Source organism: Terrabacter sp. FW104-15G4B, assembly GCF_058790095.1.
The window spans coordinates 169,232-223,266 of record NZ_JBYTCI010000003.1 but is presented as its reverse complement, the minus strand read 5'-3'; the positions used below and the strand labels follow the sequence as shown (position 1 = coordinate 223,266).

58 protein-coding genes and 3 tRNA genes (2 of these 61 running past the window's edge) are annotated in these 54,035 nt (G+C 71.4%); 35 read left to right on the top strand and 26 right to left on the bottom strand.

What is annotated here, in order from left to right; genetic code table 11:
• Together AC3WRT_RS04540 and AC3WRT_RS04535 are read left to right on the top strand one after the other, a co-directional pair.
• Positions 1–1,208, top strand: partial view of a winged helix-turn-helix domain-containing protein gene (locus AC3WRT_RS04540; RefSeq protein ID WP_492719603.1) — the 3' end only. 1,717 nt of this gene lie to the left of the window's left edge; 1,208 of the gene's 2,925 nt are visible here — the last part of the coding sequence; its start codon lies off the left edge, out of view; it ends in the stop codon at positions 1,206–1,208.
• A 29-nt stretch (positions 1,209–1,237) separates the two neighbouring features.
• Positions 1,238–1,516 carry a DUF8691 family protein gene (locus AC3WRT_RS04535; protein ID WP_492719599.1) on the top strand — a complete coding sequence of 93 codons (279 nt, stop codon included), beginning with the start codon at positions 1,238–1,240 and terminating at the stop codon, positions 1,514–1,516.
• Positions 1,517–1,553: 37 nt separating this feature from the next.
• On the opposite strand, the gene AC3WRT_RS04530 is transcribed toward AC3WRT_RS04535, so the two are convergent.
• The 5 genes from AC3WRT_RS04530 to AC3WRT_RS04510 form a co-directional block, all read right to left on the bottom strand.
• Positions 1,554–1,892: an ANTAR domain-containing protein gene (locus tag AC3WRT_RS04530; protein ID WP_492719595.1), complete on the bottom strand. Its 339-nt coding sequence runs from the start codon at positions 1,890–1,892 to the stop codon at positions 1,554–1,556.
• 239 nt (positions 1,893–2,131) lie between these two features.
• A complete protein-coding gene (locus tag AC3WRT_RS04525; protein ID WP_492719593.1) occupies positions 2,132–2,851 on the bottom strand; it encodes a response regulator in 720 nt (239 codons plus the stop codon).
• Positions 2,827–4,602, bottom strand: a complete 1,776-nt coding sequence (locus AC3WRT_RS04520; RefSeq protein ID WP_492719591.1) for a sensor histidine kinase — start codon at positions 4,600–4,602, stop codon at positions 2,827–2,829. Before AC3WRT_RS04520 ends, AC3WRT_RS04525 begins: the two co-directional genes overlap by 25 nt.
• 72 nt (positions 4,603–4,674) lie before the next feature.
• On the bottom strand, positions 4,675–5,178 hold the full coding sequence (locus tag AC3WRT_RS04515) for a pyridoxamine 5'-phosphate oxidase family protein (RefSeq protein ID WP_492719589.1): 504 nt from the start codon (positions 5,176–5,178) through the stop codon (positions 4,675–4,677).
• Positions 5,175–5,765, bottom strand: coding sequence for a hypothetical protein (locus AC3WRT_RS04510; protein ID WP_492719587.1), 591 nt, complete (start codon positions 5,763–5,765; stop codon positions 5,175–5,177). Before AC3WRT_RS04510 ends, AC3WRT_RS04515 begins: the two co-directional genes overlap by 4 nt.
• Positions 5,766–5,944: 179 nt before the next feature.
• On the opposite strand from AC3WRT_RS04510, the gene AC3WRT_RS04505 reads away from it, so the two are divergent.
• Positions 5,945–6,445, top strand: a complete 501-nt coding sequence (locus AC3WRT_RS04505) for a universal stress protein (RefSeq protein ID WP_492719585.1) — start codon at positions 5,945–5,947, stop codon at positions 6,443–6,445.
• Between the two features lie 22 nt (positions 6,446–6,467).
• On the opposite strand, the gene AC3WRT_RS04500 is transcribed toward AC3WRT_RS04505, so the two are convergent.
• Complete coding sequence (locus tag AC3WRT_RS04500) at positions 6,468–7,859, bottom strand: cation:proton antiporter domain-containing protein (protein WP_492719582.1); 1,392 nt, start codon at positions 7,857–7,859, stop codon at positions 6,468–6,470.
• Between the two features lie 484 nt (positions 7,860–8,343).
• A complete protein-coding gene (locus AC3WRT_RS04495; RefSeq protein WP_492719580.1) occupies positions 8,344–9,162 on the bottom strand; it encodes a sigma-70 family RNA polymerase sigma factor in 819 nt (272 codons plus the stop codon).
• Positions 9,163–9,417: 255 nt separating this feature from the next.
• On the opposite strand from AC3WRT_RS04495, the gene AC3WRT_RS04490 reads away from it, so the two are divergent.
• The 4 genes from AC3WRT_RS04490 to AC3WRT_RS04475 all read left to right on the top strand — a co-directional run bounded on the left by AC3WRT_RS04490 (position 9,418) and on the right by AC3WRT_RS04475 (position 11,512).
• Entirely contained in the window at positions 9,418–9,753 is a 336-nt protein-coding gene (locus AC3WRT_RS04490; RefSeq protein ID WP_492719578.1) for a hypothetical protein, read from the top strand.
• An 82-nt stretch (positions 9,754–9,835) separates the two neighbouring features.
• Positions 9,836–10,534, top strand: a complete 699-nt coding sequence (locus tag AC3WRT_RS04485; protein ID WP_492719576.1) for a DUF6766 family protein — start codon at positions 9,836–9,838, stop codon at positions 10,532–10,534.
• A 54-nt stretch (positions 10,535–10,588) separates the two neighbouring features.
• On the top strand, positions 10,589–10,837 hold the full coding sequence (locus tag AC3WRT_RS04480; RefSeq protein WP_492719574.1) for a hypothetical protein: 249 nt from the start codon (positions 10,589–10,591) through the stop codon (positions 10,835–10,837).
• A 63-nt stretch (positions 10,838–10,900) separates the two neighbouring features.
• The gene (locus AC3WRT_RS04475; protein ID WP_492719572.1) at positions 10,901–11,512 is read left to right on the top strand and encodes a UdgX family uracil-DNA binding protein; all 612 of its coding nucleotides are present in this window, start codon (positions 10,901–10,903) and stop codon (positions 11,510–11,512) included.
• A gap of 21 nt (positions 11,513–11,533) precedes the next feature.
• Here AC3WRT_RS04475 and AC3WRT_RS04470 read toward each other — a convergent pair whose 3' ends face one another.
• Entirely contained in the window at positions 11,534–12,715 is a 1,182-nt protein-coding gene (locus AC3WRT_RS04470; protein ID WP_492719570.1) for a zinc-dependent alcohol dehydrogenase, read from the bottom strand.
• A 50-nt stretch (positions 12,716–12,765) separates the two neighbouring features.
• Between AC3WRT_RS04470 and AC3WRT_RS04465 the strand changes: the two genes are divergently transcribed.
• Together AC3WRT_RS04465 and AC3WRT_RS04460 are read left to right on the top strand one after the other, a co-directional pair.
• On the top strand, positions 12,766–13,785 hold the full coding sequence (locus tag AC3WRT_RS04465; RefSeq protein ID WP_492719568.1) for an SDR family NAD(P)-dependent oxidoreductase: 1,020 nt from the start codon (positions 12,766–12,768) through the stop codon (positions 13,783–13,785).
• A gap of 31 nt (positions 13,786–13,816) precedes the next feature.
• A complete protein-coding gene (locus AC3WRT_RS04460; RefSeq protein ID WP_492719566.1) occupies positions 13,817–14,221 on the top strand; it encodes a VOC family protein in 405 nt (134 codons plus the stop codon).
• A 101-nt stretch (positions 14,222–14,322) separates the two neighbouring features.
• On the opposite strand, the gene AC3WRT_RS04455 is transcribed toward AC3WRT_RS04460, so the two are convergent.
• The 4 genes from AC3WRT_RS04455 to AC3WRT_RS04440 all read right to left on the bottom strand — a co-directional run bounded on the left by AC3WRT_RS04455 (position 14,323) and on the right by AC3WRT_RS04440 (position 19,388).
• Entirely contained in the window at positions 14,323–15,327 is a 1,005-nt protein-coding gene (locus tag AC3WRT_RS04455) for an SGNH/GDSL hydrolase family protein (protein WP_492719564.1), read from the bottom strand.
• Complete coding sequence (locus tag AC3WRT_RS04450) at positions 15,320–15,475, bottom strand: hypothetical protein (RefSeq protein WP_492719562.1); 156 nt, start codon at positions 15,473–15,475, stop codon at positions 15,320–15,322. Before AC3WRT_RS04450 ends, AC3WRT_RS04455 begins: the two co-directional genes overlap by 8 nt.
• Positions 15,466–18,804: a bifunctional lysylphosphatidylglycerol synthetase/lysine--tRNA ligase LysX gene (lysX, locus tag AC3WRT_RS04445; RefSeq protein WP_492719560.1), complete on the bottom strand. Its 3,339-nt coding sequence runs from the start codon at positions 18,802–18,804 to the stop codon at positions 15,466–15,468. The genes AC3WRT_RS04450 and lysX overlap by 10 nt, the downstream gene beginning before the upstream one ends.
• Before the next feature lie 92 nt (positions 18,805–18,896).
• Positions 18,897–19,388 (bottom strand): MarR family winged helix-turn-helix transcriptional regulator, encoded by a 492-nt coding sequence (locus AC3WRT_RS04440; protein ID WP_492719558.1) that lies wholly within the window; start codon positions 19,386–19,388, stop codon positions 18,897–18,899.
• Positions 19,389–19,460: 72 nt separating this feature from the next.
• Between AC3WRT_RS04440 and AC3WRT_RS04435 the strand changes: the two genes are divergently transcribed.
• From AC3WRT_RS04435 to AC3WRT_RS04425, 3 genes are all read left to right on the top strand, one after another.
• Positions 19,461–19,646, top strand: coding sequence for a hypothetical protein (locus AC3WRT_RS04435; RefSeq protein WP_492719556.1), 186 nt, complete (start codon positions 19,461–19,463; stop codon positions 19,644–19,646).
• A gap of 61 nt (positions 19,647–19,707) precedes the next feature.
• On the top strand, positions 19,708–20,031 hold the full coding sequence (locus tag AC3WRT_RS04430) for a hypothetical protein (protein WP_492719554.1): 324 nt from the start codon (positions 19,708–19,710) through the stop codon (positions 20,029–20,031).
• Between the two features lie 73 nt (positions 20,032–20,104).
• Positions 20,105–20,431, top strand: coding sequence for a hypothetical protein (locus tag AC3WRT_RS04425; RefSeq protein WP_492719552.1), 327 nt, complete (start codon positions 20,105–20,107; stop codon positions 20,429–20,431).
• Positions 20,432–20,458: 27 nt separating this feature from the next.
• On the opposite strand, the gene AC3WRT_RS04420 is transcribed toward AC3WRT_RS04425, so the two are convergent.
• Positions 20,459–21,457, bottom strand: a complete 999-nt coding sequence (locus AC3WRT_RS04420; protein ID WP_492719550.1) for an aldose epimerase family protein — start codon at positions 21,455–21,457, stop codon at positions 20,459–20,461.
• A 140-nt stretch (positions 21,458–21,597) separates the two neighbouring features.
• On the opposite strand from AC3WRT_RS04420, the gene AC3WRT_RS04415 reads away from it, so the two are divergent.
• Positions 21,598–22,842 (top strand): D-arabinono-1,4-lactone oxidase, encoded by a 1,245-nt coding sequence (locus tag AC3WRT_RS04415; RefSeq protein WP_492719548.1) that lies wholly within the window; start codon positions 21,598–21,600, stop codon positions 22,840–22,842.
• A gap of 22 nt (positions 22,843–22,864) precedes the next feature.
• Here the strand turns inward: AC3WRT_RS04415 and AC3WRT_RS04410 are convergent, their stop codons facing one another.
• Positions 22,865–23,344, bottom strand: coding sequence for a MarR family winged helix-turn-helix transcriptional regulator (locus AC3WRT_RS04410; protein WP_492719546.1), 480 nt, complete (start codon positions 23,342–23,344; stop codon positions 22,865–22,867).
• Positions 23,345–23,559: 215 nt separating this feature from the next.
• On the opposite strand from AC3WRT_RS04410, the gene AC3WRT_RS04405 reads away from it, so the two are divergent.
• Positions 23,560–23,745 carry a BldC family transcriptional regulator gene (locus AC3WRT_RS04405; protein ID WP_492719544.1) on the top strand — a complete coding sequence of 62 codons (186 nt, stop codon included), beginning with the start codon at positions 23,560–23,562 and terminating at the stop codon, positions 23,743–23,745.
• Positions 23,746–23,751: 6 nt separating this feature from the next.
• Here the strand turns inward: AC3WRT_RS04405 and AC3WRT_RS04400 are convergent, their stop codons facing one another.
• On the bottom strand, positions 23,752–24,984 hold the full coding sequence (locus tag AC3WRT_RS04400; RefSeq protein WP_492719542.1) for an AGE family epimerase/isomerase: 1,233 nt from the start codon (positions 24,982–24,984) through the stop codon (positions 23,752–23,754).
• 58 nt (positions 24,985–25,042) lie between these two features.
• Positions 25,043–25,567, bottom strand: a complete 525-nt coding sequence (locus AC3WRT_RS04395; protein WP_492719540.1) for a MarR family winged helix-turn-helix transcriptional regulator — start codon at positions 25,565–25,567, stop codon at positions 25,043–25,045.
• 61 nt (positions 25,568–25,628) lie between these two features.
• On the opposite strand from AC3WRT_RS04395, the gene icmF reads away from it, so the two are divergent.
• Positions 25,629–28,871 (top strand): fused isobutyryl-CoA mutase/GTPase IcmF, encoded by a 3,243-nt coding sequence (gene icmF / locus AC3WRT_RS04390; protein ID WP_492719538.1) that lies wholly within the window; start codon positions 25,629–25,631, stop codon positions 28,869–28,871.
• Positions 28,872–28,964: 93 nt separating this feature from the next.
• Positions 28,965–29,729 carry a helical backbone metal receptor gene (locus AC3WRT_RS04385; RefSeq protein ID WP_492719536.1) on the top strand — a complete coding sequence of 255 codons (765 nt, stop codon included), beginning with the start codon at positions 28,965–28,967 and terminating at the stop codon, positions 29,727–29,729.
• Positions 29,730–29,914: 185 nt separating this feature from the next.
• Here the strand turns inward: AC3WRT_RS04385 and AC3WRT_RS04380 are convergent, their stop codons facing one another.
• Together AC3WRT_RS04380 and AC3WRT_RS04375 are read right to left on the bottom strand one after the other, a co-directional pair.
• Positions 29,915–31,159, bottom strand: coding sequence for a cupin domain-containing protein (locus AC3WRT_RS04380; RefSeq protein WP_492719534.1), 1,245 nt, complete (start codon positions 31,157–31,159; stop codon positions 29,915–29,917).
• Complete coding sequence (locus AC3WRT_RS04375; protein ID WP_492719531.1) at positions 31,159–31,386, bottom strand: BatC protein; 228 nt, start codon at positions 31,384–31,386, stop codon at positions 31,159–31,161. The genes AC3WRT_RS04380 and AC3WRT_RS04375 overlap by 1 nt, the downstream gene beginning before the upstream one ends.
• A gap of 107 nt (positions 31,387–31,493) precedes the next feature.
• Here AC3WRT_RS04375 and AC3WRT_RS04370 point away from each other — a divergent pair, with 107 nt between their 5' ends.
• Positions 31,494–31,697, top strand: coding sequence for a hypervirulence associated TUDOR domain-containing protein (locus AC3WRT_RS04370; RefSeq protein WP_492719528.1), 204 nt, complete (start codon positions 31,494–31,496; stop codon positions 31,695–31,697).
• Positions 31,698–31,729: 32 nt separating this feature from the next.
• On the opposite strand, the gene AC3WRT_RS04365 is transcribed toward AC3WRT_RS04370, so the two are convergent.
• Complete coding sequence (locus AC3WRT_RS04365) at positions 31,730–32,551, bottom strand: MBL fold metallo-hydrolase (RefSeq protein WP_492719526.1); 822 nt, start codon at positions 32,549–32,551, stop codon at positions 31,730–31,732.
• Positions 32,552–32,609: 58 nt separating this feature from the next.
• On the opposite strand from AC3WRT_RS04365, the gene AC3WRT_RS04360 reads away from it, so the two are divergent.
• The 7 genes from AC3WRT_RS04360 to AC3WRT_RS04330 all read left to right on the top strand — a co-directional run bounded on the left by AC3WRT_RS04360 (position 32,610) and on the right by AC3WRT_RS04330 (position 36,282).
• On the top strand, positions 32,610–33,491 hold the full coding sequence (locus tag AC3WRT_RS04360; RefSeq protein WP_492719523.1) for a hypothetical protein: 882 nt from the start codon (positions 32,610–32,612) through the stop codon (positions 33,489–33,491).
• Positions 33,492–33,618: 127 nt separating this feature from the next.
• A tRNA-Thr gene (locus tag AC3WRT_RS04355) sits at positions 33,619–33,691 on the top strand.
• Between the two features lie 61 nt (positions 33,692–33,752).
• Positions 33,753–33,829, top strand: a tRNA-Met gene (locus tag AC3WRT_RS04350).
• A gap of 165 nt (positions 33,830–33,994) precedes the next feature.
• Positions 33,995–34,165 (top strand): 50S ribosomal protein L33, encoded by a 171-nt coding sequence (gene rpmG / locus AC3WRT_RS04345; protein ID WP_492719521.1) that lies wholly within the window; start codon positions 33,995–33,997, stop codon positions 34,163–34,165.
• 80 nt (positions 34,166–34,245) lie between these two features.
• Entirely contained in the window at positions 34,246–34,692 is a 447-nt protein-coding gene (locus tag AC3WRT_RS04340) for an FAS1-like dehydratase domain-containing protein (protein WP_492719519.1), read from the top strand.
• Positions 34,692–35,192 (top strand): MaoC/PaaZ C-terminal domain-containing protein, encoded by a 501-nt coding sequence (locus AC3WRT_RS04335; RefSeq protein ID WP_492719517.1) that lies wholly within the window; start codon positions 34,692–34,694, stop codon positions 35,190–35,192. Before AC3WRT_RS04340 ends, AC3WRT_RS04335 begins: the two co-directional genes overlap by 1 nt.
• 16 nt (positions 35,193–35,208) lie before the next feature.
• Positions 35,209–36,282 carry a UDP-N-acetylmuramate dehydrogenase gene (locus AC3WRT_RS04330; RefSeq protein ID WP_492719515.1) on the top strand — a complete coding sequence of 358 codons (1,074 nt, stop codon included), beginning with the start codon at positions 35,209–35,211 and terminating at the stop codon, positions 36,280–36,282.
• Between the two features lie 50 nt (positions 36,283–36,332).
• Here the strand turns inward: AC3WRT_RS04330 and AC3WRT_RS04325 are convergent, their stop codons facing one another.
• The 4 genes from AC3WRT_RS04325 to AC3WRT_RS04310 all read right to left on the bottom strand — a co-directional run bounded on the left by AC3WRT_RS04325 (position 36,333) and on the right by AC3WRT_RS04310 (position 40,125).
• Entirely contained in the window at positions 36,333–37,031 is a 699-nt protein-coding gene (locus tag AC3WRT_RS04325; protein ID WP_492719513.1) for a hypothetical protein, read from the bottom strand.
• 125 nt (positions 37,032–37,156) lie between these two features.
• A complete protein-coding gene (locus AC3WRT_RS04320) occupies positions 37,157–38,185 on the bottom strand; it encodes an adenosine deaminase (RefSeq protein ID WP_492719510.1) in 1,029 nt (342 codons plus the stop codon).
• A 48-nt stretch (positions 38,186–38,233) separates the two neighbouring features.
• Positions 38,234–38,755, bottom strand: a complete 522-nt coding sequence (locus tag AC3WRT_RS04315) for a DUF5709 domain-containing protein (protein ID WP_492719508.1) — start codon at positions 38,753–38,755, stop codon at positions 38,234–38,236.
• Positions 38,752–40,125 carry an aspartate aminotransferase type Ic gene (locus tag AC3WRT_RS04310; protein ID WP_492719505.1) on the bottom strand — a complete coding sequence of 458 codons (1,374 nt, stop codon included), beginning with the start codon at positions 40,123–40,125 and terminating at the stop codon, positions 38,752–38,754. Before AC3WRT_RS04310 ends, AC3WRT_RS04315 begins: the two co-directional genes overlap by 4 nt.
• Positions 40,126–40,320: 195 nt before the next feature.
• On the opposite strand from AC3WRT_RS04310, the gene AC3WRT_RS04305 reads away from it, so the two are divergent.
• From AC3WRT_RS04305 to AC3WRT_RS04275, 7 genes are all read left to right on the top strand, one after another.
• Positions 40,321–40,393: transfer RNA gene (locus AC3WRT_RS04305), tRNA-Trp, on the top strand.
• 113 nt (positions 40,394–40,506) lie between these two features.
• Positions 40,507–40,776, top strand: coding sequence for a preprotein translocase subunit SecE (gene secE, locus AC3WRT_RS04300; RefSeq protein ID WP_492719502.1), 270 nt, complete (start codon positions 40,507–40,509; stop codon positions 40,774–40,776).
• A gap of 79 nt (positions 40,777–40,855) precedes the next feature.
• On the top strand, positions 40,856–41,719 hold the full coding sequence (gene nusG, locus AC3WRT_RS04295; protein ID WP_492719500.1) for a transcription termination/antitermination protein NusG: 864 nt from the start codon (positions 40,856–40,858) through the stop codon (positions 41,717–41,719).
• Between the two features lie 96 nt (positions 41,720–41,815).
• Positions 41,816–42,247 (top strand): 50S ribosomal protein L11, encoded by a 432-nt coding sequence (rplK, locus tag AC3WRT_RS04290; RefSeq protein WP_492719497.1) that lies wholly within the window; start codon positions 41,816–41,818, stop codon positions 42,245–42,247.
• A 106-nt stretch (positions 42,248–42,353) separates the two neighbouring features.
• On the top strand, positions 42,354–43,067 hold the full coding sequence (rplA, locus tag AC3WRT_RS04285; RefSeq protein WP_492719492.1) for a 50S ribosomal protein L1: 714 nt from the start codon (positions 42,354–42,356) through the stop codon (positions 43,065–43,067).
• A gap of 108 nt (positions 43,068–43,175) precedes the next feature.
• Complete coding sequence (gene ggt / locus AC3WRT_RS04280; RefSeq protein WP_492719489.1) at positions 43,176–45,041, top strand: gamma-glutamyltransferase; 1,866 nt, start codon at positions 43,176–43,178, stop codon at positions 45,039–45,041.
• 222 nt (positions 45,042–45,263) lie between these two features.
• The gene (locus AC3WRT_RS04275; protein WP_492719486.1) at positions 45,264–46,520 is read left to right on the top strand and encodes a choice-of-anchor P family protein; all 1,257 of its coding nucleotides are present in this window, start codon (positions 45,264–45,266) and stop codon (positions 46,518–46,520) included.
• A gap of 64 nt (positions 46,521–46,584) precedes the next feature.
• Here the strand turns inward: AC3WRT_RS04275 and AC3WRT_RS04270 are convergent, their stop codons facing one another.
• The gene (locus AC3WRT_RS04270; RefSeq protein WP_492719484.1) at positions 46,585–47,484 is read right to left on the bottom strand and encodes a DUF3152 domain-containing protein; all 900 of its coding nucleotides are present in this window, start codon (positions 47,482–47,484) and stop codon (positions 46,585–46,587) included.
• A gap of 316 nt (positions 47,485–47,800) precedes the next feature.
• Here AC3WRT_RS04270 and rplJ point away from each other — a divergent pair, with 316 nt between their 5' ends.
• Positions 47,801–48,385: a 50S ribosomal protein L10 gene (rplJ, locus tag AC3WRT_RS04265; RefSeq protein ID WP_492719482.1), complete on the top strand. Its 585-nt coding sequence runs from the start codon at positions 47,801–47,803 to the stop codon at positions 48,383–48,385.
• 66 nt (positions 48,386–48,451) lie between these two features.
• Positions 48,452–48,838: a 50S ribosomal protein L7/L12 gene (rplL, locus tag AC3WRT_RS04260; RefSeq protein WP_492719479.1), complete on the top strand. Its 387-nt coding sequence runs from the start codon at positions 48,452–48,454 to the stop codon at positions 48,836–48,838.
• 295 nt (positions 48,839–49,133) lie between these two features.
• Here rplL and AC3WRT_RS04255 read toward each other — a convergent pair whose 3' ends face one another.
• Both AC3WRT_RS04255 and AC3WRT_RS04250 read right to left on the bottom strand, forming a co-directional pair.
• Positions 49,134–50,258: a pyridoxal-phosphate-dependent aminotransferase family protein gene (locus AC3WRT_RS04255; RefSeq protein ID WP_492719477.1), complete on the bottom strand. Its 1,125-nt coding sequence runs from the start codon at positions 50,256–50,258 to the stop codon at positions 49,134–49,136.
• Complete coding sequence (locus AC3WRT_RS04250) at positions 50,258–51,649, bottom strand: FAD-binding oxidoreductase (RefSeq protein WP_492719473.1); 1,392 nt, start codon at positions 51,647–51,649, stop codon at positions 50,258–50,260. The genes AC3WRT_RS04255 and AC3WRT_RS04250 overlap by 1 nt, the downstream gene beginning before the upstream one ends.
• Before the next feature lie 114 nt (positions 51,650–51,763).
• Here AC3WRT_RS04250 and AC3WRT_RS04245 point away from each other — a divergent pair, with 114 nt between their 5' ends.
• Together AC3WRT_RS04245 and AC3WRT_RS04240 are read left to right on the top strand one after the other, a co-directional pair.
• Positions 51,764–52,801 (top strand): hypothetical protein, encoded by a 1,038-nt coding sequence (locus AC3WRT_RS04245; protein WP_492719471.1) that lies wholly within the window; start codon positions 51,764–51,766, stop codon positions 52,799–52,801.
• 261 nt (positions 52,802–53,062) lie between these two features.
• A protein-coding gene (locus tag AC3WRT_RS04240; RefSeq protein WP_492719469.1) for an ABC transporter ATP-binding protein crosses the window boundary here: on the top strand, positions 53,063–54,035 show its 5' portion. The gene runs 62 nt beyond the window's last position; 973 of the gene's 1,035 nt are visible here — the first part of the coding sequence; it begins with the start codon at positions 53,063–53,065; the stop codon falls past the right edge of the window.

Here is a 54,035-nt window from a genome sequence, read left to right as displayed (position 1 = left end):
CTCGGACGGCCTTCGGCGCCGCGCTGAGCGCGGCACGCACCTCAGGTCACCTCCTTCCGGCGTTGCAGGCCATGGTCGGGCTTGCCTCCGTGGCTTCGACGCGTGAGGATCTCGTCGAGATGACCGCCTGGTCCGAACGCGTCCTGGCGGAGTCGCAGGGCACGCCCTGGGTGCTCTCGCCCCGGCTGCTCCCCGCCCACGTCTTCGCCGGCTGGGGTGCCTTCTACGAGCTCGACGACAAGCTCGCGCGCGAGCGGAACCGGGTGGCGCTCGTCGTGGTCGCCGCGGCGGCGGGTGCGGGGCCGGTCGACTCCTCGCAGGCGACCGGCGGCGCGTCCGGCGACCACACGGACGCCGTCGCCGACACGTCGACCGCCGGGCGCGGGCTCGAACAGCTGGCGCGGCTCGCCCGGCTGCTCGAGGCCCAGCTCGACCTCGAGCAGGCCGGAGACCAGCCCGGAGTCCGGCGCGAGATCACCACACGGGTCATGGCCGGGACCCGGGAAACCCTCGGCTACTCGATGACCCCTGAGATGGCACTGGGCGAGCTGTCCCAGGCGCACCGCATCGTCCTGCTGGCGGGGCTGCCACGACTGGCGGCGGAGATCGAGGACCTGTGCGCCGGGCTGCCGCGGAGCGAGGCCGAGACGAGCGCCATGGCGGGCGTGCGGCACCTGCGCTCCGGCGATGACGTCGCTGCTCGGGCGGCTGCAGCGCCGCTCGTGGCCGGCGACCCGGGAGCGATGTCCCTGCGCGCAGCCGTCACCGCACACCTCGTCGTGGCGGTGGTCGCCCACCGCAACGGCCAGCCCACCGTGGCCCACGAGGAGTTGGTCAGAGCTCTCGGCCTGGCAGCCTCCCAGGGAGCTGCACGGATGGTCCTGGAGGTGGCCCCCGACGTCATGGACCTGCTCTCTGCCGGTGTGGGCCGGTTCGGCGCCCTTGAACCTTTCGTGGCCAGGTTGCTCGCACGACCGCGAGACGTGGCACAGAGCACCACCGGGGACCTGCTGGACGTGGCCCTCAGCCACCGCGAGCTGAGCCTGCTGCGTGAGCTGCCCTCGCTCCTGACGGTCGCCGAGATCGCCGTCGCTCGCGCCGTCAGCCGCAACACGGTGAAGACCCAGATGCGGTCGGTCTTCCAGAAGCTGGGAGTGGGCTCCAGACGCGAGGCTGTGGCCGCCGGGCGTCGCCTCGGGCTGCTCTAGGTGGGGTCGCGACCGCTCACCCGAGGGGGGTGACGACGACTGCAAGGCCGAGCGGGACGATCGGTGCAGGAGCAACCGGCATCGACCCGAAAGGGGCCGTCGTGCGCTACGAGTTCATCCTGGCGGAGCAGATTCCCGAGGTCGCCCACGCGGCCTTTCCCGACCTCACGGTGTGCACCCTCGAGATCGGTGCGACCGGCTCTGTCATGTACGGCGTCGTTCAGGACCCACCACACCTGCACGGAATTCTGGACCGCTTCCAGGACCTCGGCTTCACCCTGCTCGAGCTGCGGCGCCTGCCCGACTGAGTTCGACGGCCTGAGCTCCGGGTCGGAGGTAGGAGCTTCAGCGCCGGTCGAGCGAGCCGGTCTCGACGACCTCGGCGGCCAGCTCGTAGAGCTTGACGTTGCGCGACATGCTGGCACGGCGCAGCTGCTCGAACGCCTGCTCACGCGTCACCCGGTGAAGCGCCATGAGGATGCCGACGGCCGCCCCGATGTCGCGGCTGTGGGACAGAGCGGCCTCGAGCTGGATCGCTCGCGACTCCGCGGCGTCGAGCCGCGTCAGCGCATCGAGCAGGTAGGACTCGACGGGCGTGAGCTGCTCCTGACCGAGCACGCCCGACGCGAAGGCGGAGTTGACCCCGTCTCGGGACGAGCTGCCCACCACGACGTGTGGCTCCATGGGAACTCCTACTGGTACCGGGTCACCAGCCTCGGCTCGACCACGACCGGTGCCTGACCAGCCTAGACGACCGCGTGCGCGGACGGGGCCTTTGCCCTGGCGCACAGCGAAACGGCACCCGCTCGGGGGATCGGGTGCCGCTTCACTGACACCATCGCGAACCGCGGCGATCCGTTACAACGGCCGAAACACAGACGGCCGAAACACAGCGTCGCTGCCGGGTGTGGGGTCGTATGCCGTCACCGCCCTTCACCGGGCAGCGACGGATCCGCTCGGTGCTGGGAGCCGTAGACGGCGGCCTGGGTGCGGCGCTCGAAGCCCAGCTTGGCCAAGAGCCCCGACACGTAGTTCTTGACGGTCTTCTCGGCGAGGTGGAGGTGGTCACCGATCTGCCGGTTCGTCAGACCCTCCGCGATGAGGGTGAGGATCTCCTGCTCGCGCTCTGTCAGGCCGTCGGCACGCAGTCCCTGGCTCGTGCCTGTCGAGTCCGACTCGGGTCGGCGGAGGCGCTCGAGCAGCCGTTCCACGAGGGCGGGGTCGACCAGTGAGTGCCCCGCGGCCACGTGCTCGAGGGCCTCCGTCAGCGAGGGCCCTCGGATCTGCTTGAGCAGGTAGCCGGAGGCCCCGGCCATGACAGCCGCGAAGAGCGCGTCGTCGTCGTCGTAGGAGGTGAGGATCAGGCACCGGGTCAATGGGCTGCTCTCGTGGACGCTGCGACAGACGTCGATCCCGCTCCCATCGGGCAGGCGCGCGTCGAGCAGTGCCACCTGGGGTGCCAGGGTGGGGATGCGGCGCAGCGCCTCGGCCACCGTGCCGGCCTCACCGACGACGCGGAAGCCACCGTGCGACTCGAGCAGGTCGATCAGCCCGCGCCGCACGATCTCGTGGTCGTCGAGCAGGAAGACCGTGATCTGCGGCGGCCGACCGCCGGCGTTCACTCGGTCGCGAGGGCGGTCCATCTCAGCACCGTCTCCCTGTCGTCCGTCCTGAGCACACAGTCGCCGTGCCGCGCGCGGGCGCGTGCCGCGAGGTTGTCCAGCCCGCGGTGCCGACGCATCAGCAGTGGCTCGGGACTTGCGACGAGCCGCTGCCGCGCGAGGGGGCCGTTGTCCGTGACCTCCACCGTCACCGAGCGCGCGCTGACGGCGACGCGTACGTCCACCGCAGAGCAGCCGGCATGCTTGACGACGTTGGTCAACGCCTCGCGCAGGACGGCCGTCACGTCGTGGAGCAGGGTCGGACCGAGGACGGAGGCGACCGGTCCCTCGAGCCGCAGGGTCGGCTCGAAGCCCAGCCCTCCTGTCGACGCCGTCACGACGTCGACCAGCGCGCTGCGGGCGTCGGGGGACGACGGGGGCTGCAGCTCGAAGATCGAGGCCCGGATGCTGCGGATCGTCTCGTCGAGGTCCTCGACGGTGCGGCCGAGCGCCTCACGCAGCGCTGCATCCCCGGCACGCCGGCTGACCGCCTCGAGCGTGAGACCGGCCGCGAAGATCCGCTGGATGACGTGGTCGTGCAGGTCACGGGCGATCCGGTGCCGGTCCTCGAGAACCGCGAGGCGCTCCTCGTCCACCCGTCCGTCTGCGAGCTCCAGGGCGAGCGCGGCGTGGGTGGCGAGCTGTTCGGCCATCTCTAGGTCGGACGCGGTGAAGGCGCGCCCGCCGGGGTGTCGCACCGCGACGATCGCCCCGCGCACGCCGGCGTCGGCGACGAGGGGGCACGCCATTGCGGGACCGTAGGGCCCCACCCCGGCGACCCGGCTCAACGGCTCCTCCGCCTGGTCGGGCTCGTTCGCGAGCACGGCGTGTCGCTCGCGCATCGCGAGGCCGGCGAGCGAGGTGTCGGCGTCGTAGGTGGCCCCCACGAGCCCCCGGGCCCCCGGCCCGCGAGCCACCTCGACGACGAGACGCTGGCCGGGCCGTGGCGGCGACCCGGCCGGCCCGCCACTGTCGGCTCGGGACTTCTCGCTCGGGAAGTCGATGGTCACCAGGTCGGCGTCCGCAAGGCGCAGCACGGCGTCGGCGATGCGCACCAGAACGTCGTCCCCGAGACCCGGCCGCAACAGGTCGCGGCTGATCTCGGCCGACGCGTGCAGCCATTCCTGCCTCAGGCGCGACTCCTCGTAGAGGCGGGCGTTCTCGATCGCGACACCGGCGTTCGCAGCCAGGGCGACGACGAGGTCCTCGTCGTCCGCGGTGAAGTCGGATCCGTCGACCCGGTCGGCGAGGTAGAGGTTGCCGAAGACCTCGCCTCTCGAGCGCACGGGCACCCCGAGGAAACCTCTCATCGGGGGGTGTCCGGCAGGGAAGCCGATCGAACGGGGGTCGTCGCTGATCGTGTGGAGCCGGATCGGCTCCGGATGGTCGACGAGCGTCCCCAGGACTCCGGCGCCCGTCGGGGGCTTCCCGATCCGCGCCACGGTCGCCGGGTCCAATCCAGAGTGGACGAACTCCTCCAGGCGGCCGTCCGCGCCGATGACCCCCAGGGCCGCGTACCGGGCGCCCGCCACGGCGCGCGCCGCATCGACGATACGTCGTAGAACAGCCGAAAGCGCCAGCTCCGAGACGACCGACCGGTTGGCCGCGAGCAGTCTCCGGAGGCGGTCTTCCGCGGAACCGACAGAACCCGCTGGGAACGTGGCGCGCTCGGCCATCAGCGGTCCGTCGTCTTCGGCGGAGCTGGGGTGAGGGGAGCCGTGGCGCTCGTCCACGTCATGGCTCCAAGGCTAGGCCGGCACGGTGCCGCCCGGGGGCCGTTGACCAGGAGAGGGCCGACCGGCGGCTCAGCGTGGACTCCGGCGCGCGGCCTGCGGCACCTGCTGCGACCCGAAGGAGCGCCCGGTGATCCGCTCGACACCGATGGCGATGAAGACGTTGCGCACCCCGCCGGCCCAGGGCTCGGCGCCCTCCACCGTCCAGAGGTGCGTCAGCAGGGCAGGTGACGCGACCGCCTGGGCGCGCCCGTGGACGATGACGCTCCAGCCCGTGCGGCGCCCCGAGTCGAGGTCGTCGACCTCGAAGACGACCTGGGCCGGGCGCACCAGCTCCGAGAGCACCCCGAACGGTGACGTGCGGAAGACGATGAGCTCGGCCACCACCGCGTAGCTGACCGGGAAGATCTGTGGGCCGTGGCCGGCGTTCCACCCGATGCGCCCGATGTCGCGGGACTCGAGCAGTGCCTGGCACTCCGCCGCCGTGAGGTCGGTGTAGTTGATCCGTCGGTTGCTCCGCTGGCCGGGTGGGCGTTCGTTCGCGCGAGGCTGGACGGAGTGGTCGGAGTTGGTCATGTCACGCCTCCGCGGGTGGACCCCGAGTGAGTGGGGCGCCGGTGCACGCCCCGGCCCGAGGTGGTCTCGACCTGGCGGCCCAGCTCGACGGCCGAGAGCTGGCGGGGTTCGGGCGCGGCCGCCCGGAGCATCGCGCGGCATCGCTCCAGCTCGGCGCGCACGCGGAGCAGCTCCAGGCGTACGTCGAGGAAGTAGGCCAGGTGGTTGCCGACGCTGCGCGCCCACGCGTCGACGGCTCGCCAGTCGGCCGCCCACGTCATCGGGATGGTCGACTGGCCCTGGCGGGCCTGCGACTGACCGCCGGAGCGCCGGTCGGCGTGCGCCGCCGTGTGCCGCGGTGCGCGCGGCACCGGTGAGGACTTCGCGTCGAACCGGTGGTTCACCTGAAGACGGTTGACCTCCACGACGAGGTCGAAGTCCTCGGTGCCCGGTGTGGCGACCGACGGACGGCAGGTGACGCGGTGGCCGGCGTTGGTCAGCTCGTCGGGGATCGCGGCAGCGATCGCCTCGTCGACACCGGCCGTGACCCCTGCGACCGGCTCGTCCGGCCCGGGCGGGGTCGAGTAGGTGATGAGAACGGTGCACATGTGCTCTCCCTGGTCCCACGCCGTCGGGTGCGGCGCTCCGTCGATCGTGCGCGCCGGCGTCCCCGCCCTGACACGGTCGAAGGTCGCCGGTCGTGGGACCAAGGTCCCGGAACGGACAGGACCGCTGCATCTGCCGCTCGGCGAGGCGCCACGTCAGACTGGAAACAGAGGTGAGCACCATGGACGAGACCACCCGACCCGTATCAACGCCAACGTCATCGCAAGCGGCATCGGGCCCAGCCGGCGCAGAGGCGCCTGGGCGGATCGTCGTGGGCGTGGACGGCTCCAAGGAGAGCCGCCTCGCGTTGCGGTGGGCCTGTACAGAGGCGCGGGCCCGAGGGGCCACGGTCGTGGCCCTCTCGGTGTGGCACCTCTATCCTGTGGCTCCACCGGAGCAGGTCGGTGCCTCACCCTGGTGGTTCACCGCCGACCCGGGAGAGGCCACGCGCTCCTTCCTGCGGGACGTCGTGCAGGAGGTCTCCGCGGACTTCCCGGACGTCACGATCGAGCAGCAGGTGCGCTCGGGTCACGCTGCGGAGCAGCTCGTCGAGCTGTCGGCCTCCGCCGATGCCGTCGTCATGGGCGCCACCGGGAGCGGCGGCTTCGTCGGTATGCGGCTGGGATCGACGAGCCGTGCCGTCCTCGAGCACGCGCTGTGCACCGTGGTCGTCGCCCGCTGACGACGTCCCGGCGGTTCGAGCTTCAGACTCGTGCAGCGCCGTGGTGGGCCCGCGCCCGACGACGCTCGAGGTAGCGCATGACCGGCGTGGCCAGGGTGCCGTGGACCATCACCGACAGCAGGATCGTGAAGGCGACCGTCGACCAGAGCCACCGCTCGTCGGCGAAGGCGTGCTCGCCGGCAGCGAAGGCGAGGTAGTAGAGCGATCCGACGCCGCGCACACCGAGGAACGCGGTGGCCAGCGTCTCGCGGGGTCCGAGCCCTCCGGGCAGGTGTGCCGGACGCGCCCCCAGCCTGAGGCTCGCCCATCCGGCGGCCGGGCGGACGACGAAGACGAGGGCGACGGCGATGGCGACACTGCGCCAGTCGAGCTCGCCGAGGACGCCCTTGGTCATGGCCATGCCGAGCATGAGCAGGATGATGAGCGTGAGCAACCGCTCCAGCCGCTGGACGACCTCATGCATCGACCGGTGGTAGTGGTGGTTGCGCTCCGCGGCGCGCAGCGCCATCCCGCAGGTGAAGACCGAGAGGAACCCGTAGCCGCCGACGAGCTGGCTCAGCCCGTAGGTCATCACGAGCGCAGCCAGTGCCAGGAGCGGCTCTCCCTGCTCGGCGAGCCGCAGGGACCGACGCGGGGAGCGGAAGGCGACGAAGGCCAGGCCCCACCCGACGGCCACCCCGACACCGACACCGATGGCAACCCTGCCGACGAGGTCCCACGCCAGCCACTGCAGCCCCCACGACGCGACTCCTCCCGCGGACGCGAGCAGGACGGCAGCCGTGACGAAGGGGAAGGCGAGCCCGTCGTTGAGGCCGGCCTCGGAGGTCAGGGCGAAGCGCACGTCGTCCCTCTCGTCGACAGGCTCGCCCAGGGCCTCCTCGTCGTCCGGGAGGGACTTCGCGTGCCCACCGCCGGTGGGGTCTGCGGTGTCGTCCCTGCCCGAGTCGCCGCTGGCGGTCCCGGGGCCGGCGACCTGGACGTCGCTCGCCAGCACCGGGTCGGTGGGGGCGAGGACTGCACCGAGCAGCAGGGCCGCCGCAGGCGCCACCCCCAGTCCCCACCCGAGCACGGCCACCACACCGATCGTGAGCGGCATGGCGACGGCCAGCAGCCGCCACGTCGGCGACCACGAGGCCCACGCCGAACGGCTGCGCCAGTCGAACGACCGGTCGATCGCGAGGCCCACGCCCATGAGCGCCACGAGGATGGCGAACTCGGTGACTCGTTCGACCTGTGGGCGGATGGCCACGGGGTCGAGGCGCATCCCCTCCGGGAGCGGCAGCAGCCCGATCCCCATGCCGAGGACGAGCAGCACCATGGCGGCGGACACGGCATACCGGTCGAGGACGCTCGGTAGGACGGCAGCGAGGAACATGGCCCCGCCGGCAATGAGGTAGATCAGGTTGATCGACATGGGGGGATCGGGTGCTCCTCGGTGTGGGCCTCCCTGTCACCTACCCGGGTCGGTGCCGCGGGCACCGGATCACCCGGGCCGGGCACGGCTGCGGCGCAGACGGGAGGCATACCGCGCGCAGCGGCCACTGCCCGTGCGGTCTGCCGGCTCCTTGTTTGGCCGGCAGACCTAACGCGCCAGACACCCCGGGACGCTTGGCACGCTGCTCCCATTGCACGCCCGACGCAGACGTCGGCGCAACCGAGGAACCTTGGCCCGCCAAGCGGGGTGCCAGGGGCATGGTGTTCCTGGAGAAGGAAGCGGCGGTGACCGCGTGAGTGACGACGAGGGGCGAGCGCCCGACGACACCTGCGCGCGGTGGCACAGTCCTTCGCTTGCGGTGCGCGAGCGTCACGACGTACGAGCACGGCCGGCGCCGGTGAGCTGCCACCCGCTCACGGGCGGCAGCCCACGGCGCCGGGACGTCGTGGACTGACCGCGCCGCTCAGGAGGCGGTGCTCATCTCCTCCGAGGTGTCCGCGTGGTCGACGAGGTGGTCGTGCAGGCGCAGCGTGATGCGCCTCAACGTGCGCGACACCTGCATCTGGCTGACGCCTCGAGCCTCGCCGATCTCGCGCTGGGTCATGCCCTCGACATAGCGCATCAGCAGCAGCTCCCGCTCGTCGTCGTCGAGCTCGGTGAGCGCTTCGGCCAGGCAGACGCGGTCGTCGGCGCCCTGCATCTCCTCATCGTCCGCGGCGAGGAAGGCCGCGAGCCCGGGTCGCTCGTCGTCGGAGGGGCTGCAGTCCAGCGACAGCGGCCGGAAGCCGGTCGCCGCCGATGCGACCTCCCGCACCTCCTCGACCGTCGCACCGACGGCCTCCGCCAGGTCGGCGTCAGTGGGTGTCGCGCCGAGCTCCTGCTCGAGCTGGGCCCGAACGGCCTGGAGGTTGACCCGGAGCTCCTGCAGGCGCCGCGGCGGGCGCACGACCCAGCCGCGGTCACGGAACCACCGCTTGAGCTCCCCCGAGATCGTCGGGACGGCGTAGGCGGCGAAGGACGGTGCGTGCCCGGGTTCGTAGCGGCGAACCGCCTTGACTAGGGCGAGCCGGGCCACCTGCACGAGGTCGTCGTGCTCGATGCCCCGCCCTTCGTAGCGTCCGGCCATGGTGGAGCAGAGGTCGAGGTAGAGGTGCACGATCTTCTCGACGACATGCTCGGACTCCGCGGGCGAACTGGCGGACGCCAGCTGCTCGAAGAGCTCGGACGTCTCGGCATCGCGCTCGGCAAAGGACAGTCGCGGCTGGGAAGAGTAAGGCGCCATGACTCATCTCCGATCGATTCGGATGACGGAGTCGGCGCTGTGATTGGACCGCTCAGACCTTTCGAATGTGCCACGGTTCGGACGATTGTGCAACGTCGGATCTGCAGGCGGCTGTTGCCGATCGGGCGGTCTGAGCGCATTCGTCCCCGCTTGGGTTTGGTTGCGTGCGACAGGGGGTAGTGCAGGGGTGTGCGATCCCTTGTGCATGCTGCTCTGCTGACCCTTGCCGCAATGTGCGCTGCAGGTTGCTCCTCGGTGGACGAGCCGGAGGCGAGCGCGGTCGCACAGCGATTCCTCACGCTGGTGCAGTCCGACGCCGGACGGGCCTGTGCCCTTCTTGCGCCCCGCACGGTCCAGCATCTGCAGGACGACTCGGGCGACTGCAGCTCCGGCCTCGAGCAGGCGCGACCACCGGCCCCTGACGGCGTCCGAGAGGTGACCGTCGCCGTCAACTCCGCCCAGGTGCTGATGGGCGACCAGGCCGTCTTCCTCGCGCGCTTCGCCTCCGGCTGGCGGGTGACCGCCGCCGGGTGCACGCGAACCTCCTCCGACGACGCGGTGCCCTACCACTGCGCCATCCAGGGGAGCTGACCATGAAGGTGATGTTCGTCCTCTACTGCGCCGTCATCCTGGCCGGGCTGGCCCTCGCCTTCGCGGTCGGGGTGACCGGCCGATGAGCGGGCGGCGCAACGCCGGTACGAGACGTGCGTGGCGGCACAACAGCCTCTCCATCGCCTTCGGGCTGCTGCTTCTCGTCTTCGTGGCGGGGCAGGCGGTCTCGGGGCTGGCCGGCTACAACGAGGCGGCGAGAACCGATGGGCTGCAAGAGATCTCGATGCTGCGCTATGTGACGTCCTCGTCCTTCGCCGTCGACCTCCTCGAGAACTGGCAGTCCGAGTACCTCCAGTTCGCGCTCTACATCCTGCTGCTGGTGTGGCTCGTCCAAAAGGGATCGTCCGAGTCGAAGAAGCCGGGAGAGGGGGGCCGGCAGTCCGACGAGGAGCAGATGGTGGGCCGGTTCGCGCGCGTCGACTCGCCGGCCTGGTCGCGGGCCGGGGGCTGGCGGCAAGGCCTCTACTCCCACTCGCTCGTGGGCGTGATGGGTCTCGTCTTCGTCCTGTGCTGGCTCGGGCAGGCGGTGTCCGGCCGCGTCGCGGACAACGACGAGCGCATGCGCGACCTGCTCGACCCCCTCGGCTTCGGCGAGTACCTCACGAGCTCGGACTTCTGGTCCCGCACCCTGCAGAACTGGCAGTCCGAGATGCTGGCGATCGGGTCGATGGCCGTCTTCGCCATCTACCTGCGCGAGCGCGGGTCGCCGGAGTCCAAGCCCGTGGGTATGCCGCACCACACGACGACCTCGGACGACTGAGCCCGCTGGGGCTGGGGTGCCGCGGTACGGGCGGGCTTTGGGTAGGAGGAAGGCATGGTGCCATCGACCGGAGGGACGACCGTGTCCGAGATCGCCGACCGAGCCGCCAGCATGGTGCGCGACGACGACCAGGTCGGCTTCCCCGCCCAGCAGCAGCCCCCGGGCCTGACCAGCGAGATGGACCCGGTCCCGGAGCACGGGGAGCAGACCTACGTCGGTCACGACAAGCTGCAGGGCAGACGCGCTCTCGTCACGGGCGGCGACTGCGGCATCGGCCGCGCCTCCGGCACGTCATGGGCGTGACGGGAGGGGTGCTGTCTTCTGAGCCGGATCACCGGGCCGCGGGGTGACGGTGCGACGCCGTGGGTGCCGCCCGAGCCGACCTTGGCGTCCCTGCGTGCCGCGGTGCAAGACTGCCGGGGCTGCGAGCTCTACGAGGACACGGCCCAGGCGGTCCTCGGTGACGGTCCAGAGGGGGCGCAGCTCATGCTCCTCGGTGAGCAGCCCGGCGACCGCGAGGATCGCGAGGGTCGCCCGTTCGTCGGGCCGGCCGGCCGGCTGCTCGACGAGGCGCTGGCCGCGGCCGGGCTCGCGGACGTAGCCGCCTACCGCACCAACGTCGTCAAGCACTTCCGCCACGAGCGTGGGGCCGGCAAGCGCATCCACAAGTCGCCGTCACGGTGGCATGTCGCTGCGTGCGAGCCCTGGCTGCTCGGCGAGCTCGAGGCCGTGCGGCCCGCCGGTGTGGTGGTCCTCGGCGCCACCGCCGGCCAGGCGCTGCTCGGCAGCGCCTTCCGGGTGGGGGCCTCCCGCGGCAGGCGGCTCGACTGGCCGGCGGACCGCTTCCCCCTGACGCAGCCACCCACGTGGCTGGTCGCCACCGCGCACCCGTCCTCCGTGCTGCGCTCGCGCCAGCGCGACCAGGACTTCGCAGCCCTGGTCGCCGACCTCACCGTGGTCGCCGACCTGGTGCGCTGACGGTTGGGCAACCCCTGAGGGTCACGGCTTGAGGACGACCTTGAGACACTCCTCCTGCTTCTGCTGGAAGATGCGGTAGAGGTCGGGAGCGTCCTCGAGCCGCGCGTGGTGCGTGGCCAGCCCTTCGAGGCCGAGCACGTCGTCGTCGGCGCGCACGATGTCGAGCAGCTCGTCGCTCCACCGCCGCACGTGGCACTGGCCCATCCGGACCGTCAGGCCCTTGTCGAACAGTTCCATCATGGGCATGGGGTCGGCCATGCCGCCGTAGACACCGCTGATCGAGAGCGTGCCCCCGCGCCGAACGGCCGAGATGGCGGTGTGCAGGGCGGCGAGGCGGTCGATGCCGAAGCGCTCGATCGCTCCTCGGGCCAGCGGCTTGGGCAGTCGGCTCGCGGCGGCGATGACCTTCTCGGACATAGGGTTTCCGTGCGCCTCCATACCGACCGCGTCGATGACGGCATCCGGTCCGCGGCCATCGGTCAGCTCGATGAGCGCCTGCGCGACGTCCGTGTCCGTGGCGTCGATGACTTCCGCGCCGTGCGAGCGCGCGAGCTCGATGCGGTCGGGCACGAGGTCTACCCCGATGACCCGCCCGACGCCGCGGTGCAGCGCCGAACGGACCGCAAGCTGCCCGACAGGACCCAGGCCGAGGACGGCCAGCGTGTCGTTGCGGTTGACGTCGGCGTAGTCGACCGCCTGCCACGCGGTCGGCAGTATGTCGGAGAGGTAGAGGAAGCGCTCGTCCGGCATCGCGTCGGGGATGACGATGGGGCCGAAGTCCGCGTGGGGCACCCGGACGTACTCCGCCTGGCCGCCGGGCACCGAGCCGTACAGGCTCGTGTAACCGAAGAGGCTCGCGCCCTTGCCGGATGCGGTGTTCTGCGTGGTCTCGCACTGGGCGAAGAGCCCCCGCTGGCACATCCAGCACCGGCCACAGGAGATGTTGAACGGCACCACGACCCGGTCGCCCACGGCGAGGGTGGCCACCTCCGGGCCCACCTCCTCGACGATCCCCATGAACTCGTGGCCCAAGACGTCGCCGGGTTGCAGGTAGGGGGCGAGCACCCGGTAGAGGTGCAGGTCGGATCCGCAGATGGCCGTGGAGGTCACGCGCACGATGGCGTCGGTGGTGTCAGTGATCACGGGGTCGGGTACGTCTGTCACACGGACGTCCTCGATGCCGTGCCAGGTCAGAGCCTTCATGTGGTCGTTCCTACCCACGCCCGTCCGAGAAAGAACCAGCAGGAGAGACCATGTCGCGAACGGACGAAGCCTCACCCGACTCTGCCATCACCCCTGCCTCCACCCCTGCGACTGCGACCATCCCGGCGCCCGTCTCGGGGGCGGACCGGCCCGTGGCCGTGGTCCTGGGCGGCTCCCGCGGCCTGGGCTTCCTCATCTGCCGTGAGCTGCTCGATCGGGGCCACCACGTCGTGGTCGCGGCACGAGACACCGACGAGCTGGAATCCGCATCAGGGGCCCTCAAGGAGCACGGGCCCCTGACGACGGAGCAGTGCGACGTGCGCGACCGGCACCAGGTGGGCGAGCTCGTGGGCCGGGTCGAGCAGACGCTCGGTCCCATCGAGGTCATGGTCACGGTGGCCGGGATCATCCAGGCGGCCCCTGCGGAGTCCCTTGTCCTGCAAGAGTTCGAGGACGCGATCGACACCATGGCGTGGGGACCCATCCATGCCGCGATGATCGTGCTGCCGCACATGCGGCGGCGGGGTCGAGGGCGGATCGGGACGGTGACGTCCATCGGCGGCATGGTCTCGCCGCCTCACCTGCTGCCCTACGCGACGGCGAAGTTCGCCGCCGTCGGCTTCTCCGACGGGTTGGCAGCCGCACTGAGCGGGACCGGCGTGACGGCCACGACGATCGTCCCGGGCCTGATGCGCACCGGTGGTCACCTGCATGCGCGGTTCGGGGGCGACGCCCCGGCCGAGTACGCCTGGTTCGCGCCGGTGGCATCGATGCCCCTGGTGTCGGTGGACGCAGAGCGAGCGGCGCGGCGCATCGTCGACGCCGTCCTTGCCGGCCGGCCCATGGTGGTCCTCACGCCGCTTGCGTGGCTCGGCATCCGGGTGCGCGGGCTCGCCCCCGGGACGACGACGCGCCTCATGGGCCTTGCCGGCCGGCTCCTGCCGGCTGCGCCGTCCGATGCAGGCGCCGAGACGGTGGGCGGGGCGGAGGCGGGACGGCGCCTGGCGTCACCGCTCGTCGAGCGGCTGACGGCGCTCGGTGACCGGGCTGCGAGGCGCAACCGGGAGTGAACGGGACGGTACGCGAGGGGGGTGAGGGCCGATGAGGGCACAGCTGGAGAAGCCGGTGGTCGACTGTCCCGACCCGCGGCGTCTCGCGTCGTTCTACGCCAGGCTGCTCGGTATGCGGGTGCTCGAGGACGCCCCCGACTGGGTGGTCATCGGACGGAGCCCGGGTATGCGTGAGCTGGCCTTCCAGCGAGCCGAGGAGTGGGTGCCGCCGGAGTGGCCGAACGGAGCGCGTTCGCAGCAGATGCACCTGGACATCAGGGTCGACGACGTGGACGCGGCCGAGGCCCATGCCCTGTCGCTCGGTGCCCGACGGGTCACCGGCGCTCCCGAGAACGGCTTCCGCGTGTTCCTCGACCCGGTCGGCCACCCGTTCTGCCTCGTCCACGGGCCGTCCCCGCGGCACGACCCCCGAATGAGCTTCGACACGACCACCTGACACCCTCCTCAACCGTCGAAAGGCCGCAAACCGGGGCCCGGTGGGTGGCCTTTCGACGGTGCACGGGAGCAAGCGAGCAAGCGGGCGAGAGCGGACGGGGGTCACGGGGTCGAGCGCCAGGCGGGCACGGCGCCCACGGCGTCGAGCGACTGGAGGACGGCGTCCGCCAGCAGCCGGTGCCCCGCCGCGTTGGGGTGGTCCCCGTCGTCGAGCAGCAGGGTGGTGGGGTCCTGAGTGCCGGTGTCTCCCTTGAGTGCGGCGTACGCGTCGACGTAGACGGCGCCCGTCTGAGCGGCCGTCTGCTGGACCGTCTGGTTGACGAGCCGGGTCAGCGAGTCGCTGCCGAGGACGAAGTCCTTGCCCTGGGCGCGCCCGACCGAACCGTCGAGGGTCACGTTCCAGTAGCCGAGGACCGCGATCCGCACGTCCGGTCTTCGGTCGATGCTGCGGATGCCCGTGACGATGCGCTCAAGCCCGTCGCGGACACCGTTGTTCGTCGCGGCCCAGCAGTCGGACCCGAAGGCCGGGAAGCAGCCCAGGTCGTCGACCTGGTCGAGGTCGAAGTCGTTGGCTCCGACCTCGACCACGACGAGGGCCGCATCGGCGAGGTCCGTGCGAACGTCCGGCGAGGACAGGTCGTGCTCGACGTCTGCGGTGGTCCAGCCGCCATGGGCCTCGTTGTGCACCAACCACGGCCGGCCGGTCTGCTCCTGCAGTCGCGCGCCCACCTGTTCCACGTATCCGGTGCAGAAGCAGGTCTCCGCCGACGGCACCGAGTCGCCGAGTCCGACCATGGTGAGCGGGCCCGGTGGGGCGGTCGTGCTGGTTGCAGGGGCCGGGGTCGCCGACGCCGCTGACGGCGCTGACGGCGCTGACGAGGCCCCGTGGCCCCGCATCCCCGAGACCAAGCCGTTGGCCAGGCCGGTGCCGCCCAGACCGGGCACGAGACCGCTCACGGCGAGAGCGACGAGGACGACGACCCCCAGCAGGGCCGCGACGACGTGGCGCGGCTTGGCCCAGGCGCCCGCTCCTCGATCGCCGCGCCGACGCGGGACCGGCCGCCGGCCGGAGGACCGGCCGGACGGCATACCTTGCCGCTCAGGCACGGAACCCGGGCAGGGTCTGCGCCAGCGACGAGAAGGCGGACCGGACGGACGGGGCCCACACTGGGTCGTGGTGACCGCCGTGGGCCAGCCCGGTCGCGGTCACGTCGAGCGGGTCGCGCGTCGTGAGGCCGGTGTCGGTCAGCTCCACGCGGGGCTCGCCTCTCTCTCGGTGCGGCGGTCGGTCAACGGCCGCACGAAGGGGAACGTCAGGACCGACCGGATCGAGGTGTTCGTCACCAGCATGACGAGCCGGTCGACGCCGAGGCCGAGCCCGCCGCTCGGCGGCATCCCGAGCTCGAGGGCGTGCAGGAAGTCCTCGTCGACCTCCATCGCCTCCGGGTCGCCGGCCGCAGCCTTGAGCGACTGCTCGGTCAGTCGGGCGCGCTGGTCGAGCGGGTCGGTCAGCTCGCTGTATGCCGTCCCCACCTCCATCCCGGCCACGACGAGGTCCCACCGCTCGACGAGCCCGGCCTGCGTACGGTGAGGCCGCGTGAGCGGTGACGTCTCGACGGGGAAGTCGGTGTAGAAGGTGGGCAGCAGGGTCCTCGGCTCCACGAGCTCGGCGTAGAGCTCCTCGATGACGGCTCCCGCCCCCATCTCGGGACGAACGCCGACGCCGTGCGCCTCGGCGAGCTGCAGCAGCACGTCCATGTCGGTGTCGGTCCTCACGGGCTGTGCGACGGCCTCGGAGACCGCGTCGAGCACGCGTACGACCGGCCACGCGCCGCTGATGTCGACCAGCTCCACGCCGTGGGCGTCCAGGCCCTGCCGGGCCCTCCCGGGCGCGGGGAGCGGGATGACCTCGCGGCCGTGGACGCAGCGGGCCGCCTCGCGGACGAGCCGCTCGGTGAGGTGACGCATCGTCGTGTAGTCGGCGTACGGCTGGTAGACCTCGAGGGAGGTGAACTCCGGGTTGTGCGTGGCGTCGGCGCCCTCGTTGCGGAAGCTGCGCCCGAGCTCGAAGACCGGGCCGAGCCCGGCGACGAGCAGCCGTTTGAGGTGCAGCTCGGGAGCGATGCGTAGCGAGAGATCCAGGCCGTATGCGTTGATGAAGGTCCTGAAGGGACGCGCGCTCGCGCCGCCGTGGACGGTGTGGAGCATCGGGGTCTCCACCTCGAGGAAGCCGGCATCGTCGAGCGTCCTGCGGATCGAGCCGACGACCGCCGACCGGCACCGCAGCAGGTCGACGTCACGCGGGTGGGCGAGCAGGTCGGTCGAGCGCTGTCTGGCGCGGGCGCCGGGGTCCTCGAACGCGCGGAAGGGGATGGGGTGGAGGGACTTGGCGTCCATGCGCCAGCCCTGAACCAGCAGGCTCCTCGTCCCGGAGCGTGACCAGCCGGTGATGCCGTCGACGCGCACGAGGTCCCCGACGTCGACGAAGGAGGTGAAGTCGTCGAGGCACGCACGGCCGAGACGGGCCGTGTCGAGCAGCACCTGCAGGCGCGCGTCGCCGTCGACCAGGGTGGCGAAGACGACGCCGCCGTGGTCGCGGACCTCCCGTACGCGTCCGAACACCGACCCGGTGCGCGGGCTCTGCCACGCGTCCGGGCCGAGACCGGCCAGCGAGGTCGGGGCGCCGGACGTTTTGCCGGCCGGGTAGGGCTCCATGCCGGCCTCGCGCATCCGGTCGACGGTCTCCAGCCGGTGCCGGAACTGGTCGGAGCGCCGCGGGCCGACCGTGTCGAGGTCCACCGCCGGGGCGCTGATCGTCGCCACCTGCGCCAGGTGCTCGGGATCGAGCTGGACGGGGGCGTTGCGCAGGGACGGGTAGCGCAGGAAGCCTTCCGCCGCGCCGACGGCGACCCCGACCTGGGGCAGGGACAGCGTGTCGTCGTAGCAGACGAACCGTGGCTGCCACGTCGGCTCGTACTTCTCGTTGGACCGGTAGAGCCGTTCCAGCTGCCAGATGCGGTCGAAGAGGCCGAGCACCGAGGCGCCGGCGCGCGTCAGCGACCCCGAACCGAGGCGTTCGGCATCCTCGAAGACGCCTCGGAACATGCAGAAGTTGAGCGAGACGCGGGACAGGCCGAGCCGGGGGGCGCGGGCCAGCAGCTCGCTGACCATGAGCTCGGTGACGCCGTTGGGTGCCTCGGGGGAGCGGCGCATGACGTCGAGCGAGACGCCGGCGCGCCCCCACGGGACGAAGGAGAGGACACCGACGAGCGACCCGTCGTCGGTGTGGGCGGTCACGTGGAGGATGTCGCGGTCCGCGGGGTCGCCGCCCCGGCCGAGGGCCATGGAGAAGCCGCGCTCGGTCTCGCCGCCTCGCCACTGCTCGGCCCGCTCGGTGACCTCCGCCAGCTCCTCGGGGGACAGCTCGACCTGGCGTCGCACCGCGACGTGGAGGCCGGCGCGTTTCGCCCTCGTGACGGCGTGCCGCACCGGTGACAGGGACGTGCGTCGCAGGTCGAAGTGGGCGGGACTGAGGATCGCCTCGTCGCCGAGCAGCAGGACTCGCATGCCCGCGGTCGTCGCGTAGGCCCTGGCTCCCCGCTCGCTCGCACCGACCACCGCAGGGATCCAGCCGTACTCATGGGCCTCGGCCCGCCAGACCTCGATCGCAGAGCGCCAGCTGTCGGGGTCCCCGACGGGGTCGGAGGAGGCGAGGGAGACCCCGGCGACGACGCGGTAGGTGACGGCGGCCCGCCCGTCCGGCGAGAAGACGGACGCCTTGTCGCGGCGCGTGGCGAAGTAGCCCAGGGAGTCGTCGGCGCCGTGGCGGGCGAGCAGCCCACGCAGGGCGACCTCGCGGCCCGGCGACCAGCGACTGCGCGGCCGGGCTGACGCGAGAAATAGGGTGACCGCCGCCAGGATGGTGAGTCCGGCGCAGACGGCCACGACCTCCACCACCCACGAGGGGACCAGCGCCAGGCTCCGGCGGCTGATGCCTCCGAACGCCCCGAGCACGGTGTCCACGAGGGGATCGACCTGCGAGCGGGGCGCGCCCACCGCGCCGAGCAGCAGCCAGGCCGCGGCAAGCGTCAGTGGGGAGCCGACGGCCAGAGCCGCTAGCGCCAGGCCCCACGAGCCCCGTTGGAGCCGCCCAGTGAAGTCCTGCCGCATCCTCCAGAGCCACCAGAGGGCCAGCGCTGCGACGACTGTCGAGACGATGTCGAGGCCGCGGCCCAGGTCACCGCGGCTCGACCACATGCGGGTCAGCGGCAGCTGTGCGGCCGGGACGACGGCGAGGAAGCCGACGTAGATCCCGACGACCTGGAAGGCCGCGACGAACCAGAGTCCGATTCGCTTGCGGCCCAGCAGTGCCCGGGTCGCCAGGGCGAGCACGACGACGGACACGAACGTGGGTGCCACCGGGATGTTGAGCAGGCCGAAGAGGTCCTCGGCGAGCAGGGGGTGCGGTCGGCGTCGGGCGAAGACCGTCAGGAGGAGAGCCACCAGGGTGGCCAGCGCGTACACGCCGGTGAGCAGTCGGGCCGGACGGTGCGAACCCGGCGCCCTCGATCGTCGGGTGCCCATGGGCCGAGCATCCACCCGGGCGCTGGGCGTCTTCTGCACGAACGCTGCGAGAGTGCTCACAGGTCACGCCCAGCCAATCCCCAGCGTGACGCTCAGGCCGTGGGGCTCGTCGCGTCGATCACGCGGTGCAGGGAGGTGCGCAGCGCCTGGAGCTCCTCGACCGGCATGCCGAGGCGCTCGACGACCTGGGGCGGGACCTGCACGGCCATCTCGCGCAGGTGTCGGCCGCGGTCGGTGAGGGTGATGGCGAGCGCCCGCTCGTCGTCGGGGTGGCGCTCGCGGGTCACCAGACCCGCGGCCTCGAGGCGCTTCAGCAGGGGCGAGAGCGTGGCGGCCTCGAGGCTGAGCAGCCGACCGAGCTCGCGGACGCTGAGCGGCGAGCGCTCCCACAGGGCGAGCATGACGAGGTACTGCGGGTGGGTGAGCCCCAGGGGCTCGAGCACGGGCCGGTAGAGGGAGATCACGTTGCGCGCCGCCACGGCGAGCGCGAAGCACACCTGCTGGTCGAGCATCAGCAGGTCGTCGGGGGAGTGGCTCGCCGCGACCGGGTGCTCGGTGGCGCGTGCGGCGTGGTTCATGGTCATCAGGAGGTCCTCGGATCCGGGGGGTCACGTGTACGCTAACAGTTAGTGCACTAACAATCTGGAGGAATTCTCGTGGCGAGCTCGAGGTCCGGCAAGGGACTGTCCATCGGCTACCGGATCGGCTACCGGCTGCGGCTGATCGGCCTGACCGTCTTCGGCCCCGCACAGCTGGGCGAGGGCAACGACCCCAAGGCGCGTCTCCAGCGCGAGCGCGCTGCGCGGGTGGCCCGCGCGGCAGAGGCCTCCCGCACCGACTGATCCCTGCATCGAGGTCCCGCCCTCTGGGTACGTCTCCACGGACACCGATCGAGGGAGTGACATGGGTGACCGTGGTGGGCTGTTCCTCATGCTGGGCGTCGTCGTCCTGCTCGGCCTGATTCTCGTCGTGATGGTCCCGCGGCGGCGCACCCGCGACGACGGGGAGCACGAGACCCTGAACCCGGACGTCGAGTCGGGTGGCGCGGGCGCAGCGCCCGTCCCGGACACCGACAAGCTCGTGGGCAACCCGCCGATGGACACCGTGGCCCCGTCGGGTGACGACAGCGCCGTTGCGGGGGCCGGGGCAGGCGGCTGGACGCCGGATGCGCGTGACCCCCTGGTTGCCCCGCCCAACGACGCGGGGAACTCGCCGGACCAGAGCTGATCTCAGCGGTTTCAGTGCCGCTGCGCGCCCCCCGGAGTACCGTCGAAGTGGCGGTACGGACCCGGGAGGTGCCATGGGCGATCGTGTGGGGCTCTTCGTCATGCTGACGGTGGTGGTTGTCCTCCTCATCGGTCTGGTGGTCGTCGGGCCACGACATGTCGGCCGCAAGGGCGACTCCGACGAGTCGCTCAACACGCACGTCGACGACACGGAGCGGGCGCGGCGTGACCATCCTGAGGGCGCGGAGCGGTCGCACCTGGTCGGCAACCCTCCCGTCGACACGATCACGCCCGACGGCTGGGGCGTGGCGAGGCCGGGCGAGGGCGCCGAGCCGGAGGAGCTGCCCGAGGACGTGCACCCCGAGCTGCACGTGCAGCGCGGCCGACACCGGCACGCGTAGCTGCGCCGTCCGAGTTCGGTCGTGCGCTCAGTCGCGGCCGAGACGCCAGAGGGTGGCGCTCGACCACGTGTCGCCGGCCCGCAGGAGCGCCGAGGGGAACCCGGCGTGGTTGGGTGCGTCCGGGAAGCCCTGGGTCTCCAGCGCGATCCCCGCGCGGGGGCCGTATGCCGTCCCCGACGTCCCGACGACCGTGCCGTCGAAGTGGGCACCCGAGTACACCTGCACCCCGGGCCGGTCGCTCTCGATCTCGAGGGTGCGGCCCGACGATCCCCGCAGGGTCGCGACGTGGCGCAACCCGGCGCCCGACACCGCGAAGTTGTGGTCGAACCCGCCTCCGTAGCGGAGCTGCTCGTCGTCCGCGGCCAGGGCCTCCTGGAGGCGTGTGGCCCGGCGCAGGTCGAAGGGCGTGCCGCCGACGTCGCGCAGCTCTCCGATCGGCAGTAGCTGCGCGTCGGTCGGGGTGAAGGCCTCGGCCGACACCCGGAGCTCGTGGGCGTCGATGGGGCCGCTGGCTTCCCCGTCGAGGTTCCAGTAGGTGTGGTTGGTGAGGCTCACGATCGTGTCGGCGTCGGTCGTGGCGCGGTAGTCGAGCCGCACGAGGCCCGGCTCGACCGTGTAGGTCACGCTGACCTGGAGCGCCCCCGGGAAGCCCTGGTCGCGGTCCGGGCTGAGCAGGCCCAGGCGCACGTGGCGGCCGCTGCGCTCCTCGACCGTCCACTCGCGGCGGTCGAAGCCGTCGAGACCGCCGTGCAGCGCGTTCGGCCCCTCGTTGGCCGCCACGACGTGCTCCACCCCGTCGATGGCGAAGTGGGCGCCGGTGAGCCGGTTGGCGAAGCGGCCGATGGTGGCCCCGAGGTAGCCGCCGCCCACGGCATACGTCATCGGGTCCAAGTGGCCGAGGACGACGTCGGTCTCCCCGCCGTCGTCGATGACGACGAGACGCCGCACGGCCGCGCCGGCGGTGACGATCTCGAGCAGCAGGCCGTCGGCGACGAGCTCGACCGACGTGGGGGTGGTGGGGGGCATGGGCGCTCCTGCGAGGTGGGTCGAGGTGGTGGTTGGGCGGCACGGCGAGGCGTCAGGTCGGCCTTACCCGACCTGACCGCTGTCGTGGCGACGGCAGGACCGCGGGACCGCAAGCCACCACCCGAGGGCAGACTGTGCCCATGGTGGAGACGAACTGGGCCGGCAACCACGCCTACCGGGCACGCATCGAGCGGGTCAGGTCGGTGGAGCACCTGCAGGAGGTCGTGGCGGCCGCTCCGCGGGTGCGCGCCCTCGGCTCGCGGCACAGCTTCACCGACCTCACCGACATCACGGACGTCGAGGACGGGGTGCTCGTCTCGCTCGTCGACCTGCCGACGAACGTGGAGGTCGACGCGGCCACTCGGACGGCCCGGCTCACAGGGCGGGCGACATACGGCGAGGTGGCCACCCGGCTGCAGGCGCAGGGATGGGCGCTCGGCAACCTCGCCTCCCTGCCCCACATCTCCGTCGCCGGGGCCGTGGCGACGGGCACGCACGGCTCGGGCGTCGAGAACGGCTCCCTCGCAACCGCCGTCGCCTCGCTCGAGCTCGTCGGACCGGACGGCGAGCTGCGCACCGTGGGTCGCGGCGACCCCGACTTCGAGGGCAGCGTCGTGGCCCTGGGCGCGCTGGGCGTCACCACCGCCGTGACGCTCGACGTCGAGCCGACCTACGACGTGCGCCAGGACGTCTACACCGGACTGCCGTGGGAGGCACTCGCGTCTGAGGTCGACACGATCACGAGCAGCGCCTACAGCGTCAGCCTCTTCACCCGCTGGGGCGACGCGGGCGTCGAGCAGGTGTGGCTCAAGAGCCGCACCGGCGAGGCGCCGGCCGAGCTGCACGGGGCGGTGGCCGCGACCACGACGCTGCACATGCTCGAGGATGGGGTGACCGACGCGGTGACCGAGCAGCGCGGCGTGCCGGGGCCCTGGCTCGACCGGCTGCCGCACTTCCGGATGGAGTTCACGCCCAGCCGGGGGGAGGAGCTGCAGAGCGAGTACCTCCTGCCGCGCGAGCAGCTGCTGACGGCCGTGGACCGGATGCGGGCGCTGCGTGACCGGCTGACGCCGGTGCTCCAGATCAGCGAGCTGCGCTCGGTCGCCGCCGACGACCACTGGCTGAGCAGTGCCTACGGCCGCGACGTCGTGGGGGTGCACTTCACGTGGCTGCGCGACGAGGAGCGGGTGTATGCCGTCCTCCCGGCCATCGAGGAGGCCCTCCTGCCGCTCGGTGCCCGTCCGCACTGGGGCAAGTGCTTCGTCGCGCGTGCCGACATGCTCGAGCCGCTCTACCCGCGGATGGGCGACTTCCGCGCCCTGCGCGACCGGGTGGACCCGCAGCGCGTGTTCGGCAACGCGTTCGTGGACCGCGTGCTCGGCTGACCGCGGACGCGGCCCGAAGACCTCAGTGGCGCTTGCGGCGGCCGGGTGAGGGAGTCCGGGAGGCGTCGATGTCGGCGGTGACCGCGCGCAGGGACGAGGCGATCGTGACGAGCAGGTCAGCCACGTCCGGCAGCTCCTCGGCGGGGAGGTCGTCGAAGGCGTGCGGCATCCAGTCCCGGACCGCCTCGATCCGGCGCAGGCCGGACTCAGGGATCTCCACGGTGCTGCGTCGCCTGTCGGTGGGGTCCGGAGCGCGCAGGACCAGCCCCCGCTGCTCGAGGCGGTCGAGCAGGGTCGTCGTGGAGCTGGTGGTCAAGCCGAGGGCGTCTGCGAGATCGGTCTGCCCCATGGGCCCGCGCGCGAGGAGATAGCTGACGGCACGGCTCTCGTTGACCGTCAGGTCGAGGTGCGAGGCGACGGCGATCCGGTAGCGCTCACCCGCCAGGATCAGCTCGCGCAGGGCAGCGGTCGCGTCGTCGCGGTCGTAGGTGCGGCGGGTCATGGCCGCCAATCTACTGACGACGCCGAGCACGAGATACCTCGATCACCTGATCGCTTGATAGTCAAATCAGATCGCCGTACCGTTGATATGTGTCGGGAGCCCGGCCACGGCCCAGTTGGTCGGCTGGGGGCTCCACCGGACTCGGGGTTGAGCAGCCAGCCTCGGGTCCGTGACTTCCCTCCTCGTGCTGCATGCCGGCAGGAGCTCATGTGGACATGGATGGCGCAGAGGCCGAGAGGCTCTTGACCCCTGCGGAGGTCGCCTCGATCTTCCGCGTAGACCCCAAGACCGTCAGCCGGTGGGCGAGGTCGGGCAAGCTCGACGCCCGTCGCACCCTCGGTGGGCACCGTCGCTACCCCGAGCGCGAGATCTGGGCCCTGCTCGACAGCCTGGAGGACTGAGGGCCGCTAGCCGCCCTGGCGCAGCGCCCCCGAGAAGGACGTCATCTCGCCGAGCGCCCCCACCAGGCACGCCTGGTATGCGTGGTAGACGTCCGGGCGCCCCTGCCACACGGTGGCCGACGGCGTGAGGTCGGGAGACAGCTCGTGGCGCCACGACCCGCGCTCGCCGTCGACGAAGTGGTCGTATGCATGACGCCACCACCGGTCGTGCCACGCGGCATACGTCGGGTCGCCCGTCGCGAGGTGCAGCGTGCGCGCGGCCGCGATGGCCTCGGTGACCACCCAGTGCAGCCGGTCCCGCACGACCGGAACGCCCTCGAAGTCGGTCGTGTAGACGAAGCCCTCGTGCCCGTCGGCGTCCCAGCCGTCGTGCACGGCCACGTCGAAGAGCGAGCGTGCGTCGTCGAGCAGCCAGGCGGGCGCCTCGGTGCCGAGGGCGTGGCGCAGGTGCAGCGACAGCCGGGACCACTCGAGAAGGTGCCCGGGCGTGACGCCGTAGGGCCTGAACTGGTCGGCGGGGTGGTCGAGGTTGTAGTCGGGCCGTGGCTCCCAGTCCGGGCCGAAGTGCTCGGGCAGCCGAAAGGCACCGGCGCGCGCGAAGCCGTGGACCATGCGCTCGGTGATGCGCAGCGCATGCCCCAGCCAGCGCGGGTCCCGCGTCACGTCCCAGGCGGCGAGCAGGGCCTCGACGGAGTGCATGTTGGCGTTGGCCCCGCGGTAGTCCTCGAGCGTCGACCACGTCCGGTCCCAGACGTCGACCGCGAGCCCGTCCGCCTCCCGCCAGAAGCGCTGCTCGAAGGTCTGGAGGGCGTCGTCGAGCACGGCATCGGCGCCGGGCCGGTGCGTCGCGGCCGCCGAGGAGGAGGCCAGGATGACGAAGGCGTGCTCGTACGCGCGCTTGTCGGCCACCCTCGGCGTCCCGTCGAGCTCGACGGAGGCGAACCAGCCGCCGTGCTCCGGGTCGTGGAGCAGTCCTCCCGGGGCGAACGTCGCGACGCCGTGGTCGACGAGCTCGGCGCAGGAGTCGTCGCCCTCGAGGACGCCGAGCGCCGCGACGTGCGTCATCCGCGCGGTTATCCACGCCTCGACGCCGTGCCGGTCGTCGAGGTGCCCGTCGTCGGTGAGCCAGCCGAAACCGCCGCCCGGCCGCCGGGCTCCGCGCGCCACGGTGCGCAGGAGCCGTCGTTGCTCGGTCAGCCGGGCGAGCTGCTCCGGTGGCAGCAGGAGGGTGTCGGACATGGGGACAGTCTGCCGAGTGCCCGGGGTGGCCGTGGGTGCTCGGGGTAACGAAGTGGGCTCAGAAGTCCCCGGCGCTGCGGCGCAGCCGGGTGAGCACGTCGACGAGGGACCGGACGTCGTGGTCCCCCAGGTCCGGGTGCTCGAAGACCTGCGCGTTGAGGACGCGGGTCGCGCGCTCGGCGAGCTCCCGGCCCTCCGGCGTGAGTGCCACGAGCATCGCGCGACGGTCCTCGGGATGCGTCGAGCGCGTCACGAGACCGGCGTCCTCGAGGCGGTCGACGGCGTTCGTCACGCTCGTGGGGTGCACCTGAAGCCGCGAGCCGATGACCTTCATCGGCAGCGACCCGCGCCGGCTGAACCACAGGAGCATGAGCACCTCGTAGCGCGCGAACGTCACCCCGAGCGGCTTCAGCGTCGCCTCGACCCGGGCGAGGACGATCTGGTGCGCCCGCATCAGGGAGGTGACGGCCGCCATCCCGTCGGCGGCGGCGCCCCACCCCTGCTCGGTCCACTGCTCGCGGGCCCGCGCGATGGGGTCGAATCCCAGACCCGAGCCGGCCGGTGCGCTCGCTCCCGCAGTCATGCGCTCATCGTAGGGCGGTGAAGCGTTGACGTCCATTATTTGGAAGTCCTACTATTTTCTCATGTCCGACGCAGCGCAGCACGAGTTTCACCAGCCGTCCCACCACGTGCGGCTCGTCACGGCGAGCAGCCTCTTCGACGGGCACGACGCGTCGATCAACATCATGCGTCGCATCATGCAGACGCAGGGCGCCGAGGTCATCCACCTCGGACACAACCGTTCGGTCCAGGAGGTCGTCGACGCGGCGATCGAGGAGGACGTCCAGGGCGTCGCCGTCAGCTCCTACCAGGGTGGGCACGTCGAGTACTTCGAGTACCTCGTGCAGCTGCTCAGGGAGAACGGCGCCGGCCACATCCGCGTCGTCGGTGGCGGCGGCGGGGTCATCGTCCCCGAGGAGATCGCTCGCCTGCGCGAGTCGGGCGTCACGATCTTCAGCCCCGAGGACGGTCAGCGCCTCGGCCTCGCCGGCATGATCAACACCGTCGTCGCCGACTGCGACTTCGACCCGTGGGAGGTCAGCGCCCCATCCCTCGACGCCCTCCTGGCCGGCGAGCGGGCCTCGGTGGCGCGCGCCATCACCGGCGCGCAGGAGGGCGAGCTCGACGATGCGATGCTCTCAGGCGTCCGCGAGGCTGCCGGCCGACGGCGGGTCCCCGTCCTCGGAATCACCGGCACCGGTGGGTCCGGCAAGTCGAGCCTGACCGACGAGCTGATCCGGCGCCTGCGCCTCGACCAGCAGGACAAGCTCCGCGTCGCCGTCCTCGCCGTCGACCCGACCCGCAGCCGTGGTGGCGGCGCCCTGCTGGGCGACCGCATCCGGATGAGCTCGCTCGACGGCGACCGCGTCTTCTTCCGCAGCCTCGCCACGCGCGGCGGCTCGCAGGTGCCGACCCACCTCGACGACGTCCTCGACATCGTGCGGGCGGCTGGCTTCGACCTCGTCATCCTCGAGACGCCGGGCATCGGCCAGGGCGACGCCGCCGTCGTCGACTACGCCGACGTCTCGCTCTACGTCATGACGCCCGAGTTCGGGGCCAGCAGCCAGCTCGAGAAGATCGACATGCTCGACCGTGCCGACGTCGTGGCGATCAACAAGTTCGAGCGCCGGGGCGCCGAGGACGCCCTGCGCGACGTCGGGCGTCAGATGGTGCGCAACCGCGAGGCGTTCGGCAAGCGCCCCGCCGACATGCCCGTCTACGGCACGTCCGCGGCCACCTTCAACGACGACGGCGTCACCGCGCTCTACCAGGAGCTGCGAAAGCTGCTGTCCGACAAGGGGATGCCTGTCGACGAGGGCGTCCTGCCGCGCGTCGACACCAAGCAGTCGACCCGCATCGCGACCATCGTGCCGGCTTCCCGAGTGCGCTACCTCGCCGAGATCAGCGACACCGTGCGTGGCTACCACGACAAGACGAAGGCGTATGCCGCCGCCGCCGGCCGGGTGCAGCGCCTCGAGTCCGTCCGTGCCGAGCTCGACGCAGCGGAAGCACCCACCGAGGGCGTCGACGCGCTCCTCGACAGCGCGCGCCACGACGTCCCGGCCGAGGTCACGGCGGCGCTCGACGGCTGGTCGTCCGTCGTCGAGTCCTATTCGGGCGACGAGCAGGTCGTCCGCATCCGCGACAAGGAGATCCGCACCGCCCTCACACGAGAGTCATTGTCGGGCAACAAGATTCCGCGCGTCTCGCTTCCCCGCTACCGCGACCAGGGCGACCTCGTCAGCTTCCTGCGACGCGAGAACCTTCCCGGCTACTTCCCCTTCACCGCCGGCGTCTTCCCGTTCAAGCGCGAGGGGGAGGACCCTGCCCGGATGTTCGCGGGGGAGGGCGACCCCTTCCGCACCAACCGTCGGTTCAAGCTGCTCTCCGAGGGCCAGCCAGCGACCCGGCTGTCGACGGCCTTCGACTCCGTCACGCTCTACGGCCGCGACCCCAACCCGCGCCCCGACGTCTACGGCAAGGTGGGCACCTCCGGCGTCTCGGTCGCGACGCTCGAGGACATGAAGGCGCTCTACGACGGCTTCGACCTCGTCTCGCCGACGACGTCCGTCTCGATGACGATCAACGGTCCCGCGCCGACGATCCTCGCCTTCTTCCTCAACACCGCCATCGACCAGCAGGTCGACGCCTTCACGGCGCGGGAGGGCCGGGAGCCCAGCGACGAGGAGCGCGCCGAGCTGACGGCATACGCCCTCGCGAACGTCCGCGGCACGGTGCAGGCCGACATCCTCAAGGAGGACCAGGGCCAGAACACCTGCATCTTCAGCACCGAGTTCTCGCTGAAGATGATGGCGGACATCCAGGAGTGGTTCATCGAGCACTCGATCCGCAACTTCTACTCGGTGTCGATCTCGGGCTACCACATCGCCGAGGCCGGGGCCAACCCGATCAGCCAGCTCGCGTTCACGCTCGCGAACGGCTTCACCTATGTCGAGAGCTATCTCGCGCGGGGCATGAGGGTCGATGACTTCGCGCCCAACCTGTCCTTCTTCTTCAGCAACGGCATGGACCCCGAGTACTCCGTCCTGGGCCGCGTCGCCCGCCGGATCTGGGCCGTCGCGATGAAGGAGAAGTACGGCGCGGGGGAGCGAAGCCAGAAGCTGAAGTACCACGTGCAGACGTCGGGTCGGTCGCTGCACGCCCAGGAGATGGACTTCAACGACATCCGCACCACGCTACAGGCGCTCATCGCGATCTACGACAACGCGAACTCCTTGCACACCAACGCTTTCGACGAGGCCGTCACGACCCCGTCTGAGGAGTCGGTGCGGCGCGCGCTCGCGATCCAGCTGATCATCAACCGCGAGTGGGGCCTCGCGATGAACGAGAACCCGCTCCAGGGCTCCTTCGTCATCGACGAGCTGACCGACCTCGTCGAGGCCGCGGTGCTCAAGGAGTTCGACCGCATCACCGAGCGCGGTGGCGTCCTCGGGGCCATGGAGACCGGCTACCAGCGCGGCCGCATCCAGGACGAGTCGATGCTCTACGAGCACCGCAAGCACGACGGCTCGCTTCCCATCGTCGGCGTCAACACCTTCCGCAACCCGCACGAGGGGGAGGTCCCTCGCAAGGTCGTCCTCGCGCGCGGCACCGAGGAGGAGAAGCAGGGCCAGCTGGCCCGGGTGCGCGCGTTCCGCAAGGAGCACGAGGTCGAGGCGAAGGCGGCGCTCGAGCAGCTCAAGGCCGTCGCCATCGAGGGGGGCAACGTCTTCGACGTCCTCATGCGCGCGGCGCGGGTGTGCTCGCTCCAGCAGGTCACCGAGGCCTTCTTCGAGGTCGGCGGCCAGTACCGCCGCAACGTCTGACCCTTCCACCGTCGAGAGGCCACACTCCGTGGGTGTTGCACCGTCGAGAGGCCACAATCTGTGGGTGAACTCCAGCCGTCGAGAGGCGAACGCATGTCGCCGGTGACGCTGGCCGACGACCTTGCGTATGCCGTCACCTTCCCCGACGTGCCCCGCCGGGTCGTGTCCCTGGTCCCTTCGATCACCGAGGCCCTCGCTGCGACGTGCCCAGAGCGGCTCGTCGGCGCCACCGACTGGTGCACCCACCCGGGCGACCTTGCGGTGCAACGCGTTCGGGGCACCAAGAACCCTGACCTCAAGGCGATCCAGGCCCTGGCACCGGACCTCGTCGTGGCCAACAAGGAGGAGAACCGCGAGCTCGACGTGCGCCGGCTGCGCGAGGCCGGAGTGCCCGTGTGGGTGACCGACATCGAGACCGTGCCGGCTGCGCTCGACTCCCTGGAGCGGCTGCTGGGTACCGTGCTCGGCTGCCGCACGCCGGACTGGCTCGCGGGGGCGCGCGACGAGTGGGAGGGGCCCGTGCCCGAGCCGAGCCTCGACGTGGCCGTCGCGATCTGGCGCGACCCGTGGATGGCCGTCGGGCGCGACACCTTCACCGGCGACCTCGTGGCCCGGCTCGGCTGGCGCAACATCTTGGCCGAGGCCGAGGGCCGCTACCCGCACGTCGAGCTCGCCGACCTCGACCGTGCGGGCGTCGTGGTCCTGCTGCCCGACGAGCCCTACGTCTTCACGCCGGCGGACGGTCCCGAGGCGTTCGGGCACGCCCGTACGGCGCTCGTGAGTGGGCGGTTGCTCACCTGGTACGGCCCGTCGCTCGTCGGTGCGCGCGCCGCCCTGACGGACGCCGTTTCGCGCTGACCCCGCCATCCGAAGCGCTGAAATACATCCCGGTTCGTGGCCTTTCGACGGTTTCGGGCCACCCCGATTTGCGGCCTTTCGACGGTTCGGCACCCCGATTTGTGCCTTTCGACGGTTCGGCACCCCGGTTTGTGGCCTTTCGCCGGTTGCTGCACCGTCGAAAGGCACAAACCGGGGCCGTGCCGTCAGTCGGCCACGACGAGGAGGCCGGCGAGCATGAGCTTGCGGGCCAGCTCCAGGCCCACCATGTCGGCCCGAAGGGTCCCGTCGTCCACGAGTGCGACGAAGGTGCCGACATCCCGGCGCTCGACTGGGAAGTCGGCGAGCCGGCTGCGAAGGGTCGCCGACCCGTCGGCTGCCGGCATGAGACGGGCAGCGACGTGCGGCCGCAGCCGCAGCCCGGTGGCCGGCGTCAGCGAGCCGGCGGCGGCGACCTGGGCAAGGGGGCCGATGGGCGCGGCACGCTGCGCCGGACGGGCGCGGGACTCGAGCGCGTCCACCACGGTCTCGGGATCGATGGCTTCGAGGGCTCGCATCAAGGTGGCGCGCACGAGCTCGATGTCGGGGGCGAGGGAGTCGCGGTCGAAGCCGGAGGGAGACACCGACAGGGACGCTCGTACCCGCGCGTCGCGGCTCGCCTCGGCCAGCGCGATGGAGACCATTTCGTCGGCGACGTGGCGGCGCGTCCACATGTGCACCCCGAGGGTCAGGTGGGTGCTCACGCCGCCGAGAGCGGTGGCGGAGTGGAGCCACCCGCGGGGCAGGTAGAGCACGTCGCCGGGGCGCAGCGTGAACTCGCGCTGGGGCGCTCGTCGAGCCGCCTGCTCGACCTCGGCGCGGCGGTCGGTCCACGGCTGGTCGCGCAGCGGGGAATCGTGGACCGGCGGCCGGACGCGCCACCGCTTCTCGCCGGCCATCTGCAGGACGAAGACGTCATGGACGTCGTAGTGGTCGCTGAAGCCGGTGTTCTGGCTGGGGGTGACGTAGGCGTTCGCCTGGACGGGATGGCCCAGCTCCTCCGCGAGCTGCTGGGTGAAGTCGATGAGCGGGCCCCAGGTTCGGTGCAGACCCTGCAGCACGAGGGTGGCGCCCGCCGCGAAGTGCTGGAGGAGCTTGTCGTCGCTCAGCTGGTCGGGGACCGACGCGCCGACGCCCCCGCCCTGGGTGAACTCACGGTCGCCGAGCGTGCGGCCGTTGTGGGCGACGCGCAGGAAGGGCGTGCGCAGACCTCGTCGTGAGACGAGCTCGTCGACCGAGCTCTCGTCGAAGAGGTCGAGCAGTCCGCCGGGCAGCTCGGCTGCGCGGCTCACGACCGGCGTGCGGGCCCAGTGCTCCCGGGCGAAGTCGTGGGGTGCGAAGGGGACGAGCTGCTGGAGCGCCGAGTGCCCACGTTGTCGCGTGGGCACCCGGCTCGTCGTGCCAGCGGTCATCAGATCGAGTTGGTCGGGTCCGCTCCGGCCCCGCCGTCGGCACCGCCGTCGTGGCTGCTCGTGTCGGCTCCGCCGTCGGCCGGGCCCTCGTCGCCGGAGCCCGTGTCGGCCCCACCGTCCGCGCCGCCGTCGTGGCTGCTGGTGTCGGCTCCGCCGTCTGCGGGACCCTCGGTCAGCGGGTCGTCGCTGGTGGACTCGCCCACCGGGTCGATCGGGGTGTCGCTCATCGCATCTCCTCACAGGGGTGGCGCGGCGCCGGACGACGCCGTCACGGGGGACCTACCCGGTCGAGCCACCACTGGCACGGCAGCACGGCACGTGTTGTGATCGGTACATGGGGATCAGGAAGGGCGACACCGTCCACTGGAACACCTCGCAGGGCCGGACCACCGGCAAGGCCGTCGAGAAGCGAGTCTCGGAGTTCACCTTCGAGGGGCAGAAGTTCAACGCGTCGAAGGACGAGCCGTACTGGATCGTCGAGTCGAGCAAGACGGGCGCCAGGGCAGCCCACAAGGAGTCGACGCTCGACGCTGACTGACCCTGCCGACTGGCTGGCCAGAAGGGCGGACCTCAGGTGAGGTGGTCGAAGTCGCCGCGCGTCCACGCCGCGTGGCGGTCCGCCGAGCGCCGCAGCACCGCCTTCGCCTCCGTGGGCACCACGGCGCCGAAGTTGTTGTAGAGCCGGTCGAAGTGCAGGCCCTCGAGCTGTCCGGCGATGCGCTGGACGACATTGCCGGACAGGGGTATTCGGTTGGGGTAGCTGCGCATGAAGCTCACCGAGCGTCGGTCGGGGTTGGGGAAGACGGCGTCGCCCGCGAGCAGCACCCCGCGTCCCTCCGCTCCGCCGGTCCACTCGACGACGGCCTGCCCGCGGAAGTGCCCGCCGACGCGGTGCAGGGTGAGACCCGGGGCGACCTCGCGCCGCTCGTCGTACAGCTCGACGAGCGGGTCGCGCCGTCGCACCCACTCCGCGTCCTGGGACGCCACGAGGACGGGCACCTCGCCGAGGGCCCGGGCCCACTCGGTCTGCACGCCGTACATGTGCGGGTGGCTGGCGGCGACCGCCAGGGTCGGTCCCAGCGACCGCACGTGCTCGAGCGCCGCGTCCTCGATATAGCCGACGCAGTCGAAGAGCAGGACGCCCTCGGGCATCCGCACGACCATGGTCTGCTGGCCGATGCCGACCTCCGGCTCCGCCCTCAGACCCCAGAGGTCAGGCTCCACCTCCTTCACGGTGATGCGCGTCCCCGAGGAGCGCAGCTGCTCGAGCGTCGTCCAGCACTGCCCCTGCTCGGGTACCCACTGGCGTTCGTCCTCGCAGACCGCGCACGTCGCGGGCGGCACCTCGAGGTCGTCGGTCTCCACGGCGCACGTCGCACAGATCCAGATCACCGCTACAGCGTGCCCGTCCGCGCCGGGGTGCACCACCCGTTTGCGGCAGGATGCAGGGGTGATCCTGCACCTGCGCGCCGCTGTCGAGCAGCTGTATGCCGCCCCGCCCGCCCGCTTCACCCCGCTGCGTTCCGAGCTGGTGCTCCAGGCCAAGGCGGCGAAGGACCAGGACCTCGCCCGCTCCATCGGCGCACTGCGCAAGCCGACGCTGGCGGCGTGGGCCGTGAACCACTTCGTCCGCGAGCACGCCGACGAGCTCGCGGACCTCCGCTCCTTCGCCGAGCTGCTCCGTGAAGCGCAGCGCAGCCTCGACGCCGACCAGCTGCGGCTGCTCGGTCGCGAGCGGGCCAAGCGGGTCGACGCCCTGGCCGACCGCATCGCCGAGGTCGCCGAGCAGGACGGCCAGAAGCTCGGGCCCGGGGCGGCGCAGGAGGTTCGGGAGACGCTGACGGCCCTCATCGCCGACGAGGCCGCCGAGGCGTCGGTCCTCACCGGTTCGCTCGTCAAGGCGCTCAGCTATTCCGGCTTCGGGTCGGTCGACGTCGACGACGTCGTGGCGTTCGGCGACACCGCGGGCGGCCCCGGAGAAGCGCCCGCCCGCCCGGCGCTGTCCGTGCTGCCGGGGGGAGGGGACTCGCCCGTCGACCTCGAGGAGCGGCGCCGGAGCCGGCGCGCGGCCGAACGCACGAGGCTGCAGTCAGCGCTCGAGCGGGCACGTACCGAGCTGCGGTCGGCGGACCGCCAGGTGGCCGTGCTGACGGCGCGCCACGAGGAGGTCACCGAGGGTATCGCCGACCTCGAGCGGCGTCTCGCCACCGCCCGGGCGCGGCTCGAAAGGGTCTGGGCCGAGCTCGACGAGGCAAACGGCATACGCGATCGGCTGGAGCAGGAGGAGGCCGCAGCGCGGGAGGCGCTCGACGACCACGACGCGAGTGAGTGACCGGTCAAGGCGCAGGGCGCCGGGCAGGTGGTCGATTTCGTATCCACGACGGGGACCGTGTAGTCTCACCGTCGCACAACAGGTCGACCTGAAGGCGTTCTCGCAGCTCCTTCGCCGGGTCGGCCGTGCCCCAATAGCTCAGTCGGCAGAGCGTTTCCATGGTAAGGAAAAGGTCTAGGGTTCGATTCCCTATTGGGGCTCTGGTCGGTCGGATCCCGGCTCACCGCCGCAGTTGCGGCGGTGCCGGGGACGACAGCCCATGGCGGGGTAGCTCAGCTGGTTAGAGCGCACGACTCATAATCGTGAGGTCGCGGGATCGAGTCCCGCTCCCGCTACCACTTCCGTGTGCACCCGGATCGATTTCTCGAATCATCGGGGTGTCGCGTAACCTTGACCGTCGCGCCTGCGTGTCACCCCGGGAGCCTCCGGGACGCGTGACGCGCCGCGCGACATCCGTCGCAAGACGACCGATACAACATCAGTTCCCGAAAGAGCAGGTTGCCGTGGCCAGCAAGAGCACCGACGTCCGTCCCAAGATCACGATGGCGTGCGTGGAATGCAAGGACCGCAACTACATCACCAAGAAGAACCGTCGCAACAACCCCGACCGTCTCGCGATGAACAAGTTCTGCCCGAAGTGCGGCAAGCACACGGAGCACCGCGAGACCCGCTGAGCCCTGACGCACGACGACCGCTCCCTCGGCCCACCGGCCGGGGGAGCGTTGTCGTTTCCCGGGTCGATAGGCTGCCCGGTATGCCGGTGAACGCAGACTTCCAGGGCCGGGTCTACCCGCCCACCGAGACCTACCGGGTCAGTGCCGCCAAGATCCGCGAGTTCGCCGAGGCGGTCGGGTCCTCCGACCCCGTGCACCTCGACGCCGACGCGGCCAGGGCCCGTGGTTACGCCGACGTCATCGCACCCCCGACGTTCGCCGTGCTCATCGCCCAGCAGTGCGACGCGCAGCTGGTCCGCGACCCCGAGGCCGGCATCGACTTCTCGCGCGTCGTGCACGGCGAGCAGCGCTTCACCCACCACCGGCCGCTGACGGCCGGGGACGCGGTCGTCGGCACCCTCCACGTCGACACGGTGCGTCAGGCTGGTGGCCACGCCATGGTCACCACCCGCACCGAGCTCGCGACCGGGGCGGGCGAGGCCCTCTGCACCGCCGTGTCGACCATCGTCATCCGAGGAGGCGAGTGATGACCAGCCAGCCGAGCACCCAGCCCAGCACCCAGCCCAGCAGCCAGCCCAGCAGCCAGTCGGGCAGCCCGCTGCCTGCGGTCCGGGCACTGGCCGACGTCTCCGTCGGTGACGTCCTCGAGCCGGTGACCATCCACATCGACCGTGCCCGCCTCGTGCAGTACGCCGGGGCGTCCCTGGACCGCAACCGGATCCACTGGGACGAGCGGTTCGCCAAGGAGGTCGGCCTGCCCGACGTCATCGCGCACGGCATGTTCACGATGGGCTCGGCGGCGACCGTGGTCGCCGACTGGGTGGGCGACGCGGGCCGCATCGTCGAGTTCGGCACGCGGTTCACCAAACCCGTCGTGGTGCCCTACGACGGCGGCGCCGACATCGAGGTGTCCGGCGTCGTGAAGTCCCTCGACCCCGAGACGAGGCGCATCACCGTCGAGCTCACCGTGACCGCCGGCGGCGAGAAGGTCCTGGGCCGGGCCCTGGCCGTCGCCGTGCTCGACTGAGGCGACGGACGAACGCGTGCGCGAGCAACACGACGTCCCCCTCTCCGAGCTGACCACGATGCGGGTCGGTGGGCCCGCCGCGCGGGTCGTCACCGCCGAGACCACCGACGAGCTCGTCGACGCGATCCGAGAGGTCGACGACGCCGACGAGGCGCTGCTCGTGGTGTCGGGCGGCTCCAACGTGCTCGTGTCCGATGCCGGGTTCCCCGGCACCGTGGTGCGGGTGGCGACCTCGGGCATCACGCCGGAGTCGGCCGACCTCTGCGGTGGCGCTGTCGTGCGGGTCGCAGCAGGCGAGAACTGGGACGACCTCGTGGCCCGGGCCGTCGGGGAGGGCTGGGCCGGCGTCGAGGCGCTGAGCGGCATACCCGGCCTGACGGGTGCCACGCCCATCCAGAACGTCGGCGCCTACGGCCAGGACGTCTCGCAGACGATCGCGCAGGTGCGCACCTGGGACCGCCAGGAGCAGGCGGTGCGCACGTTCATGAACGCCGACTGCGCGTTCACCTACCGCCACTCGCGCTTCAAGGGGCACTCGCGCTACGTCGTGCTGGACGTGCTCTTCCAGTTCGAGGTCGCCGACCTCAGCCGCCCGGTGGCGTATGCCGCCCTGGCGAAGGGGCTGGGCGTCGAGCTGGGCACGCGCGTCCCCCTCGCGGACGCCCGCGAGGCCGTCCTGCAGCAGCGTCGGGCCCGCGGCATGGTGCTCGACGACTCCGACCCCGACACGTGGTCCTGCGGGTCCTTCTTCACCAACCCGGTCCTCAGCCGCCACGAGTTCGACGACCTCGTCGAGCGCGTCGGGGAGCGGCTCGGGTGGGAGGGGCCGACGCCGCCGCGATTTGCGGACGGCGACGGGCGGGTCAAGACGAGCGCGGCCTGGCTCATCGAGCACTCGGGCTTCGGCAAGGGGTTCGGACTGCCGGCCCCCGCGGCACTGTCGACCAAGCACACCCTGGCCGTCACCAACCGCGGCGGCGCGTCGACGTCCGACGTGCTCGCCCTCGCTCGTCAGGTGCGTGACGGCGTCCGCGATGCCTTCGGGGTCACGCTCGTCAACGAGCCGGTCCTCGTCGGCGAGCGGCTCTGACGGCTCCCCGCGAGACGCGGCCCCACCCTCGAGCCGCCCGCAGGATGGGGCTACTTGGCCAGGACCACCGAGAACGCCTTGGCCGGGAAGTTCTTGCCGGTCGTGCTGACCTGGTAGGGCGGCCGGTTGAAGACCAGACGCAACGAGCTCGTCGTGCCCCGGTCGACCTTGAAGAAGACCCAGCCGCTCGTCGTCTGTGAACGTTGGGCCGGCTTCAGCGGCGCCGCCCCCCAGCGCTGGGAGAACTCGGACGTGGGCGTGATGGTCTGACGCGGCGTCGAGGCCACCAGCGAGAACATCGACGGGGTGACGTTGGCGGAGTAGCGCGAGCCTGCCTGCACCCTCACGCGGACGCCGACGATCTCGAACTGCTCCGCTCCGACGGGCTGCCCGCTCGGCCACCTCAGGTGACGCACGAGACGGGTCGCCGTGATGGTGTGCCCGAGGTCGGGGTCCTGGATGGTCGCCTTGATGGTGGTGTACTGCGCGCGGTCCTTGGCCGGGCCGTCGGTGCTCGTCGGCGCGGCCGTCGTGGTGGGGGCCGCTGTGGCCGTCGAGGCGGTGCTCGAGGGGCTCGGGACGGCCGCACTCGTGCCGGCCGGCGCGGTCGGGTCAGCGGTCACGGCCGCCTCGCCGCTGCAGGCGGCGTGGGCGACGACGGGGGCGACGAGGCCGACGACGGCGAGGCGTCGCAGACGGGCGACAGGGGCGGTCGATGGGCGTGCGGTAGGGGCGGCAGAAGTCTTCATCTCCCGACCAGCATGACCGGCGGCACCGACCCTGAGCAAACCCGGTGCGCTGGTGCAGCCGCCCGGACCCTGCGGGATGCCGCCCGTTTCGCCCGGCTACGGACCGGTCCGGCGTGTGGGCGGAGTCACGCGGCTGCCGCGAGCCAGACGTCCACGTCGGCGAGCGCGGCCTTGCGCAGCCGCGACGGCATCCGGCTGCCCTCGAGCGAGTCGCGGGCGAGCCGGGCCAGGTCGGCGTCGTCCAGGCCGAGGTCGCGGGCTGCGGCGTACTGCGCGGCCAGCCGCGAGCCGAAGAGCAGCGGGTCGTCGGCGCCGAGGGCGACGGCGACCCCGGCGTCGAGCAGGCGCAGCAGCGGCACGTCCAGGGCGTCGGCGTAGACGCCGAGGGCGACATTGCTGCCGGGGCACACCTCGAGGGTCACCCCGGCCTCGGCGACCGCGTCGAGCACCTGGGGATCCTCGACGCAGCGGACGCCGTGCCCGATGCGGTCGGGGCCGAGGTGCTCGAGCGTCTCCATGACCGACTGCGCCCCGAGCAGCTCACCGCCGTGCGGCACGAGGGCTAGGCCGGCCCTCCGGGCGATGGCGAAGGCCGGCGCGAAGTCGGCGACCTGACCGCGACGCTCGTCGTTGGACAGGCCGAAGCCGACGACGTCACCGGCTTCCTCGCCCGCGTGGTGCGCTGCGAGCCGCGCCAGCGTGCGCGCCTCCAGCGGATGCCGCATACGGCTGGCTGCGACGACGACACCGACTCCGATCTCGCCGCCTGCCGAGACCTTCCGGGCCTCGTCGAGCACGATCTCGAGCGCCGGCGTGATCCCGCCGACGAAGGGCGCGTAGGACGTCGGATCGACCTGGAGCTCGAGCCAGCGGGAGCCCTCGGCGACGTCGTCCTCGGCAGCCTCGCGCACGATGCGGCGCATGTCGTCCTCGCCGCGCACGCAGGAGCGTGCGGCGTCGTAGAGCCTCTGGAAGCGGAACCACCCACGCTCGTCGGTGGCCCGGGCGAGGCGCGGCGGCCAGCCGTCGGCGAGGGCGTCGGGCAGCCGGATGCCGTGCGACCGGGCGAGGTCACGCACGGTGTCGATGCGCATGGACCCGGTGAAGTGCAGGTGCAGGTGCGCCTTCGGCAGGTCGTGCACCTCGCGCGTCATGCGGGCCAGTGTGTCACCCGTGGCCCATCCGTTGCCGGTGCGCCGGTCCTAGACCTCGTCGGGCTCGTCGGCGATCTCGTCGACGACGTGCACCGCTGCCTCCTCGGCGGACGCGGCGGCTCCGTCGATGCCGACGTCGGTGGCCCACACCTGCTTCTCGACATCCTCGTGCGCACCCTGGTCATCGGCCACGAGTCGGCCCGCGCGCTGGTCGCCGACCTCGTTGTCGCCCAGCCAGTCGTCCTCTGCAGCGATGGCGTCGGGGTCGTCCCCGCCGACGGGCTCCTCGTCGAGCCCGCTCTCGTTCTCCGGCCGGCCGTATGCCGTGTTGGGGTCCGGCTCCTCCTGCAGGATGCGCTGGTCGATCGTCTCGTCCAGCGACTCCTCGTAGGGGGTCGTGCCGAAGGCGTCGGTGCCCCGCTCCTTCTCGGGCGGGGAGTACCCACGGTCCAGCGGGTCGTCGACGTCGGCGTCCTCCAGCCCTTCGACGTTCGAAGGCTGGTCCTCGTCGTCGACGCTGTAGGTGGTGAAGTCCGTGTCGATGTTCTCGTTGGGACCTGTGTCGCTCATCGCGAGGCTCCTTCGGTGGCGGTGTTCGTGGCGTTCGCTGCGGACGACGTGGTGCCGTCGCCCCCTGCCCCTACCCCCGCGCCGCGGTCCTTCGTCAGCTTCTCGGCCGCGGCGAGGGCCACACAGGTGGCGACACCGGCCATGGCCGTGCGCACCTCCTCGAGCACCGGGAAGGTCGGCGCGAGGCGGATGTTGCGGTCGCGCGGATCCTTTCCCAGCGGGAAGGAGGCCCCGGCCGGGGTCAGGGCGATGCCCGCCTCCTTCGCGAGCGCGACGACCCGCGACGCCGTGCCGTCGAGCACGTCGAGGTTGACGAAGTAGCCGCCCGTGGGGTGGCTCCACGACGCGATGCCGAGCCCCTCGAGCCCCTCCGTCAGGGCCTCGGCGACCGCGGCGAACTTCGGCGCGATGATCGCGCGATGCTTGCGCATGTGCGCCCGCACGCCGTCGGCGTCGTGGAAGAACTCGACGTGGCGCAGGTGGTTGACCTTGTCCGGGCCGATCGAGCCCATGGCCAGGTGGCTGAGGTACCACTTCACGTTGGCCTCGCTCGCGGCGAGCACGGCCACGCCGGCGCCGGCGAAGGTGATCTTCGAGGTCGACGCATACATGATCGGCCGGTTCGGGTGGCCGGACGCGGCCGCGAGGCTGAGGATGTCGGCGCTCTTGGCCTCGTCCTCGGTGAGGTGGTGGAAGGCGTACGCGTTGTCCCAGAAGATCGTGAAGTCGGGGGCTGCGGCGGGCATGGCCGCGAGGCGCGCAGCGATCTGCTGCGACACGACCGCGCCGGACGGGTTGGCGTACGTCGGCACGATCCAGATGCCCTTGACGGTCGCGTCGTCGCGGACGAGGGCCTCGACGGCGGCGATGTCGGGGCCGTCGGCGTGCATCTCGACCGTGACCATCTCGATGCCGAACGAGGCCAGCATCGAGAAGTGGCGGTCGTAGCCGGGCACCGGGCAGATGAAGCGGACCTTCTCCTCGCTGCTCCAGGGACGCGGGGAGTCGACCCCGCCGAAGAGGAGGAAGTCGACGATGGTGCTGTACATCATCGTCAGGCTGGAGTTGCCGCCAGCGACGACCTGCGACGGCTCGACCCAGAGCAGCTCGGCGAAGATCTCGCGCAGCTCGGCGAGGCCTTCCAGGCCGCCGTAGTTGCGGACGTCGACGCCCGCGCGGTCCTTCGTCGTGCGGGGCAGGTGCAGCAGGTCGTTCGACAGGTCCAGCTGCGCCGCCGACGGCTTGCCGCGCGTGAGGTCCAGCTTGAGGTGACGCGACTGGAGGTCCGCGTAGGCTTGCTCCTGCTTCCCGAGGAAGTCGGCCAGGTCGTCGTCGGACAGGGACGCGAGGGGGGTGCGCGAGTTCGTCACCCCACGATCCTGCCACTGCCCGGCCCGCCCGGACCTGCGCAGTCCGTATGCCGGGTGGCTGGGGTGTGGTGCCCGGCGGGCCGCGCCACCGGTTCGCGTTGGGGCGCATCCGTCGCGTATGATCGACCCTCGGACGGCATCGCTGGCCATGCTGACGCATGCCGTCCCGCCGAAGACTCCCAACGTCTCCGGTGAAGGGCAATAGCTCAATTGGTAGAGCACTGGTCTCCAAAACCAGCGGTTGGGGGTTCGAGTCCCTCTTGCCCTGCGCATCCCGGTGATGTGGTCGTCGTGCAAGGCGGCACGCGACTTCTGCCCAGACGTGGATCCACGGCTTCGGGCTCCTGTCGCGGGCCGACACCCAGGCAGAAAGAAGGAATCGTGACGGAGACGAGCGCCAAGCGCGGGTCCGGCCGTGCCGACAAGGCTCCCGGCGGCAACCCCGTGTCGCGTCTCTTCGGGGCGATCAGCCTCTTCGTGCGCCAGATCCTCGACGAGCTGCGCAAGGTCGTGCGCCCCACGGGCCCCGAGCTCGTGCGCTACACGACCGTCGTGGTCGTGTTCGTCGTGATCATGATGGCGCTCGTGTCAGGCCTCGACTTCGTGATGACGCGGCTGATCTCCTGGGCCTTCACCGGCTCGTTCAGCTGAGGCGCAGCCTGCCCCGCGTCCCCGGATGACACCACCAGCCGCCACCGGCTGGTCCACGAGCAAGGAAGTAGGTCAGAGCGTGTCCGAGCAGTTCGCCCACGAGGGCGCCCCGAACGGCCAGAGCACCGCGAGCGACGTCGTCGACCCCGCGGTCGAGACCGACGACCTCTCGGCCGCCGACGTCGAGTCGGGAGCTGAGGACACCGCCACCGACGCCGACGAGACCGACGTCGAGCAGGGCGAAACGGACATGACCGACGCCGAGGAGACCGACGCCGAGGAGGCCGACGCCGAGGAGACGGACGAGTCCGAGCCGGCCGTCCAGGGCAGCGGCGACCCCGTCGCCGACTTCAAGGCCGACCTGCGCTCACGCTTCGGTGACTGGTACGTCATCCACTCCTACGCCGGCTACGAGAACCGCGTGAAGGCCAACCTCGAGACGCGCATCCAGACCCTCAACATGGAGGACTTCATCTTCGAGATCGAGGTCCCCATGGAGGAGGTCACCGAGATCAAGAACGGCCAGAAGAAGCAGGTCCGTCGCGTCCGGATGCCCGGATACGTCCTCGTGCGCATGGACCTCACCGACGAGAGCTGGGGCGCCGTGCGCCACACGCCCGGAGTCACGGGCTTCGTCGGCAACGCCCACCAGCCCGTGCCGCTCTCGATCGACGAGGTCTTCACGATGCTCGCCCCGAACTTCGAGGCCGCCGCAGGCGCCGACGGCTCGGGCGCCGCGTCGAAGGCCGGCGCCGCCAAGGACGTCCGCGTCGTCGACTTCCAGATCGGCGAGTCCGTGACCGTCATGGAGGGGCCCTTCGAGACCCTTCCCGCCACGATCTCCGAGATCAACGCCGACACGCAGAAGCTCAAGGTGCTCGTCTCGATCTTCGGCCGGGAGACCCCGGTCGAGCTCTCCTTCGCCCAGGTCGCCAAGATCTGAGCGAGGTCGTACGACCTCGTGCGGCAGATCGCACGAGGACATGCAACCGGGTCATCGCCCACTGGCGTCGGCCCACAACGAAGAAGGTAGGCATCCATGCCCCCCAAGAAGAAGGTCTCCGGCTTCATCAAGCTGCAGATCCAGGCCGGTGCGGCCACGCCCGCGCCGCCCGTCGGCCCGGCCCTCGGCCAGCACGGCGTCAACATCATGGAGTTCGTCAAGGCGTACAACGCCGCGACGGAGTCCCAGCGCGGCAACGTCATCCCGGTCGAGATCACGGTCTACGAGGACCGCTCGTTCACCTTCGTGACGAAGACCCCGCCGGCCGCCGAGCTGATCAAGAAGGCTGCCGGCGTCGCCAAGGGTTCCGGCGAGCCGCACAAGACCAAGGTCGCCAAGCTCTCCCGCGACCAGGTCCTCGACATCGCCCGCCAGAAGATGGAAGACCTCAACGCCAACGACGAGGAGATGGCGGCGCGCATCATCGCCGGCACCGCCCGCTCGATGGGCATCGACACCGAGCTCTGAGAGCTCACCCCCGGCCGAACGGCATACGGACCGTATGCCGTCGGCCACGTGGGAGGGCCAGCGCTGGCCCGCACCACGACTCCACCACCACGCAAGGAGCAGTTCCATGAAGCGCAGCAAGAACTACCGCGCAGCCGCCGAGCTCATCACGCCCGGCAAGGTCTACGCCCCGCTCGAGGCCGTCCGCACCGCCAAGCAGACCGCCAAGGCCAAGTACGACGAGACCGTCGAGGTGGCCATGCGCCTCGGCGTCGACCCCCGCAAGGCCGACCAGGCCGTCCGCGGCACGGTCAACCTGCCGCACGGCACGGGCAAGACCGCCCGCGTCCTCGTCTTCGCCAACGGCGACAAGGCCGAGGCCGCCCGTGAGGCCGGCGCCGACCACGTCGGCTCCGATGACCTGCTCGAGAAGGTGCAGGGTGGCTGGCTCGACTTCGACGCCGTCGTCGCCACCCCCGACCTCATGGGCAAGGTCGGTCGTCTCGGCAAGGTCCTCGGCCCGCGTGGTCTCATGCCCAACCCGAAGACCGGCACCGTGACGATGGATGTCGCCAAGGCCGTCGCCGACATCAAGGGCGGCAAGATCGAGTTCCGCGTCGACAAGCACGCGAACCTCCACTTCATCATCGGCAAGGCGTCCTTCGACGAGACCAAGCTCGTCGAGAACTACGCCGCCGCCCTCGAGGAGATCCTGCGCCTGAAGCCGTCCAGCTCCAAGGGCCGCTACATCGAGAAGGCCACCGTCTCCACGACGATGGGCCCGGGCATCCCGCTCGACTTCTCCAAGACGCGCAACCTGCTCGAGGACGACCAGGCCTGACCGCCTGACCCAGCAGTCCGAGAGCCCGTCACCCTCGGGGTGGCGGGCTCTCGTCGTCCCTGCCGATCTCGGCGCGACCTGAGGCGTATGCGTGGGTACGTTCGACGCATGAGCCGCAGCGCACGCACCACGACACGATCCCGATGGGTCCTCGGCGCTCTCGTCGTCGGACTCCCGCTCTCCCTGGCGCCCGCGAGCGCCGAGGCACACACCACCGTCGCCCCGCCGCTCCAGCGCGACCGTGGCTGGCACGGGCAGCCGACGCAGCTGCCGAAGGTCCCCGTCATGACCGGATCGGGCGGGGCGGTCAGCTCCGTCGACCGGGACGCCTCGCAGGTCGGCATCGACGTCCTCGCCCGCGGCGGCAACGCGGCGGACGCCGCAGTCGCCACCGCGGCGGCGCTCGGTGTCACCGAGCCCTACAGCACCGGTATCGGTGGTGGCGGCTTCCTCGTCTACTACGACGCCCGGAGCAAGAAGGTCTCGACCATCGACGGCCGCGAGACCGCACCGTCGACCTTCACCAAGAACACCTTCCGCGAACCCGACGGTTCACCGATGGACTTCAAGACCGTGGTGAACTCCGGCCTGTCCGTCGGTGTCCCCGGTACTCCGGCCCTGTGGGCCAAGGCGCTGCGTGACTACGGCACCCTCTCGCTCAACGCAGCGCTCAAGCCGGCTGAGCGCCTCGCCGAGAAGGGCTTCGTCGTCGACAAGACGTTCGCCGACCAGACCGCCGCCAACGCGGCCCGCTTCTCGGTGTTCCCGGAGACGGCGAAGGTCTTCCTGCGCGGCGGCAATCCACCGGCCGTCGGCTCCACCTTCACCAACCCCGACATGGCCCGTGCCTACCGGACGCTGCGCACCCAGGGCGTCGCGGCGCTGTATGCCGGCCGGTTGGGACAGGCGATCGTCGCCGAGTCCCGAGCGCCGCACACGAAGCCCGGGTCCTCGGTCGTGGGCGGCCAGCTGACGACGGCCGACCTGCGGGCCTACCGGGCGCTGACGAAGGCCCCGATCCACTCGGAGTACAAGGGCTACGACGTCTACGGCATGCCGGTCCCCAGCTCCGGCGGCATCGCCGTGGCCGAGATCCTCAACCTCATCAAGGCCTACGAGGACCGCACCGGTGTCGCGACCTCGAAGCTGTCTGAGGTCGACTACCTGCACCGCTTCTCGGAGGCGTCGGCAACGGCCTTCGCCGACCGCAACCGCTGGGTCGGTGACGTGCCCGGCGTGCCGGTGAAGGAGCTCACGAGCCCGGCCTTCGCCGCCGACCGAGCCTGCCTCTTCAACCCGGCCAAGGCGCAACCCCGGCCGATCCCGTTCGGGGAGCCGGACGGCTCCTACACCAAGTGCGCGCCGGGTACCGTCGCCCAGAAGCAGCCCTACGAGGGCCAGTCGACCTCGCACCTCACGGTCACCGACCGCTGGGGCAACGTCGCGTCCTACACGCTGACCATCGAGCAGACCGGCGGGTCGGGCATCACGGTCCCGGGCTACGGCTTCCTGCTCAACAACGAGCTCACCGACTTCAACTTCGTGCCGCTCATGGCCAAGGTGCCGGACCCGAACCTTCCCGGCCCGGGCAAGCGGCCCCGCTCGTCGATGAGCCCGACCATCCTGCTCGACGACGGCAAGCCGTTCCTGGCGGTCGGCTCTCCGGGGGGCGCCACGATCATCACCTCGGTGTCGCAGACGATCCTCGGCTACCTCGACCGCAACCTCTCGCTCGTCGACGCCATCGCGGCGCCGCGTCTCAGCTCCCGCAACGGTGAGAGCGAGGGTGCCGAGCCCGCGCTGCTCGCGAGCCCGGCGGCAGCGGGCCTGAAGGCCCTGGGCCACACCCTGGCAGACGCGGGAGAGATCGGCGCCGTGACGGCGATCCGTAGCCGCGGCACCGACAGGTTCGAGGCGGCAGCGGAGCCGACGCGCCGCGGCGGCGGCTCGGCCATGGTGGTCCACCCCCGCTGACGGCCGCGTCTCGACAGGCTGCCGCGTGAGGCCGGCTCCCGGGCGGGGGCCGGCCCCACGCCTGTCCCGGCACGGGCGCACCGCAGATGCCCACATAAGGGACACAACGTCCGGTTTGCCATCTCTTGACCATTGAGCCCATAGCACATGGCCGGGGGCCGTCGTTGAGGGGGATACATCGGTCAGGGGATCGGTGCAGGGCATCGATGACAGGAGCACTCCATGAACAGGAAACTCGCCTCCATCCTCTCGGCAGCAGCCATCTCAGGCCTGGCCGCGCCCCTCAGCGCAGCACCGGCCACGGCTGCGACGCCGAGCGTCGGCGTGTCTGCCTACGCCTACGGCACCTACGTCGTCGTGGGTGGCCTCGTGAAGTCCGGACCGACGGCAGTGGTCACCATCGGCTGCACGACCGCCTTCGGCCGCACCGTCACGGGGTCGACGGCAGCCGTCAACGTGCCGGGGGCCGCATCGGTCGGTGCCACCCGCACCAGCGCATCGACGGCCCTCGGGTCCACCGGGCACTCCAGCCGGGCCAGCTCGACGACAACGGGAGTCAGCCTCCTCGGCGGCCTCGTGCGTGCGGACGCGGTCACCTCGACGAGCGCCGCCGCCCGAAGCGTCGCCGGCGCGCTGACCGGGTCGAACATCTCACAGCTCGCCGGGCTCAAGGTGGGCGGTCGGGCGCTCAACGCCACGCCCGCACCGAACTCCGCCATCTCGCTCAAGACGTCGACCGGTGCCGCGCTGGCGACGGTCTACCTCAACCAGCAGTCCAAGGCCCTCGTCGGAAACGACCTGCAGGTCAGCACGGTGGCCCTGCGGGTCGTCGTCACCGGCAAGAACTCGCTCGGTCTGCCCATCGGCTCGCGCGTCGACGTGGGGGTCTCTCGTACGGCGCTGTCACGGCCGGTCCTGGGCCTCGTCGGTGGGTCCGGCTACGCGACGTCGGCAACGCTCGCCAACGGGGCGGTCGCGTCCAGTCGCACCGCGCTCGCCTACCCGCCGTGCACCGGTGGCTCCGGCACGGCGACGCTCGCCACGGCAGGCGTGCCCGGAGTCGTCTCGACGGGCACGACAAGGACCGACGTGCTGTCCAAGGCGACGCCGACCTCACGCAGTTCGTCGGTGAAGAACACCATCGCCGGTCCGCGGGTGCTCGGCGGGCTGGTCAGCGCCGACACCGTCATCGCGCAGACGTCGGTGAGCCAGTCGGCGCCGGGGGCCATCCCGGTCGTGACCGATGCCTCGCACTTCGTCGGCCTGCGGATCGCAGGACTGCCCGCCATCACCTCGGCGGTGCGCCCCAACACGGTCGTCACCGTCCCCGGTCTCGGGCGCGTCACCCTGCACAAGGTGGTCCGCACCGCGAAGTCGGTCGACGTGGTCATGATCGAGGTCGTCACCGACCGCGTCCTCGGCTCGCTGCCCACCGGGTCCGTGGTCCGCATCGGTGCCTCGACGACGTTCGTCAGCTGACCCTCGCCAGCCGTTCGGCCTCACGACGGTGACCGCGGACCTCGGTCCACGGCCACCGTCGTGCTCAGGCTGGCTTGGGAGTGGGCCAGGGCCACGCGGTGCAGCCCTTGAGACCGTAGGTCTGCTGCATCATCACCGGCGCCACCTTGCCGGGCCCGCCGCAGTAGGCGTGTGCGTGGCCGATGCCGTGGCCCACCTCGTGGTTGACGAGGTACGTGCGGTAGGCGGCGATGTCGTTGCCGTAGGCCTTCGCGCCCGTCACCCAGCGGCGCAGGTTGAGCACGACCCGACCGGAGTTGTGGCAGCTGACCTGGCCGCGTGTCTCCAGCGGCGCACAGAGCCGGTCGGTCGTGTCGGGGCTCGCCAGGGTGATGCGCAGGTCGACGTCGGCGCCCTTGGCGGCGGTGTCGGGGGAGACGTTGACGAACCGGACGCCGTCCTTGGCCTGCCAGCCGCGGGGATCCGTGAGCACCCTGCCGACCACCGCGGCCAGGTCCTCACCCCGGACGTCCACCCCGCCCTCCAGCTCCACGGTGTAGCGCACGGTGCGACCGGTGGTGGGCGTGGGGCGCAGCGCCGACGCCGGCATCGCCACGACGGTGAACCTGCCCGAGCCCGACTCGATCACGGCTCCCTTGGCGTCCTTGCCGTCCCCCGCTTCGCCCTTGCCGGCGCCCGGGTCCGAGGGCCGCGACCCACCGCCGATGGCCGAGTCGCTGGCCGTCTCGGGCACCCGCTCGACCTGGTCGAGCGTCACGGTGGGGCCGGTGCCGGCGCTCAGCGAGACGTGGGACGCCCGCAGCAGCGAACCATCGCCGACCGGCTCGTTCGCGCCCGCACCGGACACCGTCCAGAGGTCGGCGGCCAGGCAGACGACGACGGCCAGGCCCGCCCACGAGCGACGGCGGCGGATCGCCTGCCGGTGCGCTGTGGCCGGGCGGTCGACCGCACTGCCAATCGCCATGAGATGCACGGTAGTTCACGTACCCGCCGCCGCGACGCAACGGGCGCCTGACCCGCCGAGGTTCCCCCGATTTGGCCGGCGACCGGTGCAGACCGTACTGTTGGCAACGACCAATGACCGCCGGTTGGGGGACGTGGGTGACCACGACCTCCCGAAGGTCCCGCACGATGCGGGCAGCCAGCGCAGGACACTCAGCCTCACGGCATGCCACCGAGTATGCCGCTGCGAGCCCCGAGCGCCCTGCGCCGGGGCTCTTTTCGTGCAGGCCCTCCGGGCTTCTCCGACCGGCGGCACCACGCAAGGGAAGGAGGCCCAGATGGCGAACTCCGAGAAGGACGGTGCCATTGCCGAGATCACGGACAAGTTCCGTGAGTCCGGTGCGGCCGTTCTCACCGAGTACCGCGGTCTGACCGTGGCCCAGCTCTCGCAGCTGCGCACCTCGATCCGGGAACACGCCACCTACGCCGTGGTCAAGAACACGCTCACGGAGCGCGCCGCCAAGGAGGCCGGTATCACGGCCTTCGACGGCCACCTCCAGGGCCCGTCGGCCATCGCCTTCATCACCGGTGACCCGGTCGAGGCGGCCAAGGGTCTGCGTGACTTCGCCAAGGCACACCCCCTCCTCGTGATCAAGGCTGGCGTCCTCGACGGCAAGTCCTTGAGCCCCGAGGACATCACGAAGCTCGCGGACCTCGAGTCCCGCGAGGTTCTCCTGGCCAAGCTGGCGGGCGCCATGAAGGGCTCCCTCACCAAGGCCGCGTACCTCTTCGTCGCTCCTCTGTCGCAGACGGCCCGCGTGGTCGACGCCCTGCGCCAGAAGGTCGAGGCGCAGGGTCCCGCCACGGAGGCTCCGGCCGCCGAGGCAACCACCGACGTCGCCGAGGGTGGCGACGAGAGCTGACGCGCTCTGGCGTCCGCTCGATTCATCAATCAGCCACTCACGGCAAGTAACAGGAAGGAAGCCACCATGGCGAAGCTCAGCACCGACGAGCTCCTTGACGCTTTCAAGGAGATGACCCTCATCGAGCTCTCCGAGTTCGTGAAGCAGTTCGAGGAGACCTTCGAGGTCACCGCTGCTGCCCCCGTTGCCGCCGCTCCCGCGGCCGGCGCCGGCGGCGCTGCCCCCGTCGAGGAGGAGGAGAAGGACTCGTTCGACGTCGTTCTCGTCGCCGCCGGGGACAAGAAGATCCAGGTCATCAAGGAGGTCCGTTCGCTCACGAGCCTCGGCCTCAAGGAGGCCAAGGACCTCGTCGACGGCGCCCCCAAGCCCGTTCTCGAGGGTGTCGACAAGGCTGCGGCCGAGAAGGCCAAGGAGCAGCTCGAGGGCGCCGGCGCCACCGTCGAGCTCAAGTGATCTGACCCGGCTCTGCTGGGATCACTGCTCTACCGCGAAGGCGGGTCCGACCACACGGTCGGGCCCGCCTTCCGCTGTCCGCGCCGTCACGGGGCGCAGCAGCGCTCGCGGCGTGGAGCGTCGGCGGCCGTCCCAGCCCACTGCTCCCTCGCGTATGCCGTGTGGCCGCCTCCGATGCCGTCCCACCGCCACGCCCCGCGCCCTCTCCCACGGTCGAGTGGGCACTTTCCCACGCCTCGATTCGAGGTGGTGCGTCGCGGCCTGGCGCGACGGGATACTCGATCGGGCTTTGGGCTCAGGCGTGCTGGAGGGCGTCCTCGAGGGCGGCGAGGACGAGGGCGACGCGGTCGGGGCGGGCGTTGTGGCCCATCAGGCCGATGCGCCAGACGCTCGATGCGAACTCGCCGACGCCGGCGCCGATCTCGACGTTGTGCCGTTCGAGCAGGTAGGCCCGGACGGCGGCTGAGTCGACGTCCTCGGGCACCCTGACGGTCGTCAGCTCGGGCAGCCGCGCGCCCTCCTGGGCGAACAGGGCCAGGCCCAGCTCCTGGAGCCCGTCCTGCAGGAGGCGGCCGGCTTCGGCGTGGCGGTCCCACACCTTCTCGAGGCCCTCGTCGGCGATGCGCTGCAGACCGGCGTGCAGGCTCACGACCATGGCCGTGGGTGCGGTGTGGTGGTAGGTGCGCTTGCCCGACCCGGACGCCTCGCCGACGTAGCCGCCGAGCAGGCCGAGGTCGAGGTACCACGACGACGGCTTCTCGACCCGCCGCTCGAAGGCACGGTCGCTGATCGTGAAGGGCGCGAGGCCGGGGGCGACGCCGAGGCACTTCTGGGTGCCGGCGTAGCCGATGTCAATGCCCCAGTCGTCGGCGCGCAGCTCGATCCCGCCGATGCTCGTGACGGCGTCGACGAGCAGCAGCGCGTCGCCCTTGACGGCGCCGAGGGCGGCGATGTCGGACCTGACGCCCGTGGAGGTCTCGGCGTGCACGGCGGCGATGATCTTGGGTGACGGGTGCGCCGCCGCAACGCGCGACGCGTCGACGGGCGTGCCCCACTCGTGGTCGACGCGGACCACCTCGGCGCCGTGGCGGCCGGCCACGTCGACCATGCGTTCGCCGAAGAGCCCGTTGACGGCCACGACGACGACGTCGCCGGGGGAGACGGTGTTGACGAACGCCGCCTCCATGCCCGCCGACCCCGTGGCCGACAGGGGAAGGGTTCGGCGGTTCCCGGTGCCCCAGACGTGCCGCAGCAGGTCGCACGTCTCGTCCATGATGGCGAGGAAGTCGGGGTCGAGGTGCCCGAGCAACGGCGCGGCCAGGGCTAGGGTCGCCTCGGGGTAGGGGTTGCACGGACCGGGGCCGAAGAGGTGACGGTCGGCGATCCGGCGGGACGTGGTGGCAGGTGGCGTGGCGGTCATCAGAATCCGGCTCCGGGGTTGAGGATGCCCTGTGGGTCGAGGGCGTTCTTGATGCGGTGGGTCAGGGCCATGACGTCGGGCCCGAGCTGATCCGGCAGGGCGGCGCGCTTGAGCCGGCCGATGCCGTGCTCGCCGGTGATGGTGCCCCCGAGCCGGATGGCGAGACTCATCACCTCCGAGAAGGCTTGCGCTGCACGCTCTCTCGCCTCTGGGTCCCCAGGTGGATAGACGATCACGGGGTGGGTGTTGCCGTCGCCGGCGTGGGCCACGACGGGGATCTCGACGTCGTGGCGCCGGGAGACCTCGGCGATGCCGGTGAGCAGGTCGGGCAGTCGCGGCACGGGCACGCCGACGTCCTCGAGCAGGATCGCGCCGCGCCGTTCGATGGCGACGATCGCGGCCCGACGAGCGGCGACGAACAGCTCGCCCTCCGCTGCATCCGTCGTCGTGAAGCACTCGCGGGCGCCGCCCGCCTGGCACAGCCGCTCCATCGCGGCGATCTCCTCGCCACGCGCGGCGCCCGGAGCGTCCGACTGCGCCAGGATCATCGCACCGGCGTCGCGGTCCAGGCCCATGCTCCTGTGGTCCTCGACGGCGTTGACGGACGCCTGGTCCATCAGCTCCATCATCGAGGCGCGCAGGGTGTTGCCGATGGCGACGACCACCCGGGCCGCGTCCTCGACCGTGTCGAAGGTGGCGACGAGCGTCGCGGGCGGCGCCTGGGCAGGCACGAGCCGAAGCGTCGCCCGGGTCACGACGCCGAGAGTCCCCTCGCTGCCGACGAAGAGCTTGACCAGCGAGAGGCCCGCAGTGTCCTTGACCCGCTGGCCGCCGAGGTGCACGAGCGTGCCGTCGGCCAGCACGACGTCGAGGCCCAGCACGTAGTCGGTGGTGACGCCGTACTTCACGCAGCACAAGCCGCCGGCGTTGGTGGCGACGTTGCCGCCGATCGAGCAGATCTCGAAGGACGACGGGTCGGGCGGGTACCAGAGCCCGTGTTCCGCCGCTGCCTGCTTGACCTCGACGTTGAGCGCGCCGGCCTCGACGACCGCGGTGCGGGTGGCCGGGTCGATCTCGACGGCGCGCATGCGCTCGAGGCTGAGCACGATGCAGCCGTCGATCGCGTTCGAGCCGCCCGAGAGCCCGCTGCCGGCCCCGCGGGGCACGACCGGCACGCCGTGTTCGCCCGCCCACCGCACGGTGGCCTGCACGTCGGCGGCGCTCGTCGCGCGGACCACGGCGAGCGGCATACCGGCGCCGGCGTCAGCCGTGTAGTCGAAGCGGTAGGCGGCCACGCTGTCAGGCTCGGTCAGCAGCGCGCCGGCCGTCAGGGACCGCGCGAGCCCGTCGAGGGCCCTCAGGTCAGGAGCGTCCTTGCTCACAGTCGTCACCGGACCACCGTAACCACGACCGCCCGGCTGCCGACGCACCGAGGCCCCGGAAGTGCTGCGGCCACGCGCCGCTGGTTCGTCGATCCCCTGACCGGTCCCGGTAGGTTTGCCCGCATGGGATGGCTGTCGCGCACCTTCAGGCCCGCTGCCGAGCAGGATGCCGCGAGCAGAGACCGTGCCGACGGCGGCGCGTCCGCGACTGTCCCGCCCCTCCCGTCGCTTCCGGTCGCACCATCCGCATTGCCGACGACGGGAGCGCCCGGCGGGGGAGTGCGCGGTCCCACGGGTCGGTACGGGCCGCTGGTCTGCATCACCCGCTTCGACACCGCGCCTCCGGAACTCGAGTGGCAGCTGCCGCTCAACGGCGAGCTCTACCGGCTGATGCCGGGCTCCGACCGTCCGGACTACTCGCTCCTCGTCCTCGAGCGGCCGCTGCACTTCTACCCCCGTGAGGGCTTCGAGCTGCGCCGGGTCGAGGCAGCGCAGCAGGTGCAGGACCGCAAGGGCCGCACCATGGTCCGCGTGCACGCGCTGCTGCTCTGTGCCCGCTTCGTCGGTCAGCAGCTGCACCCCGGCATGACCGACCTGGCGGTCAACCTCGCCTACGTCATCGACAACTCGCTCGCGCGCGACCCGGAGGTCGACTTCGCCAAGATCGAGGTCGCCGGCACGGGCTTCCTCAGCGAGGGACACGCGCCGCGCCCGGCCGAGCCGACCCAGCGCCCGACCGCCCAAGCGGCCGCCGAACCGACCGCCCAGCCGGCCGAGCCACCAGCCCAAGCACCGGCCGACGTGGCTGTCCACGAAGCGATCACGCCGGTGCCGGCGCCCGCCGAGCAGGCCGAACGGCATACGCCCTCGGATCTCCTCGACGAGCTCGCCGCCACCCTGCGCCGCGGCGTGGAGGAGCAGCGGGGGGCGCCGGTCCGGACGATGACCGCAGCGCTCACGGTCGATGCCGAGCACCGGCTCACGGGCATGTCCGGGAACGCCGACGGCGAGGCTCCGGTCCCGACGCCCGAGACGTTCGGCCGGCTCAGCGAGCTGCTGGCCCGTCTGGCCGGGTACGGTGCGGCCGGCCGGGTCGCGGCCGTGACCGTCCGCGTGGACGGGGACTCCGTCAGCCACGAGGTCACGCGCAGCCACCCCTGACCGCGCCGCTCACGCCGCTCCCGACCACTCGCTGTCAGTCCGGCGCGACCTCGCGGCTGGCGCGGCCTACGTGCTCAAGCGTCCACGAGCGACCGTCCAGCGTGAGGCCGTCGGGGTCGTGCTCGGCGAAGAGGTCGTGGCGCGGCGTGCAGCGCAGGACGCCGGTGACGCCGTGGGCACGAACTCACCGTAACTTCCCCGCCGTCCCGTCGTTTCCCCCGTAGCCGAGTCGAGACGGCGGAAAGTCATGGTGGATGCCACATGGGTGTGGAGATCGCAGTCACGGGTCTGACGAAGACCTTCGGCTCGCAGACGATCTGGCGGGACGTGACCCTCACGCTTCCCGCCGGGGAGATCTCGGTCATGCTCGGGCCCTCGGGCACCGGCAAGTCCGTCTTCCTCAAGACGCTCGTCGGGCTGCTCAAGCCCGACGCGGGGTCCATCGTCATCAACGGGCGCGACCTGACCCGTCTGCGCGAGTCCGACCTCTACGAGGTGCGCAAGCTCTTCGGCGTCCTCTTCCAGGACGGCGCGCTCTTCGGCTCGATGACCCTCTACGACAACGTCGCCTTCCCGCTGCGCGAGCACACGAAGAAGACCGAGGCCGAGATTCGGCGCATCGTCACCGAGAAGATGGAGCTCGTCGGCCTCTCGGGCGCCGAGGGCAAGCTCCCCGGTGAGATCTCCGGCGGCATGCGCAAACGCGCCGGTCTCGCCCGCGCCCTGGTGCTCGATCCCGAGATCCTCCTCATCGACGAGCCCGACTCGGGTCTCGACCCGGTGCGCACCTCCTACATCAACCAGCTCTTCATCGACCTCAACGCGCAGATCGACGCCACCTTCCTCATCGTCACCCACGACATCAACACGGCGCGCACGGTGCCCGACAACATCGGCCTGCTGTACCACAAGCACCTCGCGATGTTCGGGCCACGGGAGATGCTGCTCAGCTCCGAGGAGCCCGTCGTGCGCCAGTTCCTCAACGCCCAGACGGTGGGCCCGATCGGCATGTCCGAGGAGAAGGACGCCGACGAGCTCGCTGCCGAAGAGGGCCAGGAGCTTCCCCCGCTGCCCCCCATCGCCCTGCAGCTCGGAACGAGCGACGGGTCGCGCCGCCGAGCCCAACGTCCGGCGGGCGAGTGGTGCCGCGTCCACGGCATGACCCCTCCACCCGGCTCGTTCCTGTCCGACAAGGCCGGTGTGCTGGGGGTCCGCTCCCAGGCGTCGGCGCCGA

Bases quoted from the DNA above. Each gene is read 5' to 3' on its own strand.
- icmF (WP_492719538.1), top strand. From the start codon at position 25,629: ATGTCCGACGCAGCGCAGCACGAGTTTCACCAGCCGTCCCACCACGTG.
- AC3WRT_RS04245 (WP_492719471.1), top strand. From the start codon at position 51,764: ATGGGATGGCTGTCGCGCACCTTCAGGCCCGCTGCCGAGCAGGATGCC.
- AC3WRT_RS04510 (WP_492719587.1), bottom strand. From the start codon at position 5,765: ATGTGCACCGTTCTCATCACCTACTCGACCCCGCCCGGGCCGGACGAG.
- AC3WRT_RS04370 (WP_492719528.1), top strand. From the start codon at position 31,494: ATGGGGATCAGGAAGGGCGACACCGTCCACTGGAACACCTCGCAGGGC.
- AC3WRT_RS04440 (WP_492719558.1), bottom strand. From the start codon at position 19,388: ATGACCATGAACCACGCCGCACGCGCCACCGAGCACCCGGTCGCGGCG.
- AC3WRT_RS04420 (WP_492719550.1), bottom strand. From the start codon at position 21,457: ATGCCCCCCACCACCCCCACGTCGGTCGAGCTCGTCGCCGACGGCCTG.
- AC3WRT_RS04530 (WP_492719595.1), bottom strand. From the start codon at position 1,892: ATGGAGCCACACGTCGTGGTGGGCAGCTCGTCCCGAGACGGGGTCAAC.
- AC3WRT_RS04315 (WP_492719508.1), bottom strand. From the start codon at position 38,755: ATGAGCGACACAGGTCCCAACGAGAACATCGACACGGACTTCACCACC.
- AC3WRT_RS04505 (WP_492719585.1), top strand. From the start codon at position 5,945: ATGGACGAGACCACCCGACCCGTATCAACGCCAACGTCATCGCAAGCG.
- rplL (WP_492719479.1), top strand. From the start codon at position 48,452: ATGGCGAAGCTCAGCACCGACGAGCTCCTTGACGCTTTCAAGGAGATG.
- AC3WRT_RS04415 (WP_492719548.1), top strand. From the start codon at position 21,598: ATGGTGGAGACGAACTGGGCCGGCAACCACGCCTACCGGGCACGCATC.
- AC3WRT_RS04465 (WP_492719568.1), top strand. From the start codon at position 12,766: ATGTCGCGAACGGACGAAGCCTCACCCGACTCTGCCATCACCCCTGCC.
- rplK (WP_492719497.1), top strand. From the start codon at position 41,816: ATGCCCCCCAAGAAGAAGGTCTCCGGCTTCATCAAGCTGCAGATCCAG.
- AC3WRT_RS04385 (WP_492719536.1), top strand. From the start codon at position 28,965: ATGTCGCCGGTGACGCTGGCCGACGACCTTGCGTATGCCGTCACCTTC.
- AC3WRT_RS04380 (WP_492719534.1), bottom strand. From the start codon at position 31,159: ATGACCGCTGGCACGACGAGCCGGGTGCCCACGCGACAACGTGGGCAC.
- AC3WRT_RS04255 (WP_492719477.1), bottom strand. From the start codon at position 50,258: ATGACCGCCACGCCACCTGCCACCACGTCCCGCCGGATCGCCGACCGT.
- AC3WRT_RS04410 (WP_492719546.1), bottom strand. From the start codon at position 23,344: ATGACCCGCCGCACCTACGACCGCGACGACGCGACCGCTGCCCTGCGC.
- AC3WRT_RS04395 (WP_492719540.1), bottom strand. From the start codon at position 25,567: ATGACTGCGGGAGCGAGCGCACCGGCCGGCTCGGGTCTGGGATTCGAC.
- AC3WRT_RS04500 (WP_492719582.1), bottom strand. From the start codon at position 7,859: ATGTCGATCAACCTGATCTACCTCATTGCCGGCGGGGCCATGTTCCTC.
- AC3WRT_RS04485 (WP_492719576.1), top strand. From the start codon at position 9,836: ATGAGCGGGCGGCGCAACGCCGGTACGAGACGTGCGTGGCGGCACAAC.
- AC3WRT_RS04325 (WP_492719513.1), bottom strand. From the start codon at position 37,031: ATGAAGACTTCTGCCGCCCCTACCGCACGCCCATCGACCGCCCCTGTC.
- AC3WRT_RS04335 (WP_492719517.1), top strand. From the start codon at position 34,692: ATGACCAGCCAGCCGAGCACCCAGCCCAGCACCCAGCCCAGCAGCCAG.
- AC3WRT_RS04405 (WP_492719544.1), top strand. From the start codon at position 23,560: ATGGATGGCGCAGAGGCCGAGAGGCTCTTGACCCCTGCGGAGGTCGCC.
- AC3WRT_RS04340 (WP_492719519.1), top strand. From the start codon at position 34,246: ATGCCGGTGAACGCAGACTTCCAGGGCCGGGTCTACCCGCCCACCGAG.
- AC3WRT_RS04525 (WP_492719593.1), bottom strand. From the start codon at position 2,851: ATGGACCGCCCTCGCGACCGAGTGAACGCCGGCGGTCGGCCGCCGCAG.
- AC3WRT_RS04515 (WP_492719589.1), bottom strand. From the start codon at position 5,178: ATGACCAACTCCGACCACTCCGTCCAGCCTCGCGCGAACGAACGCCCA.
- AC3WRT_RS04270 (WP_492719484.1), bottom strand. From the start codon at position 47,484: ATGGCGATTGGCAGTGCGGTCGACCGCCCGGCCACAGCGCACCGGCAG.
- AC3WRT_RS04460 (WP_492719566.1), top strand. From the start codon at position 13,817: ATGAGGGCACAGCTGGAGAAGCCGGTGGTCGACTGTCCCGACCCGCGG.
- AC3WRT_RS04275 (WP_492719486.1), top strand. From the start codon at position 45,264: ATGAACAGGAAACTCGCCTCCATCCTCTCGGCAGCAGCCATCTCAGGC.
- AC3WRT_RS04470 (WP_492719570.1), bottom strand. From the start codon at position 12,715: ATGAAGGCTCTGACCTGGCACGGCATCGAGGACGTCCGTGTGACAGAC.
- AC3WRT_RS04425 (WP_492719552.1), top strand. From the start codon at position 20,105: ATGGGCGATCGTGTGGGGCTCTTCGTCATGCTGACGGTGGTGGTTGTC.
- AC3WRT_RS04495 (WP_492719580.1), bottom strand. From the start codon at position 9,162: ATGGCGCCTTACTCTTCCCAGCCGCGACTGTCCTTTGCCGAGCGCGAT.
- AC3WRT_RS04375 (WP_492719531.1), bottom strand. From the start codon at position 31,386: ATGAGCGACACCCCGATCGACCCGGTGGGCGAGTCCACCAGCGACGAC.
- ggt (WP_492719489.1), top strand. From the start codon at position 43,176: ATGAGCCGCAGCGCACGCACCACGACACGATCCCGATGGGTCCTCGGC.
- AC3WRT_RS04400 (WP_492719542.1), bottom strand. From the start codon at position 24,984: ATGTCCGACACCCTCCTGCTGCCACCGGAGCAGCTCGCCCGGCTGACC.
- rplJ (WP_492719482.1), top strand. From the start codon at position 47,801: ATGGCGAACTCCGAGAAGGACGGTGCCATTGCCGAGATCACGGACAAG.
- AC3WRT_RS04480 (WP_492719574.1), top strand. From the start codon at position 10,589: ATGGTGCCATCGACCGGAGGGACGACCGTGTCCGAGATCGCCGACCGA.
- AC3WRT_RS04320 (WP_492719510.1), bottom strand. From the start codon at position 38,185: ATGACGCGCGAGGTGCACGACCTGCCGAAGGCGCACCTGCACCTGCAC.
- AC3WRT_RS04430 (WP_492719554.1), top strand. From the start codon at position 19,708: ATGGGTGACCGTGGTGGGCTGTTCCTCATGCTGGGCGTCGTCGTCCTG.
- rplA (WP_492719492.1), top strand. From the start codon at position 42,354: ATGAAGCGCAGCAAGAACTACCGCGCAGCCGCCGAGCTCATCACGCCC.
- lysX (WP_492719560.1), bottom strand. From the start codon at position 18,804: ATGGGCACCCGACGATCGAGGGCGCCGGGTTCGCACCGTCCGGCCCGA.